This is a genomic window from Streptomyces sp. NPDC001502 (assembly GCF_042894785.1).
GTDB lineage: Bacteria > Actinomycetota > Actinomycetes > Streptomycetales > Streptomycetaceae > Streptomyces > Streptomyces kutzneri.
Genome location: NZ_JBIAVW010000017.1, coordinates 1 through 54,560, shown reverse-complemented (window position 1 = coordinate 54,560; position 54,560 = coordinate 1). Strand labels below are relative to the sequence as shown.

Genomic DNA, 54,560 nt, shown 5'->3' with positions numbered 1-54,560 from the left:
TGCCGGCCCAGGTCATGTTGTAGTCGCTGTAGTCGCGCGGGGGGTCGATGAGCCCGTAGAAGCTCTCGTACATGCGGGCGTGGGCGCCGCGGATGCGCGGGTCGGTACCGGGGAAGTAGGTGTCGCGCAGCCCCACGCGGCGGATCACGTCCCGCGTGATCACCTGCTCCGGGTCCTGGCCGGTCACCTTGCGGAGCACCTCGCCGAGCAGCACGTAGTTGGTGTTGGAGTAGGACCATTCGGTGCCGGGCTCGAACAGCTGCGGCCTGGCCACCCCGTACCCGATCAGCTCGGCGGGCTTGATCGTGCGGTAGCGGTGCTCGTCCAGGCTCTCCGTGGTCCCCTTCAGGAGGGAGGGGAAGGCATCGCCTATGTAGTCGTGGATACCGCTGGTGTGGTTGAGGAGCATGCGCACGGTCACCTTGCGGCCGCGCTCGCCGGGCAGCAGCTCGGGCACGTAGTCGCCGACCGGCCGGTCCAGGTCCACCCGGCCCTTCGCGGACTGCTGGAGGACGGCCACGGCGGTGAACGTCTTGGTGACGCTGCCGACGCGGTGCCGGAGGTCGGGCCGGACCTTGCGCCCGGTGGCGATGTCGGCGAGGCCGGCGGCGCCGTCGAAGCGCTCGCGGCCGTCGCGGACCCCGGAGTAGACGCCGTACAGGCCCGCCTCCTGGATCGCGTGCAGTCCCGCCTGCAGCTGGGTCCGGTCGAGGCGCCGGCCGGCGTCCCGGCCGTAGGCGCTCGGCGCGACCTGGACGGCGGCGCTCGCGGCGGGCGCGAGGCCCGCCAGCAGGGCTATGGCGACGGCGGTGGCCGAGGCGGCGCGGCGCAGTCGCGGTGCGGGTCGGTCGGCAGGACGGGTGTGGGGCACGGCGGCTCCTCGTCGGTGGCCCGTTGGGGCCCGGCGATCTCGGTCCCTTCAATTCTTCGTTCCCGACCCTCGCCGCGACCTCCTCCGCCCGGACGAACCGGGCATCAACCTCCAGACTGAGAAGCACCTTGACAGGCCATTACATTTGTCACGTCGCGCTCCCGGGCCCAGGGCCCCGTCCGATGCGGCACCCCCTGGCCCGCACACCCCCTGACCAGCGGACTGTGACTCCGCCCACCCTCCCTTGACCGGAGAAGGAAGGGCTACCTAACTTCGACGTATGGCCCCCCACGACCCCACCCCTCCCTCCGACGCCTCCGACGCCGCCGGTGCCTCCGGTACACCTGGCGCCTCCGATGCGTCCGAGCTGGTCGATTTCGCCGTCGACCTCACCTCGCAGGAGGTGCTCCGGCGCGCCCAGGTGATGGCCGCCCTCGGCCCGGACTGGGATCCGATGGAGGTGCTCCTCGGTGAGGAGGCCGCGTACGACCTGCTCTATTCCGGTCTCGACGCGGAACAGCAGCGCCTCTACGACGACCTGGTGGCGGCCGGTGTGCTGCCCGCGCGCGGAGACGGCCGTGCTGCCGCTTGACCCGCAGGCCGACCCCGGGCGCCGTGCCTGGGTGGCCTGCCCGAAGTGTGCGGACGCGCGCGGCTGCGAACCCTGCGAGCAGCGGCGCACCTGCTCCACGCACTGGCGCTACCTGCTCACCAACACCGGCAGCATGCTCCACCTCCAGTGCCCCGGGTGCACCCACGTCTGGGTGCACGAGAGCGGCTTCGGAGCCACCCGCTCCCTGTGGGACCGCGTCACGGGCACCCGGCCCGGCTTCTGACCGCCGTGCCGGGGGTCAGGTGGCGGTCCAGCCGCCGTCCAGGGGGATCGAGGCACCCGTGACGTAGCCGGTGTGCGGGCCGCAGAGCCACAGGACGGCTGCGGCGACCTCCTTTGGTTCGATCAGCCGCTTGACCGCGGAGCGGCTCAGCAGCACCTCGGACACCACCTGAGCGGCGTCGATGCCGTGAGCGGCGGCCTGGGCCTCGATCTGCCGCTCGACCAGTGGTGTGCGGACATAGGCGGGGTTCACGCAGTTGCTGGTGACGCCGTGCGGTGCCCCTTCGACGGCCGCGACCTTGCTCAGCCCTTCGAGTGCGTGCTTCGCGGTCACGTAACCGGCCTTGAACGCGCTGGCGCGCAGCCCGTGCGCACTGGAGATGTTGACGATGCGACCCCAGCCGCGTGCGCGCATGTGGGGCATGGTCCGGCGGATCAGCAGGAACGGCGCGTGCACCATCACGCGCTGCATGAGGGCGAAGCGGTCCGGCGGGAACTCGGTCAGCGGGGCGACGTGCTGCAGCCCGGCGTTGTTGACCAGGATGTCGATGTCGGCCGGCAGCTCCCCGACGGTCTCGTCCCGGGAGAGGTCCACCACGTGCGCCTGCCCGCCGATCGTCCCGGCGACGGCCTTCGCGGTCGCGGCGTCCTTGTCCACCACGTGTACGTGGGCCCCGGCCGCGGCGAGCGCCGAGGCGCAGGCCCGCCCGATGCCGCCGCCGGCGCCGGTCACCAGGGCGGTACGGCCCGCCAGGTCGATGCCCATGGCGGCGGCAGCCGGTCCGTGGGGCACGGGAGGGTATCCGCTTGTCATGCCCGGAATCATCCGGGACACCCGTGGGCCGCTCCCATGTGCGCGCCCGCCACAGTCGGGCCGCGAGGTGTGTCGGCCGTCGCCAGGGCCGCCACGGGCCGGCCCGCACAGGGCCGCGGAGGCCCACGGAAGCCCGCACGGGCCCGACCGCTACGCGGGCCCGAGCAGGTCCAGGAGCGGGGCCAGCGCGCCGGGCCGCCGGTCGACCGGGAGGTGGTCGACGAAGTGCACCGGGCAGCCGAGCGCCAGCGCGCCGCCGTCCGCCTCACGGCTGTCGCCGACCATCAGCACGTCGGCGGGGGCCAGGCCCAGCCGGTCGCAGGCGGTCTGGAAGATCACCGGATCGGGTTTCTGGGTGCCCAGCTCGAAGGAGAGCACGTAGGCGTCGACCAGCTCGTCGAGCCCGTGCGCGCGGAAGACCGGCCGCAGGTCCCATCCGATGTTGCTGACCACCGCCACCGGGAGCCCCCGGCGGCGCAGTGCGCGCAGGGTGGGCCCGGTGTCCGGGTAGGGGCGCCAGGCGGCGGGGGTCATGTGGCGGTCGTAGAGCGCCCGCGCCAGCTCCGGGTCCGTGATCCCGGCAGCGCGGGTCAGGCCGCCGTAGGCGGCCCGGTGCTGCTCGGCGCTGAGGTCCCGCTGATCCCACAGGGTTTCGAGGTGCGCCGGCATGTGCTGGGGCGACGGTCCGCCGGGCAGTGCGCCGTACTCGGTCAGCCGCCGCGCGGTGTCGCCGAACTCCGGCTCGGCCGGCGGGATGCCGGTCTCCGCGAGGGCGGCGGCGAGCCACTCCTCGGTCGACTCGACGCGCAGCAGTGTGCCGGAGAAGTCGAACATCACTCCCTTGATCATGCGGTGATCGTAGTCCGGTCTGGTCCGGACCGAGCCGCCTCCGGGGGGACTCAGGTGGTCGGGTGCAGCCTGGACACGACGGGGGCGGCCGGCGAACCCTGCGGACTCCCGTCGATGGCGGCCAGGGCGCTGCCTGCCAGCCAGGTCCGCCAGTCCACGTTCCAATCGCCGAAACCGTTGTCGAAGGGGGCCATCTTCTCCCCGCCGCTGTTGACCACCTCCACGATGTCTCCTTCACGGACGGTCTCGAAGAACCAGGCGGCGTCCTCGGTGCTCATGCCCGTGCAGCCGTGGCTCACGTTCTCCTCGCCCTGCGACTCGACCGACCAGGGCGCCGCGTGGATGTACTCGCCGCTCCAGGTCACCCGGGTCGCGTAGGAGACGGGCAGGTCGTAGAACTCGCTGGTGCCGCGCTGGATGCCGACCGTGTCACCGCGCATCCGGACCTTGGGCTCCTTGCGCAGCACGACCTTGATGCCACTGCGGGTCCTGAAGCCCGCTTTGCCGGTGGTGACGGGGATCGTCCTGATGACCCGCCCGTTGCGGCGTACGGTCATCCGGTGGGTGGCGGAGTCGGTGACGGCCTCGATCCGGTCCGCGATGGTGAACTGCACCGCGTCCGAGGGGCCGCCGTAGTCGTGGTCCCCGACCTCGATCCCGTCGAGACCGCTGCGGACGCGGACGACGGTGTGGGCGGGCCAGTACGTACGCGGCCGGAAGTGCAGGGTCGATTCGTCGACCCAGTGCCACGCGCCCTCGACATGCGGCTCCGAGGTCACCTGCAGTGCCTGCTCCAGCCGGGCGCGGGCCGGGAGGTCGTCGGCGGGCACCGGGCGGCTGAGGCTCGCCGTCACGATCTCCCCCGCTCCGTACGTGCCGGGGCCCGGTCCGAACTCGACCGTCAGCCTGCCCCCGTCCGGGGGCGGCGCGGTCCGGAACGCCATGGTCACCCCGACCGCGGTCCCGTCCGCGTCCAGGGCGCCGACCTGCACGGTGTAGGTCTCGCCCGCCCGCAGCGGCTCGCTGTTCAGCCAGCGGTCGCTGTGCGGGGCGAGCTCGCCGGCGAGATGGCGGCCGTGTCCGTCGCGTACGGTCACGTCCGTGAGGCGGCCCTGTTCCGCGAGGGCGATCTGGAGCGGCCCGCCGGAATCCGTGGGGAGCACCTCGGTCCGGGCGTTCTGCGCCGCGCCGCCGAGGGAGGGCTCCTTCACGACGGATCCCACCCCGCGCGCGGTGGCCCGTACCCGCTGTTCCTGCCAGCCGCTGCACAGCCCGGGGCGGAACATGCGCACCGCGCACGGCCCGTCGCCGGATCCACCGCCCTCATCCAGCACTCTCCCGACCAGCAGGGTGACCGCGGCCTCTCGCGGCGGGCCCGCGAGGGTCCCCTGCGCAGTGTCCGCATCGGGCGCCCGGCCCGGCGCTGCGGCGACGACCAGCATGGCCCCCGTCACCGCAGCCACGGCGCCCCACGCCTTGGTCGGTTGTCTCCGTCGCATTCGTCGCATAGCCGTATCAAAGCGATGCGGCGCCGAAATGATGATCATTCCCTCGGCGCTGCGGCCGAACGGGCACCCAAGTGAACTCGGACGGAGCACAGAACCCGCCCCCGGCGAGCGGGGCGCGGACGGAGGTCCGATAATCGGATGCCCTCCGGCGGGCCGCCCGCGACAATGCGGCCATGGCTATCCGCAGAGCACGGCTTGACGAGCTGCCCCTCCTCCAGGGCATCGAGAGGGCCGCCGGGCGCTGCTTCCGGGACATCGGCATGCCGGAGATCGCCGACGACGAGCCGCTGACGCTCGACGAGCTCGCCCCCTACCAACGGGCCGGGCTGGCCTGGGTGTCGGTCGACGGGGCCGGCGCCCCGGGCGCCTACCTGATCGCCGAGCGCGTCGAGGGCAATCTGCACGTCGAGCAGGTGTCCGTCCATCCGGACCGCGCACGCCGCGGGCTCGGCCGGGGCCTGCTGGAGCACCTGGCGGAGTTCGCCAGGCGCGAGGGCGCGCCCGCCCTGACCCTCACCACCTTCACCGAGGTCCCGTGGAACGCCCCGTACTACGAGCGCTGCGGCTTCCGGCCGCTGGCGGACGCGGGGCTCACTCCCGGACTGCGGGAGATCCGTGAGCGCGAGGCGGCGCACGGCCTGGACCGGTGGCCCCGCGTCTGCATGCGGCGGGACCTGTGACGGCGCCTCAAACCGGTGCGGGGACAGCCGGGCTTGAACCATTGGCAATTCGATGAGGGATACGTGATGTTCGAAGGAAAGCTGGTACGGCTGCGTGCGCTGCGCTCCGAAGACGCCGAGCACCATCTTCGGTGGCGCAACGACCCGGAGGTGGTGCACTGGGCCACGGCCGGTGATCCGTGTTTCGGCCCGGTCACGGCGGAGGCTGTCGGGCTCGGCTTCGAGACCATGCTGCGCCTGAGCCCGAGGGAGTCGGCCGTGTTCACGGTCGAGGACCTGGCATCCGGAAGGGTGATAGGCATGGCCGACTTCCGGGACCTGGACCCGTACGCGGGAGTGGCCACGCTGGGTATCACCATCGGCGAACGGGAGTTCTGGGGCTGTGGCCACGGCAGTGACGCGCTGCGGCTGCTCATCGGCCACCTGTTCGGCGCGTACGGCCTGAGCCGCCTGGAACTGGACACCTGGAGCGGCAACGAGCGCGCCGTGCGTGCCTTCACCAGGCTGGGTTTCCGGGAGGAAGGCCGCCGCCGGTCTGCGGTGCTGATGGAAGGGAAGCGCTACGACAGCGTGCTCTTCGGGATGCTTCGGGACGAGTGGTCGAATCCCGAGTGAACGAGGCTGCGGGCGTGGCGGAGCACCCCGGTTTCGGTGTGACGCTGACATGGCTGCTGGACCGCAGGGACCTCCGTGTGCAGGAGCCGGCCGATCGCGCCGGATCGATGACGACCGAGGTCCGAGCGGTGCTCGCGGGGGAAACCCCCGGCGAGGGGCTGCTCCGGCGGATCGCGCCGGTCCTGGGCTTCCACGCGGTCGATCTGTTCATCGTGGCGGGGCGGGCGGTCCCGGACGACTTGGCGCCGTTGGACGCCGCGGCCGAGCGGTGGGCGCCGTACATCGCGATGGATGCGGTGCACCTTCCTGCTTCGGAACGGCGTGAACTCCTGCAGCTCGTCCGCTCACTGCCGCAGGAGGAACGACCTTCCGTCTTCACCGCGAAGCGGCTCGCATCCGATGCCGGTCCGGGCGGTCGGGTCATCCGCATGCTCCAGTACCGCAATCTGGACCGGCTGGGCATGGCGAAGCTCCTGGCGGTGGTGACGCCCACCTACCTGTCGGCGGCCACTTATGGTGTGATCGGCTCCGGCGGCGCGGAGTTGACGCCCCGCCTGGTGACGGATTGCGCAGCCGTGCTGGGGATCGACGCCCGCGAACTGGCCGGGCTGACGGGCGTCGATCTGTGTGAGGTGCCACCGCCCGCGGCCCCGGAGGCGGTGGACGCCGCAGCTCTGCTGTGGGAGGCGCGGCGCCTCTCCGCGGCCCAGGCACAGCACGTCGCCGAGGTGGCGCGCTCCATGCGCGGGGACTGCGCCAACGGGTACTTCATCAACCTGCCCGGGTCCTGACACCTGCAGGTGAGCGAACGCACTCGATGGTCAGCCGCGGCTTTGCCGGCCGCCTGTGCGGGCCCCGCGGCGCCCACTCCCAGCAGAGCCCCCGCCGCGATCAGCGCGACCGCCGGAAGCCTGCGTGAACGTACCGCCATGTCCGCCCCTCCCGCGTTGCCGGAAGTCCCGTCCCAGGACCGGGCGTCGAGATTTCCACGGCCCCGCACGCGGTCAACGGCGCCCGGACGGTCATGGCCGGATCCGGGCGCGTACGCACCCGCGCGCCTTCGCCGAGCGCGAACCGGCCTCGCGGCGGTGCTCGCGATGTGCTGAGGTGGCCTGATGGATCTTCTTGTACTGGGCGGGACCGCATGGCTGGGACGTGAGATCACGCGGCAGGCGCTGGAGCGGGGGCACGCGGTGACCTGCCTGGCGCGCGGCGAGAGCGGCGCCGTCGCGCCCGGTGCGCGGCTGGTGGCCGCGGACCGGAACCAGGAGTCCGCCTACGCGGAACTCCTCGGCCGCGACTGGGACGCCGTGATCGAGGTGTCCTGGCAGCCGGCCTTCGTCCGCGGCGCGCTCGCGGCCCTCGCGGGGCGGACCCGGCACTGGACCTACGTCTCCTCCATCAGCGCCTACGCCGACCACGGCACGGTCGGCGCCGACGAGTCGGCCGCGCTGCTGCCGCCCGCCGAGGGCGACCACGTGGGGCGGGAGGAGTACGGGGAGGCCAAGGTCGCCTGCGAGGAGGCTTCGCGCGCCGCGGTGGGAGACCGCCTCGTCATCGCCCGGGCCGGCCTGATCGGCGGCCCGGGCGACGCGAGCGGACGGTCGGGGTACTGGGCGGCGCGCTTCGCCCGTGACGTGGACCAGCCCGTGCTCCTCCCCCGGTCCCCGCAGGTGCCGACCCAGGCGATCGACGTGCGCGATCTGGCGGGCTGGCTCCTGGACCTGGCCCACGAGGGGACCACCGGGACCTTCGACGCCGTCGGTCCCGTCGTCCCCTTCGACGACTGGGTCGGCCTGTCGGCACGCGCGGCCGGGTACACCGGACCGGTGGCGGAGGCGGACCCGCAGTGGCTCCTCGACCAGGGCGTCGGGCCGTTCATGGGCCCGGAGTCGATGGCCATGTGGATGCCGGATCCGAAGTGGGCCGGCTTCTGCGCCCGCAGCGGAGCCGCCGCGCATGCGGCCGGGCTGCACGACCGCCCGCGCGCGGAGATGCTGGAGGACCTCCTGCGGTGGGAGCGCGCCGAGGGCCTGGAGCGCCCCCGCCGGGCCGGTCTGAGCACCGCCCGCGAGCGGGAGCTGCTCACCGCCCTCGCCGACGCACCGGAGTGACGCCGCGCGGGACCGGCCGGGTCCGGCGGTGGTTCACTCCAGTCCGTACCGCCGGGCCGACTCCTCCTCCTGGGCCAGCCGGTGCAGCGCCTTCAGCACCGGCTGGAACAGGATGGTCGCCGCCACGGCGGTCTCGGCCTTCTCCGCCTCCGAGGGAAAGGTCTCCACGAAGTCCAGGTCCCGCACGGCCACTTGGTGCATCAGCTGCGCGTACGGGGCCATGAGCTCGGCGTCCCAGGGATAACCGAGCCGCGTCAGCGTGGCCACCGCCTCCACGAGCGAACGGTGGACCGGGGAGAGGTCCCCCAACTCCCGTGCGGTGGACCAGCCCAGCGTCCGCAGCAGCTGGTCGACCTCGGCGCGCGCGGCGACCGTCGCCTCGTCCTCACCGACACCGACCCCGACCCCGCCGTCGCCGTCGCCGCCACCTTTGCCGTCGGCCGGTTCGGGCTCGTGGGGCAGGGCCCACAGGGCCGCGCCCAGGCGCATCGTCCGGCCCAGGGACTCGTCGTCGACGTGCCCGAGCACCATCCGGACCCTGGCCACCGGCACCCGGCCGACCTGGATCATCGCGCGCACCAGCCGCAGTCTGCGCAGATGGCCCTCGCCGTAGTCGGCGGTCGTCGCGCTGACGCGGCGGCCCGGCGGCAACAGCCCTTCGCGCAGGTAGTACTTGATCGTGGCGATGGACACGCCGCTCCGCTCACTCAGTTCCGCGAGCCGCAATCTCTTGAACCTTCCCTTGGCGAGTGCCACTATCCAATCATGTGACGGTCGGACAGCAGTGCTATCCAACAAGGCGATCGGGAGGCCGGCATGTTCGCGAAACCCTTACCGGGCCGTACCACCGCAGCAGCCGAGGGGGACGTCGTCGTCCTGCTCATCGGAATGCGCATCAACCACTTCTGGGCCGTGCACCACTGGGTCCCGGTGATCCTGGCCATGCCGCGCATGCTGCGGGAGCTCGCCAGGGATTCCACCCGGGGGCTGCTCGGCCACGTCCTGCTCACCGCCTCGCCCCGCACGTACTACGTGGTCCAGTACTGGGAGTCCAAGGAGAAGCTCTACGCGTACGCCGCGGCCCCGGACATGCTCCACCACAAGGCCTGGTCGATCATCAACCGCAAGGATCGCGCGGGGCAGTTGCGCCGCCACGTGGGGCTCTGGCACGAGTCCTACATCGTGCCCGAGGGCTCGTACGAGTCGATCTACTTCGACATGCCGCCCTTCGGGCTGGCCGCGGCCACCGGGGTGCTGCCCCTGGAGAGCCGCGGCCGGCGCGCGGCCGACCGGTTCGCGCACCGCTCGCCCGCGGCCGGGCCGGATCGCTGAGCGGGGCCCGCGGTCAGCTCACCGCCGGGGCCTGGTCGCGATGGTGGCCGCGACGGTGACGGTCCGGGTGCAGGTGCCGTCGGGGTAGTGGTCCAGCAGGGCGTGGCGCAGCTCGGACTCGAAGGCGTCCTTCCGGTCGCCGAACAGGGCCGGACTGGAGCAGGCCCGGGAGAACTGCAGGCCGATCACCTGGTCCACCGTGCAGTGCGCGGACCGCACCCACGTGGTGGTCTCGACGCGGGAGAACACCGACTTCGCGAGATGGTCCTCCACGTCCCGCAGTTCCTCCATGTCCGCCGGTCCGTCCGCCGGTTCGTCCGCCCGTTCGTCCGCCGGTTCGTCCGCCGACCGCGTCGTCACCGCCGTGCCGTCCGCCGCGCCGTCGTCGGGTCCGAGGAAGCGCGTGCGCACCTCGTCGACGACGGACGGCCAGGCCGCCGCCACGGAGGTGACGACGGCGATCCCGCCGCGCGGTGCGAGCACGGCGTCCAGGTCGGCCGGCACCCGCACCCGGTCCATCCGGTGGAACGCCCCGCCGATGACGCACAGGTCGATGCGGGGCAGGCACAGCCGGCCGATGCCGGCGGCGTCGCCGCGCAGCCAGGAGATGTTCCTGCTGCCCTGCTCCTCGGCGAGTGCGCATCCTTCGGCGAGCATGGCCGGCTCCGGGTCGACGGCGTAGACGTGCTCGGCCAGCGGAGCCAGCGGCAGGCTGAGCGTGCCCGGTCCGGCGCCGAGGTCCAGCACGGTCTGGGAGCCGTCGAGCGCGAACCGGTCCACGAGGAGCGCGTAGAGCTCCCCCGGGTACGGCGGCCGGTAGCGGGCGTAGTACGGGGCGGCGGACGCGTACGGGGTGCTCATGGGGTCCTCCCTGACCGTGGTTGCATCCGCCGATCGTGGGGCACAACCCGGCCCACGGCAGCGCCTGGCCCCTCAAATCCCCCGTACGGATGCCTGCCGTTCACCTGTCACCCGGTATCCGATCACTTCTGCGGGGTCAGCCGCTCCCACAGGAAGGTGTGGACGAGGGCCTCGTTGAAGGCTGTCTGCCGGTGGTCGGTGGCGCCCGCGTGGCCGCCCCCGAGGTGCTCGTGGAAGAGGACGGGATGCCCGTACTCGCGCAGCCGCGCGGCCATCTTGCGGGCGTGGCCGGGGTGTACCCGGTCGTCGCGGGTCGAGGTCAGCAGGAGCAGCGGCGGGTACGCGGGCCCGTCCGCCCGGATCCGGTGGTACGGGGAGATCCGCTCCAGGTGCGGCCGGTCGGCCGGACTGTCGGGATCCCCGTACTCGGCGATCCAGCTGGCCCCGGCGAGCAGCTTGTGGAAGCGCAGCATGTCCAGCAGCGGCACGTGCGCGACGACGGCGCCGAACAGTTCCGGGTCGCGGGTCAGCATGGCGCCCATGAGCAGCCCGCCGTTGCTGCCGCCCTCGATGCCCAGCTGGGCGGGGGTGGTGATGTCCCGGGCGGTGAGGTCCCGGGCGACGGCGGCGAAGTCCTCGTAGGCCCGGACCCGGTGCGCGCCGAGGGCCGCCTTGTGCCAGGCGGGACCGTACTCGTGCCCGCCCCGGATGCCCGCGACGACGTACGTGCCGCCGCGCGCGAGCCAGGCCCGTCCGGTGACCGCGCTGTACTGCGGGACCATGGAGATCTCGAAGCCGCCGTACCCGTAGAGCAGGGTCGGGCCGGGGCCCGGGCGGTCCTCGGGTCCGACGACGAAGTACGGCACCCTCGTGCCGTCCGCGGAGGTCGCGAAGTACTGGCGTACGGCGAGACCGGCGGTGTCGAAGAGCGCCGGGCTCTGCTTGAGGCTCTCGCTCTCGCTGCCGTCGCCGGCCGTGCCCCGGTAGAGGGTGGAGGGCTGGAGGAAGCCGGAGACCTGGTGGAAGTACTCGTCGCCGACATCCGGGTCCGTGTCGGTGACCGAGGCGGTGGACAGCGGCGGCAGGCCCGGCAGCGGTGCGCGGTGCCAGCCGCCCGCGCCCTCACCGGTGGCCGGGGTGAGGAGCTCCATTCGGGAGGAGACGTCGGCGCGGGTGCTGAGGATGAGGTGGTTGCGGGTCCAGCTGTACCCGGCGAGCGCGGTGCGCTCGTCCGGGGTGAACAGCACCTCGGCCTCGCGCTCCCCCGCCAGGAAGGCGTCGAGGTCGAAGGCGAGCAGGCTGCCCGTGCCATGGCCGAGCCACGGCGACTTGGTGGTGACGGTCAGCCACCGGCGGTGGACGGAGGCGCCCGCGTCGTCCGGGACGTCGATCTTCAGCGGCGGGTCGGCGGCGTCCTCTGGGAGCAGGAAGAGCTCCTGGTTCCAGAAGTCGATCTGCCGGTGGACGAAGTCCCGTTCGAAGCCGGGTGTGTCGTCGTGCCATCCGGAGGCGGACAGGTCCGTCGGCCGGCCCTCGTAGACCAGCTCGGCCTCCGCGAGGGGCGTGCCGCGCCGCCAGCGGCGTACCTGGAGCGGGTAGCCGGACGCGGACATCGAGCCGGCGCCGAAGTCCGTGCCGATCCAGACCCGGTCGTGGTCGATCCACCCGATCCGGGTCTTGGCCTCGGCGACGGTGAACCCGTCCTCGGCGAATTCCAGGGTTTCCAGGTCGAACTCGCGCACCACGCAGGCGTCCGCGCCGTCCCGGGACAGCAGGACGAGGGCGTGCCGGTGCTCGGGGGCCAGGACCCGGCTGCCCGCCCAGGCCCATTTCTCACCCTCGGCTTCGGCGAGCGCGTCGAGGTCCAGGAGCACCTCCCAGGCCGGCCGGTCCGTCCGGTACTCCTCCAGCGTGGTCCGCCGCCACAGGCCGCGTACGTGGTCGGCGTCCTGCCAGAAGTTGTAGAGGTGGCCGCCCCGGCGGACGGTGTAGGGGATCCGGCCGTCGTCGTCCAGGACCTCGCGCATCTCCTGCTCAAGCACCTTGAACCCGGGTGAACCGGTCAGCTCGTCGACGGTCTCGGCATTGCGCTCCCGCACCCAGGCGAGGGCGGCGTCGCCGGATACGTCTTCCAGCCACAGGTAGGGGTCTTCATCGCTCATCAGGCGATTGTGCAGGAAGCGATCGGCGGGTGTGCGCCGTCCGGCCCCTCCCAGCCGCCGTCCGGCCCCTCCCAGTCCTCGTCCGGCGCCTCCCAGCCGTCGCCGGCCCCGCTCAGCCGTCGTCGGCCGGCGGACCGCCGGATGCCGGACCGTCCGCCGTCGGGCCGGAGGCCGTGAGGCGGGCGTCGCGCAGCGCCGTGTGCACCGACCAGGTCACCGAGACGAGCGGGACCGCGACCACCGCGCCGACGACCCCGGCGGCGATGGCCCCCGCGACCACCGAGATCGCCACCACCAGCGGGTGCAGCCGCACCGCCCGGCTCATCACCAGCGGATGCAGCAGATGGCCCTCGATCTGGCCGATGACCACGATCAGCGCGACCACCAGGCCCGCGACGAACGGCCCCTTCGCGGCCAGCGCGACCACCGCGGCGACGGCCAGCGCGACCGGCGATCCGATGAGGGGGATGAAGGCGGCGAAGAACTCCAGGAGGGCCAGCGGCACGGCCAGCGGGACCCCGAGGAAGTACAGCGCCACCCCGACCAGGATCGCGTTCGTCGCCGCGACGAGGACGATCCCGCGGGTGTAGCCGGTGAACGTGCGCCAGGCCGCGCCGCCGGCGATGCCCACGCGGGCGCGCACCGACGGGGGCAGCTGCGCGCAGAACCAGGACCACTGCCGGTCGCCGCCGTGCAGGAAGAAGAAGGAGCAGAAGGCCGCGAGGGCGAGCACGGTCAGGACGTGCACCAGCCGCCCGGCTCCGCTGACCGCCTGGCTGAGGAGCGTGGAGCGGTGGCTCGACAGGTACGCGCCGAGGCGGGACTGGAGGTCGGAGAGCGCGTTCGGGTTCAGCCGGAAGGGCGGCCGCTCCAGGTACTCCTCGATGCTGGCGAGTCCCTCGCGGAACTCCCGGGCCAAGGTGGTGCTCTCCCCGGCCACCGCCGTGCCGACCAGGGTCAGCACGCCCAGCAGGAGCAGCGCGCTGCCGAGGAGGGTGACGGCGACCGCGACCGAGCGGGGCAGGACGCGGGCGAGGCGCCGGGTGGGCCACCACAGCAGGGCGGCGACGACGAGGCCGAGGAAGAGTGCCACGGCGATCTCGTGGAACCGGCCGAGCACGGCGAAGAGTGCATAGACGGCGGCGCCGACCACCAGCAGGCGCCAGGCGTACGACGCTGCCGTACGCAGGAACGCTGACACCGGCGGCATGACCCATGGGTGCCACACCGGGCCCGTGGTGCCACGCGCCGGGCTCCGGATTCGCCCGTCCGTGATCGGTACGGGGGCCGGTCCGCAGAAAATCCGTTGCCCCGGCCGGGACGTCCACGGACGATGGCATCTCGTGAGCACTTCCCGATGGACCGCCGTACTGCCCGATTTCGCCCCGTTTCGTTCCGGCCGTGACTTCAGGATGCTGTTCTACCAGGGCACGGTGACGTACTTCGGCTCGTTCATGGCGATGATCGCGCTGCCGCTGCAGATCAAACACCTGACGGACTCGCCGATGGCGGTCGGTGCGATGGGTGCGGTGGAGCTCGTTCCGCTGGTGGTCTTCGGGCTGTACGGGGGTGCTCTCGCCGACGCGGTCGACCGGCGGCGGCTGATCCTGCTGACCGAGGCCGGGCTCGGGGTGCTCGCCCTGGTGCTCCTGGTGAACGCGCTGCTGCCGGATCCGCTGCTGTGGCCGCTGTACGTGGTCGCGGCGGGGGTGTCGGCCCTGAGCGGGCTCCAGCGGCCGGCCCTGGACTCGCTGATGGCGCGGATCGTGCCGCACGAGCAGCTGACGGCCGCCGCCGCGCTGGGCGGGCTGCGCTACCAGTTCGGGGCGATCGCCGGTCCGGCGCTGGCGGGTGTGGTCGTCGCGTTCGCCGGTCACGCCGCGGCCTACGCCGTCACCGTCCTCGGGTTCCTCGCGTCCGTGCTGCTGTGCCTGCGGCTCAGTCCGGCGCCTCCGGTGAAGGGGGCCGAGCGTCCGTCGCTGCGCGGGGTGGTGGAGGGCGCGCGCTACGCGTGGAGCCGGCCCGTACTGCTGGGGACGTACGCCGTCGACCTGGCGGCGATGTTCTTCGCCTTCCCGAATGCGATCTATCCCTTCCTCGCGGACGAGCTCGACGCGGTCTGGGCGCTGGGGCTGATGTACGCGGCCGGGGCGGTGGGCTCGCTGGTGCTCGGCATGACCAGCGGCTGGATGTCCCGGGTGCGCCGGCACGGGCTGCTGGTGGTGTGCGGCGCGGCGGTGTGGGGCCTGGCGATCGCGGGGGCCGGCGCGTCCTGCGGCATCTGGCTCGTGCTGCTGTGCCTCGCGGTGGCGGGTGCGGGCGACATGATGAGCGGGCTGGGCCGGGCGACGATCTGGAACCAGACGATCCCGGAGGAGCTGCGGGGCCGGCTCGCGGGCATCGAGGTGCTCTCGTACAGCGTGGGGCCACAGCTCGGGCAGGTCCGGGCGGGCACGATGGCCGGCTGGACCGGTACCCGTTCGGCCTTCTGGGGCGGCGGGCTGGCCTGTGTGGCGTCGGTGGCGGTGCTGGCCGCCCTGCTGCCGAAGCTGATCTCCTACGACGCCGGCACCGACGAGGACGCGCTGCGCCGCCGGGCGGCCCGGGAGGCGGAGCAGGCGGGAGCGCCGGCCTGAGGCCGGGTCCGGTTCAGACGCCGCTGGTGGCGGTGATCCGCCCGTCGGCGACGGCGGCGGTCAGCAGAGCGTGATCGGCGCGGGTCCGGTCCGCGTAGCGGAGTGCGAAGCCGGCCACGGCGCGGTCGAAGGTGTCGGCGCCGCCGAGGTAGCCCGCGATGGCGATGCGGTCGCCCGTGCGGGCGTGGGCGCGGGCCAGGGCCCTGCCGCACAGCTCGGCGTACCGGCCGAGCAGGCTCGGGGTCATGCCGGTGACATCCGCCGACCCCTTCATGTCGCGCAGCTGCCGGCCGTAGAAGTGGCGCCCGGCGGGTCCGGTGGTCCAGCCGAGGAAGATGTCGCCCGCGGCCTGCATGCGGCGCTGGCCCGCGACCACCCGGTGCCCTTCGTGGTCGTGTCCGTCGTCCGGGAGGTGGCCTTGCAGGACGGACGGCACGGCTTCCTTGATCTGCAGGAAGAGCGGGTCGTCGGCATCGCGTCCGAGGAGCAGCACGATGAAGCAGCGGGTCCCCACGCTCCCGACGCCGACGACCTTGCGCGCCGCGTCGGCGAACCGGAAGCGGTCCAGCAGGAGGCGGCGTTCCTCGGCGAGGGTGCTGCGGTACCTGGCGAAGATCTGGTCGACCTCCCGCGAGTCCGCCCGGGCGAGGGGCTCCAGCAGCGGCGGGTCGTGGATGATCCGCCGGCGCCCGTCGCTGACCTCGGTGAGCTTGCCGAGCGCGCGCAGGCTGGTGCGGCGGCGGGCGCGCGCCAGGCTGGCCTCCACGCGGTCGCGCTGTTCGGGCTTGCGGATGAGGGGCAGCAGCTCGGCGGTGTCGATCCGGTGGTACCAGACGTCCAGCTCGCGGTGTCCGGCGAGCTCCCGGATGGTCTGCCGGTAGGCCCGGGCCGCGCCGAGGGCGGCTCTCGCGGCGCGGTCGTCGCCCTGCCCGTTGTCGCGGGCGGCCACCGCGACGCTCGCGGCGAGCCGTTTGACGTCCCATTCGAAGGGGCCGGGGAAGGTCTCGTCGAAGTCGTTGAGGTCGAAGAGCAGGGCGCGCTCCGGAGAGGCGAACATGCCGAAGTTCAGCAGGTGTGCGTCCCCGCACAGCTGGACGGTGAGGCCGGTCTGCGGTGCGGTGGCCAGGTCGGCGGCCATGACGGAGGCAGCGCCGCGCAGGAAGGCGAGCGGCGATGCCGCCATCCGGCCGTAGCGGATCGGCAGCAGCTCGGGCACCCGGTCGGCGCCCTGCCGCTGCAGTACCCCGATGGGGTCGGGCCGGTCCGGGGAGGGGGTCCACCGCCCGTGCGCGGCCCGGCCGGTGATCTTGCGGACGGCCCGTCCGCGCCGGATCCGCTCAGCTGGACTGGTCATGCGCCGCTCCTCGTCGCCGGTCCCTCCTCATCCTCGTCGCACGGCTCCGGTCCCGCATGTCGCCGTCCCCGGAGTGGTCCGGGACGGCTCCGGTCAGCTCTCGTTCTCGGCGAGGATCCGGTCGGCCGCGTAGTGCGGGCAGTTGAGGGTGTGCCAGGTCACCGACAGTGACCCCGCTCCGGTCCGCAGGGTCCGCACCACTCCGTCGGCGGCGGTGGCCTTACAGAAGGGGCACATGACGGTCTCCGGGCGCAGTAGATCGAACATGCCGTGTCCTTCCCGCAGCTTTCTCACACCGGACCAGTCCAGAACTATCAAATCCGGCGCCATTCGGCCGCAGTACCCACAAGTACGGATGGATATCGGGGGCCAGGACCGCACGGAAAGTGCGGTGGGACGGGAAGCGGGAGGCATCCGCGGACGGCCGCCCCGGTCGCGAGGAGCCTTGTGGGGCCCGGAGTTCACCCTCGGAGCGGATGCGGGGCGGCCGGGTTCGCCGTCACCCCCGCGAGCCGGGTGACGTCGTACGGGTTGCGCGGGACCGGGGCGGTGACGGGGCGCGGCCCGGCACCTTGCCGGGAGGTTACCCGCGAGGAAACACGACCTTTGGCCAGGTGAGCGTCCTCCGGTCGAGACCCCTTCGGATCCCGAGATCAAATGCGGATCCGCCATGTCGATGCCGGACGGCCTGCGGGCGGTGCTCGACGGTGGAATCACGCTGGGCGCGCGCGGGAGACGGTGGCCGTGCCTGGCGCGAGCGGCTCAGTTCGCGCAGTCCGTGTCCCCGGCGGGACGGCGGCCGCTCGTGAGGAACTCGGTGACGGCGTGGTCGCCGCAGGCGTTGCCGTTGCCGAGATACAGCCCGTGGCCGCCCTGCTCGACCGTCACCATCCGGGCCCGGTCGCCCAGCGCCTCGCGCATCTTCAGGCCCCCGGAGAGCGGGGTGGCCGGGTCCCGGCGGCTCTGGAGCATGAGGATGTTGGACGGGCCGTCGTCGGTGATCCGGGTCGGCTTCTGTGTGGGGGTCTGCCAGAAGGAACAGGGCGTTACGTTCACCGGCATGCCGGCCGTGAGCGGGTACCGGGCGCGGTCGGCGTCGACCGCCCGCCGGTACGAGGCCATGGGCACGTCCGGCCACGCCACGTCGTTGCAGATGACGCCGACCATGAGCGCGGCGTCCTCGTTCCGGATGGGCGCGGCGAGCTCCTTGGGGAGCACCGGGGTCCCCGCCGGGTCCTGCGCCGTCCGCACGAGCCGGGCGAAGGAGGCGAAGGCGGCGTCGGCGTAGAGCGCGTTCTGGAGGGCCTGGCGCAGCCCGTTGCCGGTCAGTGGCACTCCGGGGGTCGTCGTCGCCCTCGGCTCGCGGTCCAGCCGGGCCGCGAGCGAGACGAGGAGCGGCTCCACCTCCTGCGCCGTCGCGGCCAGTCGCAGGCCGTCGCGGTCCCGGTCGGGGTGGGTGACCCAGGCCGCGAGGTCGGGCAGGCGGTCCGCCGCGCCCTGCGACATGTTCGCCAGCCAGCCGCGGGCGACCCGCTTCGGGTCGGGGTCGCCACTGCTGTCGAGGACCCAGCGGTCGGTGTGCCGGGGGTACTTCTGCGCGTACACGGCGCCCACGTACGTCCCGTACGAGGTGCCCCAGGCGGAGAGCTTGCGCTCGCCGAGCGCGACGCGGAAGCGGTCCATGTCGCGGACCTGGTTGGCCGTGGTGAAACTGCGCAGCTCGGGGCCGCCGTTGCGGGCGCAGGCCTCGGCGATGCGCCGGGACCGGGCGATGTTCTCGGTGATGTCGCCGTCCGGGCCCGGCCAGGACCGCAGGCTGGTCAGATACCGGTCCTCGGGGGCGAGGTCGCAGTCGGCGGTGGTACTCGCGCCCACTCCGCGCGGATCGAAGGCGACGAGGTCGTAGGCCCCGGCGAGCTCCCGCCGCAGGGCGTCGCCCTTCTGCGTCAGGCGCTGCACACCGGATCCGCCCGGTCCGCCGGGTATCACGATCAGCGTGCCGCGCCGGGCCTGGGGGCGGTCGCTGCGGATGCGGGAGACGGCGAGGGTGAGCTGCCGGCCGTCGGGGGCGTCGTAGTCGAGCGGGACGGGCAGCTCGGCGCACTCCTGGGCGGCGGGCGCGTCCGGATGGGTGCAGCGGTGCCAGTCGAGCTGCGGGCCGGTCATGGTGGGGCGGGCCACGGCCGGTGTGGCGGTCGCGGTCGAACCGGCTGCCACGGTGGCCGTGGCGAGGGCGAGGAGCAGGGCCTTGTGCGGGTAAGTCGTCATGGCGCAAGCCTTGTTGAACTCCGCTCGGGGTCCCATCCGGCTTGCCGGTCGGCCGCCGGTGGGGGTAACCCCCTGCACCTCCCTAAGGCAGCGGCACGCCCCGGGCCGTGATCCAGAGTTCGTACCACTCCTCGTGCGTGAGCTCGGGCTCTCGCAGCGCCGCGTCGCGGCAGGCGCGGATCCGGTCGGGGCGCGCGCTGCCGATGACCGGCGCGATGGCGGCGGGGTGCCGCATCAGCCACCACAGCAGGACCGACTCGGGCGTGGTGTCCTTCTGCCGGGCCAGCTCGGCCAACAGCTGCGCGGTGGCCCGCTCGGCGGGCGTCTCCTCGCGGCCGGTGAAGCGGCCCTGTGCCAGCGCGCCCCAGGCCTGGAGGCGGACGCCGTGGTCGCGGCAGTGCTCCAGCGTGCCGAACGGGAACCCGTTCTGCGCGGATTCCGGTGTGTTGAGGAGGACTCCGGCCTCGACCCAGGCACGGCTGTGCAGGCTCATCTCCAGCTGGTTGGCCGCCAGCGGTACGTCGAGCCGGGCCTGGAGGTGGGCGATCTGCGCGGCGCCCATGTTGGACACGCCGAAGCCGCGGACGAGGCCCTGGCGGTGCAGGGAGGTCAGCGCTGCGGCGATCGAGTCCACGTCCGCCAGCGGGTCGGGACGGTGCAGCAGGAGGACGTCGATCACATCGGTCCGCAGCCGGGTCAGGCTCTCCTCGACGCGCCGCGTGATGCTCTCCCCGCGCAGGTCGTACATCCCCGGGCGGTCCTTGTCGCCCAGCCGGATCCCGCACTTGGTCTGGAGGGTGATGCGCTCGCGCAGCCCTGGTGTGCGCGCGAGCACCTCACCGAAGACGGCCTCGGCCTTCCCGTGCCGGTAGATGTCGGCGTGGTCGAAGGTGGTGATTCCGATGTCGAGGGCGGCGGCGACGGCCGCTTCGGCGGCGTCGATGTCCGCGGGCCCGTACGGGTCGGGGTCCCAGCTCCCGCCCAGGCCCATGCACCCGTACAGCACCCGGTCGCCGCTCAAGCTCGTACTCGCGTTCGTCACCGCTCCACCCTAGGGGGTGTCCGACGGGTGCTTCACGGCATGCGCGGGGATGCGCAGCGGTTCACACCGGGCCCGATGCACGGTCTGACCGGCGCATACCCAATGATGTCCGAATGCAGAGACACACGGAGACCGGGCGGTGGTCGCGGCGGCGGTCGCTCCGCCGCCGGTTCGGCCGCACGGCGGCGACCCTGAGCCTGTTGACCGCGGTGGCGTGCACGTCGGGGCAGACACCGGCGTCGGTCACGGGTGCCGGTGCGGGCGCCGGGACGGCCGACGAGGTCTCGGTGGCCACCTGGAACATGTGCGGGGTGCGGCAGTGGAGCTGCGAGAAGACCGGGGGCCCGAAGGAGAAGCTCCAGCAGCTGCGCGACCTGATCGGCGATTCGGGCGTCCAGGTCCTGCTTTTGCAGGAGGTGTGCTCCGAGGACCTGCTCTCCTTCGCCCGCGGTCTCGGCCCGCAGTGGCATACGGCCTTCGAACCGTACGCCGAGGTCGACTCGGCGGGCCGCCGTTCGCCCGTCGACTGCACCGGGCAGGGTCGGGGCCAGGCGGGCTACGGCCTGCTGGCCGGCTCCCCGCTCACGGACGTGGAGGCGATACCGACCGAGCAGCCGACGGTGGGCCTGCACCGAGGGGTCCTGTGCGCGCGGGTCCCGGCCCAGCGGGTCCGGGTGTGCAACGCGCACCTGTCGCTGCGGGAGAGCGACGACGAGCACCCTGACTGGGACTTCCGTGACGACCAGCTGAGCTCGCTGGTCGCCGCCGCGTCGACGGACGCCGCCACGGTCTTCGGCGGGGACTTCAACTCCCCGCCGCCGGTGGGCGACCGGAACACGTCCGCCTGGATCTGGCCGTCGGAGGCGTACACCACGTACCGCGAGTGCGACCAGAAGGGCAGCTCGCGGGCGGGGCGCGCCACCCTCAAGGACGGCACGAAGATCGACTACCTGTTCACCCGGCTCCCCCGCACCGCGTGCAAGGTGGTGGACACCAAGGCGTCCGACCACCGGCCGCTGGTGATGCGGGTGACCCGCCCCGAGGACCCGGCCACGATCAGTACCGTGGGTTGAAGAACGCCCCCTGTGCGGGCACGGGGTAGGAGTTCATGATCAAAGTGAAGGGGACGGCCGTCCAGGGGGAGGCGTTTCCGACGGCGTCCACCGCGATGGCCTCGACGAAGTGGTCACCCTGGTTCCAGGCCCAGCCGGGCTCCCACACCCAACTGCCGTCGGCCCGCACCTCGCACGTCCCCAGGGCGGCTCCGCCCTCCTGGAAGTCCACGCGGACGGCGCCCGGGGCGTAGCCCGCGAAGCCGACGGCGGGGCCCGACAGCTGCTGGTGGGCGGCCGGGGCGGTCACCGACAGCACGAGGCGCTGCGCCGGCCTGGGCATCGGCGGGGGCGCGGGCTCGTATTCGGGCAGGGCCGCGGACGCGTTCTCCACGGCCGTGAAGACCGCTTCGGTGCGCTCGGTCTGGTAGTTGTTGGCGTCGGCGGCGAACAGCCTGACGACGTGCCTCCCCTTGGGCCAGGGGCTGCTGCGTTCCCAGACCCAGGTGCCGTCCGCGGCGACGGGCGCGGAGCCCTTGTGCTTGCCGTCCTGCCAGAAGCTGACGCGTACGGCGCCCACCGCGGTGCCCGTGAAACGGACGGTGTTCGCGGGGACCCGCTCCTCCGTCGTCGGCGTCAGCACCACCGGCCGGGGGAAGGACTCGTCGCTCTGCACCAGGGAGGTCTGGGTCAGGTAGGCGTCGATGGCCGACGTGTCGCGCTGGGGCTCCTCGTAGCCGTTGCGGACCATGCCGAACCGGGGGGTGATGCCCTCGACGAGGAGGTTCAACAGCCCTATCAGGGTGGGGAGGTTGCGCAGGGTGACTTTCCCGTGGTCGGTGATGAGGGAAGAGTCGTTGTAGACGAAGTTGAAGTTCTCGTGTGCCTGGAAGAGCCTGACGAACGGCTCCACCTGGCTCGCGTACTGCTCGTCCTGGGGCGAGGTGACCAGGTAGATGTTGGCGGAGCGGTTCGCCCCGCTGTGGACCAGGTCGGGGAGGACCGAGTCGAGGACGCGTACGTTGTGCTCCGTCGCCTCGCCCATCATCACCCGGACCGCCTCGGGGTTGCCCTCCTTGACGCGGGTGCCGATCTGGAACTGCGGCACGCTGGCCACGATGTTCCGGAAGCCGTACTTCAAGCCGAAGAACAGGGCCGCGCTGCCGCCCTTGGAGCTGCCGAACATGGTCACTTGGTCCGGCGAGAGCGACAGGGCGCCCATGACGCGCGAGATGAGCCCGGCGACGGACTGCTCCAGGGAGAAGTCCATCCCCTTGCACAGGTAGTAGGTGTTCGCGCCGTCGAACAGGTCGCGGACCCACAGGATGTTGGAGCGGAGCAGGTCGAGCTTGCCGTTGGCCCAGCCGTACTCGTTGGTCGCGTAGCGGTTCGCGAAGACGACGACCAGGTGGCGGTTGCCGTTGCGCGCGTGGGAGAACCGGTACTCGATCGGCACCGCCCCGGAGGAGTCCACGCCGGTGAAGACGCGGCGCGTGCTCTGGGCTGTCTTAGACATGCTCGGAATCCATTCTTCTCGCCGGCTGGCGCGGCACCTGACCGAGGGTGCCTCCGTTCCAGGGACCTGCCTGACCCGCCTGACCCGCCTGACCTGCTGGACCCGCCTGACCCGCCTCGCCCCGCGGACCCGCCGGACCCGCCGCGCGGCCGCGGACCGCTCCGACAGCCGGGGCCTGCGCCCGGGCGGGGTCGAGGTCCCCTCCGGCGATCAGGATGCGGTCGGTCAGCCTGGCCGAGGCGTAGCCGTCGTCGAGGTCACAGAATTCCTGCTGGAACCAGCGGTAGCGGGCGGCGTAGCCCTGCTGGATGCGGTCGATGTTGCGGATCGCCCCGATCAGCTCCGGGGAGGAGTACACGAGGGGGCCGGGGGCGGACTGCTCGAAGTCGAAGTAGAAGCCGCGCAGGGTGTCGCGGTAGTGGTCCAGGTCGTAGGTGAAGAAGAGGATCGGCCGCCCGGTGTTGACGAAGTCGAACATCAGGGAGGAGTAGTCCGTGATCATCACGTCCGCGATGAGCGAGAGGTCCGCCATGTCCGGGTAGTCGGACACGTCGAAGACGAAGCCGTCGCCGGCGCCCGGTACGGGGTCCACCACATTGGGGTGGCGCCGCACGAGCAGGACGTGGTCGTGGCCCAGCTGCGCCTTGGCCTCGTCGAGGTCGATGCGGAAGTCGAGCTTGTACTTCCCGGGTGCGTAGAACTGGTCGTCGCGCCAGGTCGGCGCGTACATGATGGCCTTCTTGCCCGGCGGCAGGCCGATGCGGCGGCGTACTTCGGCCGCCCGCTGTCCGGAGTCCGCGCGGCGCAGGATGTCGTTGCGGGGATAGCCGCTCTCGACCATCTCGCCGGGGAACTGGAAGGCCCGCTTGAGGATCGGGGTGCTGAAACTGTTCGGGGACACCAGCATGTCCCAGTTCTGCACCTCCTTCTCCACGCGCTCCAGGTACCGCTTGTCCGCGAAGTGCACGGCTTCGATGTCGTGTCCGATGCGCTTGAGCGGGGTGCCGTGCCAGGTCTGTACGACGACCTGTCCCTCGCGCTTCTCGAACCAGTCCGGCAGGTGGTTGTTGGCCACGACGTACTTCGCCCGGGCCATGGCCTCGTACCAGTCGGGGGACCACATGCGCACGGGCCGGGCGGTGGGGGGAACCTCCACCTGGTCGTCGCGCACCACCCACAGGTGTTCGAGGTCCAGGCCGCGGCGGACCATCTCCTCGTGCAGCGCGCGCGGGCTGTCGGAGTACTGGGTCCCCTTGAAGGCGTCGAAGAGCACGGCCTGGGTCACGGGCTTGCGGCGGGCCGCCGGATACGTCTTGGTGCGCATCAGCTTCTGCCGGTAGGGGCCGCGGGCCTCGTCCGGCATCGCCGAGTGGACCAGGAGCGAGAGCCTGTCGTAGGCCTCCGACTGTAGCTCGTAGCGGCGCTCGTTGCCGGTCATGTCCTGCGGCAGGGTGGGGATCAGGTCCTGCGTCATCTTGACCATGAGGTCGCTGGAGCGGTTCTCCGGGGTGACCGCGGAGGGATCGTGGCGGCGCAGGAAGAAGTCCCAGCGGCCGGAGGCCAGCGGGATGTCGCCGGCCAGCGTGCGCATCGCGGCGGGGGTGACGACGAAGCGGAACTCGTCCCCGTACCAGGTGATCGGGGCGATGCGTTCCGCGCCGTGCGCGCGGGAGCGTACGACGACGTGCGCCATGGCGTACTCGGACGCGTCGAGCATGTCCTGTGCGGCGTAGCCGACGACGACCTCCAGCGAGCCGTCCTCGCGCCAGGTGGCGGACTTGGCCAGCGGCAGAGTGTCCCGTTCGAACAGGACCACGTAGCCGGAGCCGTTGCGGTGCACGAAGACCTCGCGGTCTCCGCCGTCGGTCTGCAGCCCGGCGGGCATCCGGTAGTGGCCGTCGGTGGCGTCCTCGGCCATGACGGGGTAGATGGCCGCCTTGCGTCCCTCGACGTGGAAGGTGGTCTTCCAGCCGTTGGCGCCGGTGTTCCAGGACTCCGGGACCCCGTCGGAGGAGTTCGTGCGGTGTCCGGGGACGAGCGCCTTGACCGGTATGCGGGTGACGAAGAGGTACCAGCCCTCCCCGCCGGGCGTGAAGTGGACCCACGAGTCGTGGCGGCCGGCGCCGCTCATGCTGGTCACCCGGAACTTGGCCCACTCGGGGAGCTTGGCGCCGAGGTAGACACCGCCGAGCTCGATGTGGTCACCGACCATGCGGTGCCGGGTGATGCGGCAACGGACCGTCTCGACGCGGAGCTTGAGCTTGCCCTGCAGGAAGAGCGGCACCACGCGGATGTTCTTGTCCACGTACCGGTAGGGCGGGTTGGCGGCGCTGCCCGCGCCGCCCCGGGCTATGCCCTTGTAGCGGAACAGGCCGCGGCTCAGGACGCCCGCCGCGACGTCCCAAGTGCCCTCGACCCACTCCCCCTTGCGCTTGAGGCGGCTGGTGTCGAAGCTGACCTGGAAGCCGGACCAGTCGTAGCAATAGCGGTTCTGGTTCGAGTACTCGGTGGCCTGCGGGTAGTAGGTGGTCCTCGCCTTGGCGACGACCACACGGCCCTGCTTCTTGTTGCGCAGCGCGATCGCCTTCATCGACATGTGCCGCTTGTGCACGTTGATGAAGCGGACGTACGCGGACCCCTCCAGGGTCAGGTGGTCGTTGTCGTCCCAGGCCGCCCGGTTCAGCGAGCCGTGGAGCGAGAGTTCCTTGTCGAGCCGGTAGGCGCTCTTGTCTAGGCCGATCGAACGGTCGCCGAGGTAGGGGTAGTTGAGGTAGCGGTGGAAGCGGCGCTGCACGGGCAGGGGCCCGCCCTTGCGCTCGAACTCGACGACGTCGAGCAGTTCTTTCAGGCGTCCCTCGCGCACCAGGAGCCACTTGACCCGTGCATCGGCCGGAAGCTCCTGGATGATGTCCGCGTCGGCCTCGTCAAGGAATTCATTCGCCCACTGCATGAAGGCGTCCTGGTACTCCTCGTCGGCGTCCGGCAGCACCTTCAGGTGCAGCATCAGGTCCGACTTCAGGCAGGCCAGGTCGTACTTGCGCTTGTGGTCCGAGTAGGACCGCGCACGGTGGCCGGCGAGGAAGCGGCTGACCGAGCGGACCGCGGAGACGCGGTCCTGGAGGTTGCTGAACTCGGTGTGCCGCTGGGTGATGGAGGGGGCCGCGCCGCCCTCGCGCCGACGCCAGAAGTAGACGATGTCCGTGAGGATGTCGACCTTGGCGGCCCGGAAGTGGGCGAACATGTTGACCCAGGAGTCCTCGTACATGACGCCCTCGGGGAACGCGATGTAGTGGTAGTCCCAGAAGGACCGGCGGAACACCTTGTTCCACACGGTGCGGTCGTAGATGAGGTCCGGCAGCTTGGTGATGTGCGTGCCGCGCCTGCTCTTCTGCATGGGCGCCTTGTGCAGGGGGGACTGCCACCTCTTGGTGGAGTTCATCATCTGCACGTTGCCCGACACGAAATCGGAACCGGAGCCTTCGAGGGTCTGCACGAGCAGCTCGTAGGCATACTCGGGTATGACGTCGTCGCCGTCGACGAACGCGAGGAACTCGGCCTGCGGATGAGCGGCTCGAATGCCGACATTGCGGGCATGTCCCGGCCCCATCGACTCCTGGCGCAGGAGTTTGAACCGGGGGTCGCGGCGGGCGAAGTCGGCGGCTATGGCCGTCGAGGAGTCGGTCGAGCCGTCATCGACCATGATTACTTCGAGTGCCGAGAACGTCTGCCTGGCTATCGATTCCAGACATTCCTGGAGGTATATCTCAACGTCCTGGAAGGGCACGACAACACTCAGGCGGGGCATACCTGCCACTCAGAAAGCTCCTCGATAGACACACTTCTCACGGCGTACCGGAAGTTGCCGGGGCGCGCCGCCGGACCCGCCCCTGAATCCGGTCACCCACCGCTCCCCGAACACTCGACCCGCCCCACCGCAGTCGACCGCACACTTATACGACCTTCACAGCGTCTGCGCAGCGTAGGCCAATCACTTAATGGCGAGCAAGTATTCATGAGCGCCTCACACGCCCAATGCTTCACGTTCGCGAATGAGTGCCGACCTCCCGCACCTGCGGGGCGGCTCAACTCCCGGTAGGTCCAGGCACGGCACACGAAATCGTTGCTCCGGTCGCCGCAGCACGGGCGTTCGGGTGAGGTGGATCACCCCACCCGACACCACGGACCGAAGGCGAGACCGGGGTCCGCCGGATCCTGCCGGGCGACCAGCAGCCCTCCGTCCATGTCGATCATCGCGATCGTGACCGAGCCGCGGGCGTCGAGCGAGATGGCCGGCAGGCCCGCGCACCGGTCCCCCACGGGGGCCCACCAAGTGCCGTACTGCTCACCCTCCGTCGGGTAGGCGGCGATCTCCGGGCAGCCCTCGGCCCCCCGCTGCAGCAGGACGGTGCAGTCGTACCCGCCGATGCGCGTACGGGCGACACCCACCGGGCCGACCCCGCCCGCGCCTCCCAGCGGCATGAGCGCGGGCGACGCACCGGCGGGGGCCTGGGGGCGATAGGCGATGACGCCGCCGTCCGCCGGGTGGCGCCAGAAGTAGGTGCCGGTGCCGGGGCCCGTCTCGCAGGAGCTGTACGTCCCCTCCACGGCATCGGCCTTCATGCGCCCGAGCCATCTGAAGTCGCTTCCCGGCGCGTCCTGGCCCCAGTACGAGGCCCCGCCCCGGAAGGTGACCAGGAACTCGGCCCGGCCCTGGGCGGTCACGAGGGGAACGACGGCCCCGCGCACCCATTTGCCCTGATAGTCGGCCCAATTGCCCCATACGCCATCGGCGCGCCGGGTCCGGCCGCGCGCTCCCACGCCGAACCGGGTGGTGAGGATGTGAAGCGCACCGGTGCCGTCGGGGAGCACGATCGGGTCTCCGGGCGGGGGCAGGGGCGCCCCCGACTCGGCCTCCGACGACTCCTGACTCTGACTCTGGCCCTGGCCCTGGCTCTGGCCCTGACCCTGGCCCTGGGACTGCTCCGGCCCGCGCCCCTGTTCCCGCTTGCGTTCCGGGAACGGGTTGCCCACCGCGCGCCACTCGCCGAGCGGGCGGCCGGTCTGGTACTGGGTGGCGATGATCAGCTCGCGGCCGCCCGGCGCCCCGTCCCGGTGGCGGGTGCCGGCGAACCAGACGAACCCGTTGGAATCCTGGGCCAGCGTGAACCGTCCCGCCCATCCTTCGACGGGGAACAGCTCGGGGCCCTGCCAGATGTCGGAGCCGGGCGCGGACTCGGTCCAGCGCACCAGGCCTTCGGAGCAGCTCGCGTAGGCCGTGAGCCGCCCGTCCCGTCCGAGCCGGAGCCAGCCCCGGGCCGCGCTCCCGCCGTCGGCCGCCGCGGCTATCTCGGAGCCCGGCACCGCGGGCGCGGCGGAGGTGGCACCTCGGTCCGCTTCCATACGTCCGCGTCGCGCCATGTCCTGCCCACACCTGCCCCAACTCGTACCTTTTGCCCAGCCTTACCCGGCGGGCCGTTGGACAATTTACGGCAGTGGGCAACCGGCGGGTGCCGGGGGCGGATGTCCCCGACGGCCTCCGCTTCCGTGCAACCTAGCCTGATCCGCCCGCCTCCACCACCAGATGTCGATCACACCTCGCCACCGGTCGTGCCGTCGTCCGCGCGGCCGAAAAGTCGGGTACGGGTACTACGTGGGGAGTACGCCTGAAACGCTACGCGGGGGTGACGCGGGTGACGGCGGGCGCCGTCTAGCGTGGCTGTATGGAAGAGCTGCGTGAGCGCCCGGGTCCCCCGTGGCGGCGGTGGGTGGAGCGGACCGGGCGGGGCCCGGCCTGGCGCTCGGCGCTGCTCGTGGCCGTCTTCGCGCAGATCGGCGCGGGGTGGGCCGCGCACGCGCAGAGCGGGCGGGTGGCGCTGGACGGCTTCGCCCGGCTCCTGCTGCTGATCGGGCCCGCCCTGCTCGTGGTGCGGCACCGGTACCCGGTGGCCGTGGCGTACGGGGTCAGCGTCGTCACCCTGGTCTATGTGGGTGCCGGGTACCCGTACGGCCCGGTGTTCCTCAGTCTCGCCCTGGCCTGCTTCGCCGCCGTCGTCTCCGGGCACCGCCGGGCGGCCTGGGGCGCCGTCGGCCTGTTCTGGGCCGGGCACCTGCTCATCGGGCACTGGCTCTACCGGTGGCTCCCGCCCGCCGGGAACGGCCCGACGTCCTGGGCACAGGAGGTGGGCGTCACCGCATGGGTGCTCGCGGTGCTCGCCGTCGCGGAGCTCGTGCGCGTACGCCGGGAGCAGTGGGCCCGGGAACGGGCCGAGCGGGCGGCGGCCGAGAGACGCCGGGTGGACGAGGAGCGCCTGCGGATCGCGCGGGAGCTGCACGACGTCCTCGCCCACAGCATCTCGGTGATCAACGTCCAGGCGGGCGTCGGACTGGCCCTGCTCGACTCCGATCCCGAGCAGGCCCGTACGGCGCTCGCCACCATCAAGGCGGCGAGCAAGGAGGCGCTGGGCGAGGTCCGGCAGGTCCTCGACACCCTGCGCTCCCCCGGCGAGGCACCGCGCTCCCCCGCGCCCGGTCTGGACCGCCTCCCCGAGCTCGTGGAGCAGGCCGCGGCGGCCGGGCTGACCGTGGAGGTCTCGGCCGAGGGGGAGGCCAGGGCGCTGCCCCCCGGCGTGGATCTCGCCGCCTTCCGCATCCTGCAGGAGGCACTGACCAATGTGATGCGCCACTCCGGTTCGCGCACCGCCCGTATCCGCCTCACCTGGCAGCCGCACACCCTCGAACTACGGGTGGACGACGACGGCCCGGCCACCGGGGGAACCCCGGGCGGCAGCGGTAACGGGCTCGTCGGGATGCGCGAGCGGGCCTCGGCCCTGGGCGGCACCGTCGAGGCCGGCCCACGACCGGACGGCGGCTTCCGGGTGATCGCCGTGCTCCCGCCGAAGGCCGGCGCGTTCGAGGAGGACCTGTGATCCGCGTACTGCTCGCCGACGACCAACTGCTCGTCCGGGCCGGGTTCCGGGCGCTGCTCGACGCCCAGCCCGACATCGAGGTGGCGGGCGAGGCCGCCGACGGCGAAGAGGCCGTACGGCTGGTCCGGGAGCTGCGCCCCGATGTCGTGCTCATGGACATCCGGATGCCGGTGCTGGACGGACTCGCCGCGACCCGCCGGATCGGCGAGGACGGGTCCCTGGCCGCCGTGCGGGTGGTCATGCTCACCACCTTCGAGCTCGACGAGTACGTCTTCGAGGCGATCCGGTCGGGCGCCTCCGGTTTCCTGGTCAAGGACACCGAGCCGGAGGAACTGCTGCGGGCGGTCCGGGCGGTGGTGGCGGGCGACGCTCTCCTGTCCCCCGGCGTCACCCGCCGGCTGATCGCGGAGTTCGCGGCCCGCTCGAAACAGCCCGCCACGGCGGCCGGGCTGGGCCGGCTCACCGACCGGGAACGGGAGGTGATGGCCCTGGTGGGCATGGGCCTGTCCAACGAGGAGATCGCCCGCCGCCTGGTCGTCAGCCCCCTCACCGCGAAGACGCACGTCAGCCGCACCATGGTGAAGCTGGGCGCCCGTGACCGCGCCCAGCTGGTCGTCCTGGCCTACGAATCCGGCCTGGTCCGCCCCGGCTGGCTCGGCTGAACGTTCGCCGTGTTGGTCATGGCGTGGTCAAGTAGGGTCAAGGCTGTGGAGACGTCACATCGGCCCGCCGTGCGGGTGATCTGCCTGGATGCCGCCCAGCGCCTGCTCCTGCTCCGCTGGCGTGATCCGTTCGACGGTGTGATGCTCTGGGAGCCGCCTGGCGGCGGTATCGAACCCGGTGAGACACCGCTGATCGCGGCCCGGCGGGAACTGGCGGAGGAGACCGGCCTGGACCCCGCTGCGGTCCGCGACCGGTCCGTGTCGGCCCCACGTGACATTCGGTGGAACGGGAAGCGGTATGCCGGGCCGGAGGATTTCTTCGTGGCCCATTTCGCCGCGGAACGGCCGACGTTGAGTCCGGCCGGCCTCCTCCCCGACGAGCAGGCCAATTTCGACGGACACGCCTGGATCAAGTGGTCCGACCTGAACACGCTGCCGGATCGGATCGAGCCGCCGTCCTTGCTGTCCGTTCTCGCCACCCTGGTACCGGACGGTCCTTGGCACGGCCTGACGCGTTGAGCGCGCCACGCTTCAGGGACGACGGGGCCCTGTGAGAGCGGCTTCGACGCGGCTCGGCTTGAAGATGACCGCGGCCCAGGCCGGCCACCTCACCACTGTCGACGAACTTGCAGATCGCCCGGCTCCAGCCCACACCGACACCTCCCCGTCCGACCATGCCAGGTGCCCGGCGAAGCCGACGGCCACGGGCGGCTTCGCGCCCGGCCGGTGTCACCGGCAGGTCTTCTTCACAACTGCCCCGGTGGCAGGTGGTGGTGTCCGAGCGTCAGGAGCGGCACGCTGTTTCCGTTGAAGTACCACAGCGCACTCGTGTACCAGAGGACGACCACCACGACGACCAGCGCGCCCCCCGCCAGTGGCAGGGCCCAGCCCGGCAGGCGCCGGCTCCGCACCAGCAGGACCTTGGCGGCGAAGGCCCCGTAGAAGAAGCAGCCCGCGATCGAGTGCACTGCCGCGCGCGAGCCGTTCAGCTGGACGCCGTACGCCTGGATGCAGTGCACCGTGATCGGGACCGTGAGGGCGAACAGGACCACACCGACGATCCGGTGGGTGAGCGGCACCGGGCCCGGCACCTGGCGTACCCCGGGCAGCCGGCCGTACATCCACAGCGCCAGCAGCAGCTGGAGGACCGCCAGCGCCAGGACGCCGGTGGCGAGCTGGGCCTTGAGCCGCACGGCATCGATGTCCGCCTGGCCGAACAGTGTCGCCGTGTAGTCCGGCGTGTTCGCCCGGCCGATCAGGAAGACGGCGACGAAGACCGCGGCGGCAGCCGCGAACGCCAGTGCGAGGGCGAGCCCGGCTTCCGGGCGGCGCAGAGCGGGCCGGTCGTGCGACATGGTGCTCCTCGTCTCGCAACCCTGAGTGTTTGCGGTTTGCCATCCCTTGTACTCGCCCGGTGCGGCAGATGACGGCCGACGCGGCCGTAGCGAGCTCGACTCCTCGTCGGCGTTCCGGGCCTCAGCAGACCGAGCGGTAGGGCAGGTCGGGCACGTTCTGCTCCCACTGCGCGGGGGTGAGGTCCCAGCCGACCCGCTCGCACAGCGCCCGCGCCACGGTCGTCGGTTCGAGGTCGAAGACACGGTGCGGGTGCTTCGAGGACGAGACGTGCAGCCGCCCCCGGGAGTCGAAGGCGAGGGCACGCAGCAGTCCGGCGGACCCGCGCAGCGGATCGCCGAGCCGCCGCCGGGCGGGTACGTCCCACAGCTGGACCCGGCTGTCGCCGACGATCGCGGCCAGGGTCTTGCCGTCGCGCGAGAACCGCAGCCCCGCCACCCGCCCGCCGAAGTCGTCGCCGCGCGTGGCCGCCGTACTCGACAGGCCTCCCAGGCGGCGGCGTCCGTCACCGTCCCACAGCGTGACCGTGCCCTGCAGGAGGCTCACCGCCAGCACCGAGCCGTCGTCGCTGAACTCCAGGTCCTGGATGACACCGGGGCCGAGGACACCGCGCTCGACGGCCCGGGTGGCGAGGTCCACGCGCTCCCCCGCGGAGGTGACCAGGAGGGAGCCGTCGGGGCTGATCGCCAGGTTGGCCGCGCCTGCGCCGGCGATCTCGTACTCCTGGCGGCCGGACCTGATGTCCCACATCTGCAGGACGTGGGTGACGGGGCCGGACCCCTCCTGCTCGGTGACCGCGACGGCCAGCCGGGTGCCGTCGGGGGTGAACGCGAACCCGCTGATGAAGATGACGGGTTCGGGCAGGGTGAGCTCCGTGCGCAGCCGGTTCTCGCGGGTGTCCCACACCGTCACCCGCTGCTTGCGGTCCTCGTGCCAGGAGGCCGTGGCGAGGAGCCCCCCATCGCGGGAGTAGGCGGACGAACCGTCGTCGTCCTCGTCGTACGCGTCCGGGATGGACGGCATGACCGGGTGGTGCGGCAGCCTGCGTTCCCGGCCGTCGGCGGTGCTCCACAGCCGGAAGCGGTCCTCCGCGTCGCTGTCCGTGGCTCCCACGGTCGCGAGTGTTGCCGCGTCCGGGGCGAAGACCGCCTCGGGGACGTTCGCCTTGGCGGCCGCGTCCTGGAGTCCGTACGTCAGGTCCAGCGAACGGACCTGACGGTCCCTGGCCACGTACCGCAGCAGCCGGCTGTCCGCGTCGAAGGCGACGGACAGGTTCATGGCCCGGCCGTCCGTGTCCAGCCGGGGATAGCCGAGCAGGACGGACGAGGTCGAGGTCCCGCTGTCGGACCACACCTTCAGCTGGGTTCCGGTGATCTCCACGGCGAGCGCACCGTCCGGGCTGAGGGCCGCCACCGAATCCGCGCCGAACTCGCGTACGGCGGTGCGCGAGGACACGTCCCACAGGGTGGAGGTGCGGCCGCTTCCGGTGTGGATCAGGCGCTTGCCGTCCGCGCTGAAGGCCAGGCTCTGGCCGGTTTCACAGGTGATCGTGGGATAAGGGGACTCCCGGCGCAGTTCGACCGTCCGCCCGGTGGCCGTCGAGTACAGCTGCACGGGGCGGCCCGGCGGGCAGTGGGCATAGGTCGCGCCGTCCGGGGACAGGGCGACGGTGCTGCTCACCGGTGTGCGCAGCGCCGTCCGGCCGGAGCGGCCTTCGACGAGGACCACCTCGTCGGGAGTGGTGGTGCCGATCGCGGCCCAGGCGGCCTCCCGGGCCATCGCGAGGACCTTGGGCGTCGGGCTGTCCGGCAGGAGCAGCGGGCCGGCCTTGCCGGTCCTGAGGTCGATCAGCTGGACCCCGTGGCTCATCGGCTGCGCGGCGAAGGTCCCCGCGGGGTCCACGGCGGCCGGCAGGTCGGGGGTGCCCGCGGGAAGATCGGCGCGGCCCGTGCGCTTGCCGCTGACCACGTCCCAGATCTCCACGCTCGTCTGGGCGTCGAGTACGGCCAGGGTCCGGCCGTCGAGCAGGAAGTCCGCGTGGTCGTCGTAGTAGCCGGTCGAGACCTGGGCGAGGTTGTTGGCGACGCCCCGCTCGTCCTGGCCCAGGGATCCGTACAGGGCGGCCCGCGCGTCGTCGACCGGGGCGATCCGCCAGGCCGCGACGCTCAGCAGGGCGGCCATTTCGGGGTCCGAGGTACGCAGGCTCTCGGCGATGGAGGCCATCGTACGGGCGGACGCCTGGCGGGCCCGTTCGTCGCTGACGCTCTTCTGCTGCCAGGCGACCAGGCCCGCCACGAGCGCGAGGGACAGCAGGGCCGCCGCTCCCGCGCGCAGCCGCCGGGTACGCCTTCGGCGCGCTGCGGCCGCCTGGCGGCACGCCTCCAGGAACGCGCCCTCCAGCCGGCTCGCGCGGTGCCAGCCCGGCGCCCCGGCCACGCAGGCGCGTGCCGCCTCGGGGGCGTTGCCGGCCGGGAGGTCCTCGGCCCGCCGGCCCTGCCCGTCCCAGTGCCCGGCGGCCGCGGTGAGCCAGCGCAGCAGGAGCAGGGCTTCGCGGTCGCGGTCCACCCAGTCGCGCAACCGCGGCCACGCACGCAGCAGGCCGAGGGAGGCGAGACGTGCGGCGTCGTCCTCCAGGACGAGAAGCCGGGCGACGGCAAGGGAGTCGAACGCGTCACGCAGCGCCCTGCGTTCCTCGTACGGGCGGCCGTCGAGCCATTCCGCCGTGGCGGCGGTGCGGAGGGTGTCCTCGGAGCCGTCGGCGGCGGCGCCAGGGACGATCAGGCGGAGCGTGATCTCCCGTACGGCCTGCCGGACCGGTTCCGGCAGGCGCTGGTACGTCGCCTCCGCGGCGGCGCCGAGGGCCGGCTCGGCGGCGTCGGCGGTGGCGTCGCGCAGGCGCCCGGCATTGTCCCGCCCGGCGGCGAGCAGGGCCGCACCGGCCGCGTCGGCCGGTCCGCCGAGCATCCTGAGCAGGATCCCGGTGGCGGTGGGGCGGTCGGCCGGGTCCTTGGCCAAGGCCTCACCGACCAGTTCGCGCAGCGCGGGCGGCAAAGGGGCGAGGTCCGGGTGGTGTTCGGTGACCCGTACGACGATCTCGCCGATGTTCTCGCCGCGGAAGGGATCGCGTCCGGTGGCCGCGAACAGCATCACCGCTCCCCAGGCGAAGACGTCGGCGGCGCCGTCGGCGCGGCGCCCAGTGAGCACCTCGGGGGCCATGTAGCCCGGTGTGCCCATCAGGTGTCCGGTATCGGTGAGCGACATGTCCGCGGTGCGGGCGATGCCGAAGTCGATGACGCGGGGGCCGTCGGGGCCGAGGAGGATGTTGTCCGGTTTGAGGTCGCGGTGGACGACACCCGCGCGGTGGATGGCGGCCAGGGCGGTGGCGGCCCCGGTGGCCAGCCGTACCAGCGCGTCGCCGGTGAGCGGGCCCGAGTCGCGGACGGCTTTGCGCAGATCCCGGCCGGGGACGAACTCGCTGACGATTTAGGGTCGTTCGCCGTCGGTTCCGCTCTCCAGGACCCGTGCGGTGCAGAAGGACTCCACGCGCTGGGCGGCGAGCACCTCCTTGGCGAACCGGCCCGCGATGTCGGGGCGGGCGACGAGTTCCGGGCGCAGCACCTTGACGGCGACGCGCTGCCCGGCCTCGTCGTAGCCCTCGTACACCGTTCCTTGGCCACCCGCGCCGAGCCGCGCGGCGAGCCAGTACCCGGCGATCCGTTCCGGATCCTCGTCGGTGAGCAACTCGGCCATTCTTCCCCCTGGTTCAGCGTCCCCCGGTGCGCGCGCGGAGGGTACCAAGCGGTGCGGCGACCGGGTAGGGGCCCGTGGTCCAGATGCGGGGACAGAAGGTTCGAGCCTTACGTCGCCCTGTGGGCGCAGCGCGGTCGGGCTGCGTCGGTCGGCGTCAGCGGCCGATGACCTTGTCCGCGCAGTCCGGCTGCGGTCCCAACTGCTTCAGTTCCGCGAGGAGTTCACTCTGACCGGTCAGGAGCTCGGTCAGGATGCGGCGTGCCGCGCGCAGGAGGTCGGCCACGTCGCCGCCGGCGAGGGCGTAGCTGACGGTCGCTCCGTCGCGGATGGAAACGACGATGCCGGACCGGCGCAGGACCGCCAACTGCTGGGAGAGGTTCGATGCCTCGACGTCGATCGCGGCCAGGAGGTCGCGTACGGGTACGGGGCCGTTCTGCAGGAGTTCCAGGACGCGGATGCGGACGGGGTGTCCGAGCATGCGGAAGAACTCGGCCTTCGCCTGGTAGAGGGGGACCTGCATTCCCATGAGTGCTCCTGCTGTTGCTTCAAACCTTGCTTGGGGGCGCGGGGCTTCCAGTCGGCCGACCACCCATACATTCGTACGGACGGGCCCACGCACGCCCGGGGATTACCTGTTTCAGATGTGCCGGATTGAAGAATTCTTCAACTCATGGGCATGCGTGGGCGCGAAAGTGCAGGACTCAGAGCTCCAGAGCAGCCTCGATGCGCTTGAGCTGGTGACGGGCCATGGCCAGGTTGGATTGGGTCTTGTCCAGTACGACGTACAGGAACAGCCCGCCGTGGCCCCGGCCCTTGAGCAGCCGGATCAGGTGGTACTGGCCGCCGAGGGTGATCAGGACGTCCTCGATCTCGTCCTTGAGGCCCAGCATCTCCATCGTGCGGACCTTCGCCCGGATCACGTCCGTGTTGCCCGCGGCGGCGACCGTGAGGTCAAGATCCTTGCCACCGCCGAGGGTCCCCAGCGCCATACCGCTGGTGTAGTCCACCAACGCGGCTCCCATCGCACCCTCGATCGACGTCATCGTCTCCTTCAAAGAGACCTCAACGTTCGCCATCGGTATTCGCTCCCTTGCCTTCTACGGACTCCGCCCGGTGCTCCGTGCCTGCCGACACCGGACTGCTTGTGACCCCGACGCTACCGAGCGTGCGTGGCGCCGTACGGGGAACGGGAGATTGCGTGGAATGTGCGCATGGCCCCCTGCTGTCCCACGCGTACCGGCTCGCACGGCTGCACCCCGGGTACTCCCGTGGAAGTACCCGGGGTGCAGCCGGCCGTACGACGACCGGAGGGGGATTTGCGAGGAGTCTCGGGGTGAGACGAAACGTCCGTGCTTCCGAGGAGATGAATCGAGATGGACACCTTCACCACCCTCGCCTACGACGGGCCCGGCCCGTGGATCCTGTTCCTTCCGCTGATCTGGGCGGCGGTCGTCGTCGGTGTCGTCACCGTGCTGCGCCGTACCGTCTGGCGCGGGCGCCGCGGGGCGGCGGCGTACGGTGAGCGGTCGCCGATCGCCATCCTGGGGCGGCGCTTCGCCGCCGGGGAGATCGACGAGGACGAGTACTGGCGGCGGCTGTCCGTCCTGGACGAGCAGTTCGGCCGGTCCCTCAAGAACGGTGCTGCGTGACTGCGCCGAAGCCCGCCGCAAGACGGTCCAGGGTCGTGCGCATCCCGGCGCGGTTGACTGCGATGCGCCGGTCCGGGCCGGTGCCGGCGAACACCGCGCCGAGCAGCGTGGTCAGGCGGGAGCCCCGGCCCGTGCGCAGGTCCTGCCACGTCTCCGTGACGCGCGTGCGCTCGCCCTCCGGTTCGAACCGGTAGCCCCAACGCGCGATCGGCAGCCCGAAGATGCCGACGTCGAAGGTGAACTCACCGGTTCCGTCCGGCGCCTGCGCCGGCGTGCGCAGGGCCGTGATCCGACCCACCGTGAACCAGACGAACGGCCCTCTCCGGTTGAGCCCGACGAAGCGGCTGCCGGGGCGGTCCGGCGGCCGGGGCACCCAGACGCGGCGGCATTCCGGGCTCCAACGGCCCATGTTCCGCAGGTCGGACACCACCCGGTGGACGTCCTCGGGGGCCGCGTCCACCACGATGCGCTCCTCCAGGCTCCACCGGCGCCCGCTCATGGTGCCCCTCCCTGTGATCGTCCCCGTTCCACGCCTGGAGTCTAAGGGCCGTCCCGTAATCCCCGGCGGGCGCGCGACCACCGGGGATTACGGGACAGCCCTTAGGCAACGAGGAGGGCCTCGGCGACGGCGGTGCGGGCGTAGAGCACGGAGCGCCCGGCCCGGTGGGCACTGACCAGGCCCGCTGCGCGCAGCGCGGTCAGGTACTGGGACACTCCGGCGGCCGAGAGCCCCGTACGGCGGGCCAGTTCGGTGGTGGAGGCCGGGGTTTCCAGTTCGCTCAGCAGCCGGGTGCGGGAGCGGCCCAGCACGGCGGCCAGGGCCTCGGTCCTGCCGGCGGGCCGGGGTTCCCACAGGGAGCCGGTGCCGCGCGCCGGATAGGCGAGTTGCGGTGGTTCCGGGGGCGTCACCCGGGTGAAGGGGACCGGTTCGATGAAGACCGAGGGGATCAGCAGCAGCCCGGCACCCGCCGTTCCGCGGGACAGGGGCCGATGCCGGCGGGACAGCCGGAGCGCGTTGTCGCCCCAGCTCACCGAGGGGTGGAGGTCGTTGAAGAGGCGGCCGGCGCCGTGCTCGGCGGCCTGCCGGGCCCGGTGGAAGACATCGGCGTCGAGTACCGCGCGGATCCGTGCCCAGTAGGGCGCCAGGGCCAGCTCCCAGTAGGTCCCGATCTCTTCCGCGACCCGGACCAGGCGGGCCCGCGGGTCGGCGTACAGGGTCCGCGTGCGCGGGCCGAGGCGTCCCTGTTCCTGTCGCAGGCGGTCGAGTTCCCGGCGGACCCGGGAGTCGGGTGTGGCCTGGATCCTGGCCAGCTCCTCCGTCAGGGAAGGAGCCGGACCGGTGGGCGCCGGGTTGAGGAAGTCGGGTACGTACCCCGAGGGCGGGATCAGTTCGGCCAGCCAGCCCCGGTCGAGGCCGGCGGCCGCCAGCCGTGGCCTCACCTGCTCGGTCCAGGGCCGGTGTACGGGGGACGTGGCCCCGGAGGCCAGCAGCCGGTAGCTGGGCCCGACCTCCCACATCGGCGAGACGGCGAACCGCATCTGCGCGAGATCGCTCACGGAGAACGCCAGTTCCGCCAGCACGGCCACTCCAAGGATTCGGTCATGCCTTAATCAATGGCCTGGCAGCCTACCGGGTGGGGATCATCCGGGGCATGACCTCACAGACGATGACGGCGGACGCCGCGGGCACCTGGAACCTCGGCGACCTGAAGATCAACCGGATCGGCTTCGGCGCGATGCGTCTGACGCAGACCGGCGAGGCGTTCGCGGACGACGCCCTTCCCCGGGACCGCGGCCAGGCGATCGGCGTACTGCGCCGGGCGGTCGAACTCGGGGTGAACCACATCGACACCGCCGCGTTCTACTTCTCGCCGCTGCGCTCCGCCAACGAGCTGATCAACACGGCGCTGGCCCCCTATCCGGAGGACCTCGTGATCACCACCAAGGTCGGTCCGGGCCGGGACCCGTCCGGCGCCTGGCGCGAACACGCCACCCCGGAGCTGCTGCGCGGCCAGGTCGAGGAGAACCTGCGCCAGCTCGGCCGCGACCACCTCGACGTGGTGAACCTGCGCATCGTCGGGACCGATTCCATCGCCGAGCGCTTCGGCGCGCTGGCCGAGCTCCGCGACGCGGGCCTCATCCGCCACCTCGGCATCTCCAACGTCACTCCCGAGCACCTCGCCGAGGCCCGGGCCATCGCGCCGGTGGTCTGCGTGCAGAACATGTACGGGATCGGGGTGCGGCCCGAGCACGACGGGTTCGTGCGCACCTGCGGTGAGCAGGGCATCGCGTTCGTCCCCTTCTACTCCATCGCGGGGACCGGTCGGCAGGCGGGCGCGAACGGAGCCGAGCACGAGGAGGTGCGTGCCGTCGCCCGGGCCCACGGCGCGAGCCCGGCGCAGGTACGGCTGGCGTGGACGCTCCGGCGGGGACCGCACGTACTGGCCATTCCCGGCACGGGCGACCCGGATCACCTGGACGCGAACGTGGCCGCCGGGTCCCTGCGCCTGTCGGAGGAGGATCTCGCCGTCCTGGAGGCGGTGCACCACAGCTGACGGCGCGTCGTGCCGGTGGGGCGTTGCGGGGGGGGGCAGCCACCACCCCCGTAGCTCACACCTCGGTCTCGGAGGTCGCTCCCCCGCCCGGGGGAGGGAGATCGTTCCGGCGGCCGACGCCACCCTGTTCCGGCCGGTGCGACGTTCAGAACATGACCAATGCCGAATGGACGATGAAGGCGCCCTGGAGGGCCTGGTGGCAGCGATGGCCGCGCCGGGTGGCCCGGGCAACGATGCTGTGGGGGGTGCTGTACGCCTGCTTCGGCCTGGCGTGCGCGCTGAGCGGGACCCCCTTGCTCCACCACGGTGGTGGCTCAGGGACCCCCGGGCTGGGTTGGGCGGTCGTGACGCTGGGTGCGCTGGGGACGTCGGCCGCAGGAGCGGTGGTGCGGTATGGATTGCTGCCACCGTTGCGGGTGCTGCTCCTGGTGCTGTGCGGGCTGGCAGGGATCAGCGCGTTCGGCCTGCTGATGGATGTGATCACGCTGATGCTCGGTCAGGGGGTGGACAGCCGGGCCTCCGCTGCGAACAGGGCCCTCGCGGCGGTCGGGGCGGTCCTGCTCGCGGCGACGGCCCGGTCCGGCCGACTGCCCGCCGGTCCTGCCGTACGCGCGCCGTCCGCTGCGCCGCAGCGCCTCCGACTCGCCGCCTGGGCAGGGACGCTGGCCTTTGTCCCGTACGCGGCGATGAAGCTGGTCTGGGCGTCCGGCGGGACGTTCGCGGGGATCACCGGTGAGGAGATGCTCGCGGTCTCGGAGCGGAACGGCGCCTCGGGGATCTTCCTCACGCTGGAGTCCTGGGGCCTGGACCCCACCGCGCTGCTGGCCGCGCTCGGCGTTTTCCTGCTCTGGGGCCTGGTCCGTCCGTGGGGGCAGGTCTTCCCGCGCTGGACGCTGTTCCTGCGCGGCCGGCGGGTGCCGCGCTGGCTCCCGCTCGCCCCGGCTCTGCTCGGTGCTGCCACGCTCGCCCCGTACGGCGTTCTGGGGGTCGGATACCTCGTCCTGGCCACGGCCGGGGTGGTGACGATGCGGCGCGGCGACTTCCACTCCTCGGGCGACGCGCTGCTGGTCGGCTGGATCGGGATGGCCGCCTTCGCCGTTTACGGCATCGCCCTGACCGTCGCGGCGCGCTCGTACTGGCTCCGGACGCGTCCCGCCCGCCGGACGGGTGCCGACACGGAATGACCGTCCGCGGCCGGCGCAATCCCGGCCGGCCGGCCACCGGCTCGCCGTGTGCGTCCGCGATGCCGACGCTGCCGCTCTACCACGCCCCGGCGGGTCCCTCCGGTACCTCGCCCGTCTGGTACCCGGCATCCGCCAGCAGGTTCTCGGTCACCCGTACGCCGGTGAGGCGCTCGGTCAGCGCGCGTACCGCGGCCTTCCTGTCGACGTCGGGGCCTTCGTCACCCGACTCGGGCCGGTTCTCGTACCCGAACAGGATCTCCGTGTGCTCATGGATCAGTTCGCGGACCCCCTCACACGTCCCCCGTGGCTCGGCCCCCGCCACTTGCGAGCAGCTCCGCAGGAGACAGTCCCCGCACCAGCGTCAGCGTGTACCCGCCCTCCAGCCCGTACGCGAACAGGGACGAGGAACGTATCCAGCCGTAGTCGGCCGCAGTGGCCGAGGTCGTGCAGCGCATCCTGCCACCGCCCACCGGCACCGGCGATCAATTCCCGGTCCCCGCCGAAGCAGGTGCGTTGGCAGAGGCGAGGGTGACGTGGGCGGTCCATGACCAGAGCTCCTGGGGCGGATCCCAGCTCACCTCGACGTCGGTGTCGTGGACGTCGCGCGCGAGTTCCGTCACCATCAGCGCCGCCGCGTCCCGCGCGTCCTGTGGGCCGGTGCCGATCGGCACGTCCAGGCGACCGCAGAGCATTCCCGGGTCCACGGTGAGGACGCTGATGCGCCAGCCCTCCGGCGTGGCCAGCAGGACGATCCCCTTCGGAATGCCGAAGGCGGCCCGCTTCTTCTTCTCCTTCTTGCGTCTCACCATGCCGCCATCCAACAGCGTCCTGTTCATGGTGGTGAGTCCGGGTGGGACCGGGCCGTGCCGCCGCCGCCACCCTGCACCGCCTCGCCCCGGGCAGGCGGCAGCAGGTCGGACACCGCTCGGCCTGCAACGCCCGTCAGGGGAGGTCGTCGGTCGGCGGGTCGGCCTCGTACACGTGGGGGGTGTCCCACTCCCAGTCCAGCAGCTCGGCGCCGCCGAGGACCACGTCGTCGGGGTCCGGCATGCCGGCCCGGCGCAGGAATTCGATGACGTCCTCGTCCGAGCGGGCCAGGCCCAGGGACTCCTCTCCGTTCGAGGTCCGCAGGGTCACCTGCCGGCCCCCCGACGGGAAGATCCGGTGTACGACGACGGGTGCATGACGCATACCCCCAGCCTGGCCCCGTCGGCCCGGCCCGGCACCTCAGGGGGTGCGGCCGGCCGTGGCGGCACGGTCGGCGCGCGTGGGGATGCGGAACGTGGAGGGGTCGGGGTAGGTGGCCTTCTCGGCCTGTACGACTTCCTCGATCGCGGTCTTGAAGGCGGGCTCGAAGAAGTCGACGGCCAGCAGCAGCCGCAGTCCCTCCAGGGTCGGATCGAGCAGCGGTCGGCCCATGCGGGCACCGCCGCCCGAGATGCCGGGGAAACCGGCCCGGGCGGTCTCCGGTCTCTCTCCCGCACGCGCATCGAGGCCGGCGGCCGCGTAGCCGGCGATCAGCGCGAGTTCGGCGAGGTACTTGCGGGCCCCGAGGGCCATCTCCTCGGCTCCCTGCAGCGTCTGGACCGAGCCGCCCGCCACTTTGAAGTCGTCGCTGATCCTCTTGAGGCCGCGCGCCTCGTAGACGGCGCGCGCCTCCTCGAAGAGCCGCCCCGCCTCGTCGACCGCCTTCATCGCCGTCACCAGCTGGTCGATGTCGATCTCGCGCTTCACGTTGCCTCCTGGTCCGGAACTGTGCTGCACCGACCGTAGGAGGCAAAGCCACCGGTGCGGAACACCCGTGCGCGGACCGTTATCGGTGCACTCCGCGCCGTCCGGGACCCCTCCCCCGGCACCCGCGTCAACTCACCACGCGGTCTTGCGACTTGCAGCCGAGGTCCCAACAATGCACATGACAACCGGAGGATCTTCGGTCGCATTGTCATCAGAGGGGAACCCCCACATGAACAAGCCTCTCACCGGCGCCTTACTCTCCCTGCTCCTGCTGGGAGCGGCGGTCACCCCCGCCGTGGCCGCGCCCACCGCACCCACCGCACCCATCACCACCCCACCCATCGCCTCCGAAGCCACCGCCGTCGCGGTCAACTTCGCGGGCACCGTGGCCCTCAGCAACTGTTCCGGATCCGTCGTCCGCGCGCCCGGCTCCCAGCCGAACGACCTCGCGCTGGTCCTGTCCAACGGGCACTGCCTGGAGTCGGGCTTCCCGGCGGCCGGCGAGGTCGTCAAGGACCGCCCGTCCAGCCGCTCGTTCTCGCTGCTCAACTCGGCCGGATCGAAGGTCGGCACGCTCCGCGCGAGCAAGATCGCGTACGCGACGATGACCGACACCGACATCTCGATCTACCAGCTGACCCGGACCTACGCCCAGATCCAGAGCCAGTACGGCATCACCGCGCTGACACTCGACGGCGCACGCCCGGCCCAGGGCTCGGCGATCAAGGTGGTCTCGGGCTACTGGAAGCGGATCTACAGCTGCAACGTGGACGGCTTCGCCTACCGCCTCAAGGAGGGCGCCTGGACCTGGAAGGACTCGGTCCGCTACACCTCCGCCTGCAACACCATCGGCGGCACCTCCGGGTCACCGGTGGTCGACACGGCGACCGGCAAGGTCGTCGCCGTCAACAACACCGGGAACGAGGACGGCGCCCGCTGCACGGACAACAACCCGTGCGAGGTCGACCAGAACGGCAACGTGACGGTCCGCCAGGGCATCAACTACGCGCAGCAGACGTACATCGTCGTCCCCTGCATAGCGCCCGGAAACAAGATCGATCTGAACCGCCCCGGCTGCGTGCTCCCCAAGCCGTAATCCCGCGCGCGTCCCCGCCCGACCCGAAAAGCCCCACGGCCGGGCCCCGGGCGGGGATACTCGGAGGCGTGGAACTGCACATCGATCACCGCTGGCTGCTGGAGCGGCAGGAGGCGCTGTTCAAGGACGTGGCGGTGGCCGACCACTCCGCCCTGGTAGCCGCCGTGGCCCGGCACCGGGTGAACACGCCCAGTCTGGAAGTGGACGACCCCGACGCCTACTGGCGGGCGGCCGCCCTGCTCGACGCGATCGTGCTGCTCCGGCCGCTCCCCGACTCCAACGAGTACTTCGCCTACGGGGTCGCCGTCGCGTACATCGAGGCCTCCGGCAAGGCGGTGGACGCCACCTACGAGCAGTGGCGCGACCTCATCACCGACATCCGCATGCTGCGCGCCACCGTCTTCGACGTGGCCGCCCGGCTCCGCTCCTGGCAGCCGACCCAGGCGGGGTAGGGCCCCGCGGTCAGCGCCTGCGCTGGGCGGGGGTGCCGACGAGGAGCGCGTCGGACACGAGGCGTGCGCCGCGGGCGAGCCGTCCCAGCTGCTCCAGCTCGACGGCGTACATCCTGATCGAGTTCTCGATGACCGACTCGGCGATGCCCATGGTGGGCAGCTCGGCGCGGCTGGTCTGCAGGGCCGCCCGCACCGCGCGCATCTCGTGCTGCAGCTGGAGCTGGACGTGCCGGGCCAGGAGCGCGTGGTGGCGGGTGAGCGTCAGGTAGCCGCCGTAGCGGGCCGGGAGCAGATCCCGCAGCCAGCGCGTGGCCGTGCGCTCCCAGTCGTGCGTACCGGGTGCCTTGACCTGCATGGGCCAGTCAGGGCTGAGGGTAAACGTGGCCGTCTGAGGCATTCTCGTCACTTCCGAGTGGTGTCGAACTCTGATCGAGACGTTCTGGGGGGCGGCCTCGGCCCAGGGGTTGACCGAGGCCGCCATGGGCGCTCTGCGGGGATCCAAAGCCTGGACCCGACACGCGGTCGCGACCTGAGGAGGTTCGTCGTACCGCGAGTACGTTCGGGAGGACATGGGGGTCCTCCTTGGCATCTGGTGGATCCGGAGCGCCGTCGTCAGTAAACATATATACCGTCGAGTAAGCAAGAGTATGAAAAATTTCATGCACCTTGAGGGCTGAATATCGCCTGGTGAACCGAGCCGGAACGGGCTACAGGAAGAAGCCGTGCTGGTCGGCCACGTGCTCGTAGCTCTCCAGACGGGCCTGGGTCCGCTCCGGGTCCGCGTCGGCCATCGCCTGCAGCAGGGCGGCGGACAGCATTCCGGGCGCCGCGTACGAGTCGAAAACCAGCCGGGATCCGGTCCCCGCCGTCAGGGCCACGTCCGCCTCGTCCACCATCGGCCCCAGCGTGGGGTCCGTGATCAGGACCACACGCAGCCCCGTACTGCGGGCGGCGCGAATGGCGGCCAGGGTCTCCTTGGCGTGCCGCGGCATGGCGAAGGCGAGCACCCAGGTCCCGCCGGCCGCCCTGGACTGCAGCAGCGCGTCGTAGGCGACGCTGCCGCCGCGGGTCACCAGGCGCACGTCGGGGTGGATGCGCCGGGCCGCGTACGCGAAGTACTCCGCGAGCGAGACCGAGATGCGCAGGCCCAGGATGGTCAGCGGCACCGAGGCGGCCAGCTCGCGGCCGATGTCCAGCACCTGGTCGGTGTCGGCGAGCAGCCTGCGCACGTTCTCCAGGTTCTCGATCTCGGCGTCGACGGCTTCCTGCAGCTCGTTGCGGCGGATCTGCGCGCGGGGGTCCGGGGCGCCGGCGACGGCGCTGAGCGCGATCGGCTGCAGCACGTCACGCAGGGCGGGGTAGCCGCTGAAGCCGAGGGAGGCGGCGAAGCGGGTCACGGAGGGCTGGCTCACGCCCACCCGCTCGGCCAGTTCGGTGATCGAGAGGAACGCGGCCTCGGTGAGGTGGTCGATCAGGTACTGGGCGATGCGGCGCTGGCCCGGTGACAGGCGGCGTCCGTCGAAGAGCGCGAGGAGCCGGTCGGCCGGAGGACGGACCTCTTCGGACGACTGCCCCCCTGGTGTGATCGCAGCCGCTTGTGCGCGTGCCTGCTGCCCCGATGACACTCGAGGGCCTCCCTAACTCATGTCACTCGCGCTCCAACATAGCTCACCCCCTGTGGCCGGTGATGATCAGTCCTGGGCGCGCGAGGTCACGGGGGCGTCGGTGCGGTCGCCCAGGAACTCGTACCAGCGGCGCTGCAGGCACAGGTAGCGGGTGTCGGCCTCGACGAGGTCGAGGAAGGAGCCGATCGTACTGGTGAGGCGCTCGCCGAGGCCCGGGTCGGTGAGGGCGCCGTCCTCGGTGAACGCCTGGTGCGCGCCCGCCAGGCTGAACATGTCCGGGTAGACGCGCGCGCCGAGGTGTTCCAGCGGTACGCGCAGGGCCCAGAGCCCGCGGTTGCCGCCGACCATCGAGGGCGAGGCCGACACCAGCAGGGTCTGCTTGTCCTTGAAGGGCTGCGGGCGGTAGCGGGAGACCCAGTCGATGGCGTTCTTGAGCACGCCCGGTACGGAGGCGTTGTACTCGGGGGAGGCGATGATCAGCGCCTGCGCGGCCTCGATCCGCGCGCACAGGGCCAGGGCTCCTTCGGGCAGTCCCTCGTCGGCCTCCGCGTCGCCGTCGTACGGGGGCATCGGGAAGTCGCCGAGCGTGGCGGCCTCTGCGGTGGCGCCGGCCCGGGACACCAGGTCGGCGACCAGGGAGCCGAGGCGGACGTTGACCGATCCGGTGCGGGAGGAACCGGACAGGACGAGCACGTGCAGGGAGGTACGGGCGGGCCCGCCGTCGTGCGGACGGCCCGGATCCGCCGGGAAGTGGTCGGTGTCGGTCGGGTTCATGCCGTCTCCTCCTGCTCTCTTGCGATCGGCCACACGCGGCGGGACCCGCACACTTCGGTGTGCGGGTCCCGTCCGGGCCGCGGGTCACTTCGCGCCGGGGTTCTCCCAGCGGTAGAACTCGTGGGCCATGGCGTCCTTCGGACTGCGCCAGGTGTCCGGGTTGTGCGGGCTGATGTAGGCGGTCAGCCGGTCGCTGAGGTCCCGGAACTCCGGGTGCTCGGTGACCTTCGCGATGGCCGGGCCGGGCGGCCGGTCCGACTCGATCAGGTGCAAGTAGACGTCGCCGAACTGGAACAGGCTGCGGCGCGTGACCCCTACGAGGTGCGGGAGTTCACCCGCGTCCGAGCCGGCGAAGAGGTCGGCGATGTCCGGCGCCGATCCCGGCGCCATCCGGGCGACGATGAGAGCGCGGTGCGTCTGGTTCATCCGGGTGCCTGCCTTTCGTCTCAGACTCGGCTGACGGCGGGGGCACGGCCCTCGCGCTGGCGCTTCTCGATCTTGTCCCGGATGAGCGCCATCTGGATCGGGGAGTTGCGGTTGATGTTGTCGGTCATCCACGCGTCGTCGACGGGGGCGTCCGGCTTCATCGCGAAGTCCTGGGTCCACTTCATCCGGGTGCCACCGGGCACCTTGAAGTACTGCCAGTGGATGTCCATGTGCGCGAACGGGCCGGTCTCCACCCGTCGGGCACGGACCGTGAGGCCCTTGCGGTCGACGGTCCGCTCCGAGACCCAGCTCCACACCTTGCCGTTCTCGTCGGGGTGCATGGTCAGGCGGAAGCGGGTGGTGTCGCCCTTCTCCTCGATGATTTCGAGGGAGGCGTACTCGCTGAACAGCTGCGGCCAGCTGGGGAGATCGTTGGTCATCTCCCATACGACGTCCACGGGCGCGTTGACGGTGATCTCGTTCTCGGTGTGTCCTGTCATGTCAGGCTCCGGTCATCAGACTGTGGTTGACGAGGTCGAGGAATTCCCCGGGGGTCTTGCAGCGGTCGGCGTGGGTGGGCAGCGCCCGCCCCCGCCGGTTCTCCAGTTCGCCGACGATCCCGAGCAGGCCCAGCGAATCGAGGCCGTACTCGTCGAACGCGGAGTGCGGGCGGCTCGCCAGCTCGGCGGGATCGACGGTGATGCCGGCCTTCTTCATGAGGGCCGCCAGTTCCTCCGGGGTCAGCCGGTCGGACATCTTGGTTCTCCCTTCTTCCTACGAGCCCTTGCGGACGACGAGCGCGGAGTTCGACCCCATCCGGCCGCGGCTGAGCACCAGCGCGGTGCGCAGCTCCGCCGTACGGGCGCTGCCGGTCACCACGTCGAGGTCGTGGCACACGTCGTAGACGTTCGGGGTCGGCGGGACGATGCCGTGCTCCAGGGCCAGGGCAGCGGCCGCGGTGTCGAGGGCCGGCGCCGCGCAGTACGCCCTGCCGGTACCGGACTTGGGCGCCGTGACCGGCACCTTCCGCCCGTACGCGCCGAGGGCGTCGGCGATGGCGGCCGCCTCGGCCGCGTCGGCCTCCGGGGTCCCGATGGCGTCGGCGAAGACCACGTCGATCTCCTCGGGCGCGCAGCCGGCTTCCCGCAGGGCGCCGCGGATGGCGTGGGCCAGCCCCTCGCCGGACGTGTCCCGTCGCCGGGTGCCGGTGAAGGTCGCGGCGTGGCCGGCCAGGACCGCCCGTACGGTGGCGCCGCGGCGGCGGGCCTCGTCCTCGTCCTCGACGACGAACATCGCGCCGCCCTCGGCGGGGACGAATCCGCAGGCTTTGTCGGTGAAGGGCCGGTAGGCGCGCTCGGGGTCCTCCCCCGTGCTCAGCCCCTCGTACTCCAGCTGGCAGACGATGGAGTACGGCGCCAGTGGTGCCTCCGTCGCCCCGACCAGCATGGCCCGGCTGCCCTGGCGGATCCCGCGGACGGCGTGCGCGAACGCGTCCAGTCCGCCCGCCTCGTCGCTGGCCACGACCCCGCAAGGGCCCTTCAGTCCGCGCCGGATGGAGATCTGGCCGGTGCTCGCCGCGTAGAACCAGGCGATCGACTGGTAGGGGCCCACGAAGCGCGGCCCCTGCTCCCAGAGGTGCTGGAGCTCACGCTGGCCGAACTCGCCGCCGCCGGATCCGGCGGCGGTGACGACGCCCACGGAGAAGGGGTCGCCCTCGTAGTCGGCCCGGCCGAGCCGGGCGTCCTCCAGGGCGAGGTCGGCCGCGGCGAGGGCGTGGTGGGTGAAGCGGTCGGTCTGGACGAGGAAGCGGTCCTCGACCATGGCGCCGGGGTCGAAACCCCGGACCTCGCCCGCGACGCGCAGCGGCAGGTGCTCGCAGCCCGCCCTGGTGACCCGGTCCAGCACGCTGAGTCCGGACTGGGTCGCCTTCCAGAAGGCGTCGGCGCCCACGCCGTTGGGCGCGACGACTCCGATGCCCGTGATGACCGTACGGCTGGTCACGAGACCTCCTCCTTCGGCCGGGTCATGACCACGGCGGACTGGAATCCGCCGAAGCCGCTGCCCACCGAGAGCACGCTGCGCAGCTTCCGGCCGCGCGCGACGCGGGGTACGTAGTCCAGGTCGCACTCGGGGTCGGGCGTCTCGTAGTTCGCCGTCGGCGGTACCACCTGGTGGGTCATGGCGAGTACGCAGGCCGCCAGTTCGATGGCGCCGATCGCGCCGAGGGAGTGCCCCACCATGGATTTGATGGAGGTCATCGGCGTCTTGTAGGCGTGGTCGCCCAGGACCCGCTTGACCGCTGCGGTCTCGTGGCGGTCGTTCTGCTTGGTGCCGGAGCCGTGCGCGTTGACGTAGTCGATCTCGTCGGCGGCGACGCCGGCTTCGGCGAGGGCGGTTTCGATGGCCCGGGCCATCTCCAGGCCCTCGGCGGTCAGCCCGGTCATGTGGTGGGCGTTGCCGAAGGTGGCGTAGCCGCCGATCTCGCAGTAGACGGTCGCACCGCGGGCGCGGGCGTGTTCCAGCTCTTCGAGTACGAGGACGGCTCCGCCTTCGCCGAGGACGAACCCGTCCCGGTCGGCGTCGAACGGCCGGGAGGCGTGGGCCGGGTCGTCGTTGTTCGGCGAGGTCGCCTTGATGGCGTCGAAGCAGGCCACGGTGATCGGCGATATGGGTGAGTCGGAGGCGCCCGCGATGCAGACGTCCATCCGGCCCTCCGCGATGGAGTGCACGGCGTACCCGATGGCGTCGAGTCCCGAGGTGCAGCCGGTGGAGACCGTCTGGACCGGGCCCCGCGCACCCGTCTGCTCCGCGACGGCGGAGGCGAGGGTGGCGGGGGTGAACGCCCGGTGCAGGAACGGGCCGGCCCGCTTGTGGTCCACGTCCCACCAGGATCCGGACTGGCTGACGGCCACGTAGTCGTGCTCCAGCCGGGTGGTGCCGCCGACGGCCGTGCCGAGGGAGACTCCGGTCCGCCAGGCCTCGTCCGTGGTGAGGTCGAGGCCCGCGTCCTTCACCGCCTCCCGGGCGGCCACCAGGGCGAACTGGATGTAGCGGTCGGCCCGGTCCGCCTCGCCGGGTTCGAGGCCGTGAGCGGTGGGGTCGAAGTCGACCTCGGCGGCTATCCGGGAGCGGAACCCGGCCGGGTCGAAGAGGCTGATCCCGCGTGTCGCCGTACGGCCGTTGGAGAGCAGGTCCCAGAAGTCGCGGACGCCGATCCCGCCGGGCGCGACGACGCCGACTCCGGTGACGGCCACCCGCCGGCGGGTCACGAGACCGCTCCCGTACGGTCCGGGGGCTGCTCCCACGCGGTGCCCTCCGGGTGAGGGGCCTGCTCGGTGTCCACGTGACCGAGCTCGGGGCGCGGGGCCAGCGGGCCGAGGTGGAAGACCATGCGGGCCTCGGTGTCCCCCACGTTCCGGAAGCGGTGGCGCGTGTTGAGCGGAACCAGGAGTCCCTGGTCGGTGCGCAGCGGGTGGGCCTCGCCGTCGAGGTCGACCTCCAGCCGGCCGCTGACCACGTACACGAACTCCTCGGAGTACGGGTGGTAGTGCTCCGCGATCGACTCCCCGGGGGCCATGATCGCCAGGCCCATGAAGCCGCTGGTGGAACCCACGGACGTCGGGGTGAGCACCGCCCTCAGGTCTCCGCCGCGCCGGCGGTTGGGGGGCGTCTCGCTGAGGTCCACGATGCGTGGGCGCTGTTGGGTCATGGCGGGTTCCTCCTGCGTGTGGGGAGAGCCTGGTGCGGACGGGTCGGGATCGGGGGTGGAGCGGATGGAGTGGAACGGGGGGTGGGCCGGGGGGGGCCGGGGAGGGCCGGGGAGGATCAGGAATCCGCAGGTGCCCGGCGGTCCGTGATCAGGTTCATGGTGTGGCCGGCGGTACGGACCCGCCTGCCGGCCCGGGCCGTCAGGCGGTCGAGCACCGCCGCCTTGCGCGGTCCCGAGACACCGAAGGTGGTGTCGGGCTCGGCGTCGAAGGGGCCGCGGACGTCGATGAGCCGGACGACGATGTCGTCACGCTGGAAGATGCTGCTGCTCCGAACGGGGCTGGCCGGGTGGTGTGCGGCCGCCTCGTCCTGCCGGGCCAGGAACTTGGCGAGCGCGGCGCCGCAGCCGGGCTTGGCCGGGTAGAAGAGCGCGTGCCGCTGGACCTCGGCGGACTCGGGCTCGGGTGCGGCGATGTGGTGGACCGCCGGGAGCGCCGCGCGCATGAAGAACATGCGCGCGGACTCCGGGTCGTTCAGGTTCCGGTCCTGTTCGAGGTAGGGGTTGATGGCCTCCTCGACGGCGCGCACCTCGGGCTGCTCGGAGACGTGCCGCAGGGCCGCCATCAGATCGCCCTGGACCTCCACCGTCCGTACGACCCGGTTGCCGTGCATGAACAGGGACGTGCGGCACAGGCGGGTGTGGTCGTCGACCCGGGCCGCCGGGGAGGCGTAGCTGGAGAGGATGGACGCGACGTCCTTCTCGCTCCCCGGCTTGACGGTGAAGGTGAGGGCGTGGCGCACGATGCCGGCACCCAGCCGGGGGGTCTTCTGCAGCCGCGCCGTGGCCGGGCGGGACTCCTGGCCGTAGCCGCGTCCGGTCTCCCGCAGGACGGTGAACTTGAGCGGGCGCATGGCACGGGCGCACGCGCCGAGCGGCTTCACCTGTTCGGCGTGGTGCTCGCTGTTGACCCATGCGAGGTACTGCGGGGCACTTTCCCACTCACTGGTGATGAGCCATTGGGAGGGATTCTCGAAGGACTGGCACAGCTGGTCGCTGATGTGGCCCGGAACCGACGCGATGTCGTGGCGGAGCTGTTCGTACGCCTCGAAGAACTGCTGCTGGGTCCCCTCGTGGAGATCCATCAGCAGGACGACCCGGAGCATGGAGCCGTCGAAGGCTGACTGCGACACCCGTTCGGACAGGGTGGTTGTCATCTACTCACTCCTTCATGAGGGGGTGGAGATCCATCGCGTACGGACCCCTCGTCCGTCACCGGTGGCGTCCGCCCGGGCCGGCGGCCGCCTCTGGTGGGGAACGGCAGGCCGGCGCGTCTCAGGGGGAGCCGCTGTCGCTCATCGTCATCCGGGTGGGGACGTACCGCTACATGTCCGGATCAAGCGGGTGACAACCGGCGAATCAACTGGGCCTCATCCCGGATCGGGGGCATAAAGAGTCCACTCCCCCACACAGAAAACAGGAGCCCGCAGCTGATGGAAGACAACGCCGATGTTCGCGTACCGGTTCTCGTCGTGGGCGGCTCCCTCGTGGGCCTGTCCACCTCGCTTTTCCTGAGCCGCCACGGAGTGAGGCACCTGCTGGTCGAGAAGCACTCCGGCACCTCCGCACACCCGCGGGGCCGTGGCATCAACGCCCGGACGATGGAGCTGTTCCGCACGGCAGGGGCGGAGCGCGCGATCCGCCGGGCGGCGTCCGTACTGGAGGGAAATCAGGGCATTCTGCAGGCCCGGTCGCTGACCGACGGCGACCACAACTGGCTGGTCAAGTCGATCGATCCGGCCGGGGCGCTGGCCCGGTTCAGTCCGACCGGCTGGTGTCTGTGCAGCCAGAACAACATCGAGCCGGTCCTGGCCGAACAGAGTCGCGGCATGGGCGCGGACGTGCGGTTCTCCACCGAGCTGATGAGTTTCGACCAGGACGCCACAGGGGTGAACGCCGTGGTGAAGGACCGGGAGACGGGCGAGCACATCACCGTGCGCGCCGACTTCCTGATCGCCGCGGACGGGCCGCGCAGTCCCGTCAGGGAGCAGCTGCGGATCCCCCAGACGGGTAACGGCGAGCTGTTCCACAACGTGAGCGTCACCTTCCGCTCGGAGAAGCTCGTCGAGGTGCTGGGCGACCTGCGCTTCATCGTCTGCTACCTGATCCGCCCGGGGGCGGACGGGGCACTGCTGCCGGTGGACAACAAGACGCAGTGGGTCTTCCACGCCCCGTGGCACCCGGAGCAGGGCGAGACCCTGGAGGACTTCACCGACGAGCGCTGCGTGGATCAGATCCGCGACGCGATCGGCGTACCCGACCTGGACGTGCAGATCGGCGGCAAGGCCCCGTGGCACGCGGCCGAACGGGTGGCGCAGCGGTATTCGTCCGGTCGGGTGTTCCTGGCCGGGGACGCGGCCCACGAGATGTCCCCCACGGGGGCGTTCGGCTCCAACACGGGCATCCAGGACGCGCACAACCTGGCGTGGAAGATCGCCGCGGTACTGGACGGCTCGGCCGGCATCGGACTGCTCGACACCTACGAGGCCGAGCGGCTGCCGGTGGCCAGGGCCACCAGCGAGCGGGCGTCGGCCCGTTCGGCGGAACACAGCCACCCGGGGTACGCGCCGCCGCCCACCATGGGCGGCGGGCCGGGCAGCGGGGTCCTCACCACCGCCATGGGCTACTGCTACCCGAAGGGCGCGCTCGTGGGCGGCGAGCCCGGACGGCCCGTCATCCCGGAGACCCTGCGGCTGGTCGGCGACACCGGGACCCGGGCCCCGCACATGTGGGTGACCCGGTCGGGTGAGCGGATCTCCACCCTGGACCTCTACGAGCACTCCTTCGTGCTGCTCAGCGGTGCGGGAACGCCGTGGCAGGCGGCCGCGAAGCAGGTCGCCGGGCAACTGCGGGTGCGGCTGGACGCTTACACGATCGGCTCCGGGCCGGGTGCGGACCTGGTCCAGGAGGGGCGCTCCGACTGGACCGAGGTACACGCGATGAGCGCCGAGGGCGCCGTGCTCGTACGGCCGGACGGGTTCGTGGCCTGGCGCTCGGAGGGAGCCGTGGCCGATGCCCCGGCGACGCTGCGCGAGGTCCTCTCGACGGTGCTGCGCCGGGCGTGACCACCTCGTCCCCGCTTCCGCCGGCCGTGCGTGCGGCCGGCGGAAGCGGTTCAGCGGCAGGCCCAGCAACCTGCCCAGCAGCCGGCGGCCGGTACGGCGGTTCGCCGGCGGCCGGGCCCGGCACCTCCGGCCGTGTCGCCGCCGCCGGAGGTCCGTTGGGCGTAACACGCGACGACGACCGCGATCGCGGCCAGTTCCTCGGGGGCGGCGACGCCCCTCTCCACACGCAGCAGGCTCGCTATCGGGACATCCTTCGACATCGGCACGGCCTCTCTCACGGGGGCTGCGCGTGCGCCCGGTCGCTTCGCGAGGGGCGGACCGGCTCGGCTCCGGCGCGGGCGGCACACGGGTGGCTCGGTGCGCCGACGGGACGTGTTCCGCGTGAGCGAACCGGCCTGCGGACTCCGGTGGGATCACCTGGAATCCTGTCGCGACCGACGCTACAAGAGCGTGCCGTGCGCGGCACTCCGGACCGGCCGTGGTGACCGGCCACCGGCCGCTGCTGTGCCGGGGCTGCGCCGGCAACCTGTACGCCGTCTGCACCGTGGACCACTCGGGCGGGAAGGCGGGCGGGAACGCGGTCGGGCAGTGGGAGGTCGACCACGAGATGCCCGTGCCGTGCCCGCTGTCCGGCCTGCTGCCGCTGACCGGGACGGCGGCCTCCGTCCATGACCTGCCCGGCGCCGAAGAGGTGCTCGGCCCGCCGGTGTGACGTACGGCGGGTTGGTCCGTACGGGTGAGCGCCCTGCCGCCGCCGGCCGTCGACCGGCGGCGGTTCGGAACCCCGGCCGGCGGTCGGCGTGGCGTCGACCGGGGCCCCTGGCGTTCACTGATTGAACTCGCCCTGCTCCCAAATGCTTTGCCGGTTCAATCTCTTGACGGCCCGTGAGGGTGCGGAGGACAGTGTCCAGCGGCGCGGGGGGGGGGCGCGCGCAACCCCCCCCCCCCCCCCACCCCAACCCCCCCCCCCCCCCACCCCCCCCCCCAGCCCCGGCCCCCCCCCCCCACAAAAACCGCACGAACCCGCCCCCCGG

Annotated in this window: 57 protein-coding genes (1 of these 57 running past the window's edge); 19 read left to right on the top strand and 38 right to left on the bottom strand. The window is 72.0% G+C overall.

Annotation, left to right across the window (positions count from 1 at the left end):
* Positions 1-871 carry the 5' portion of a serine hydrolase domain-containing protein gene (locus tag ACFY0D_RS27000; protein ID WP_390800642.1) on the bottom strand. The gene continues 536 nt to the left of window position 1, outside the view, so 871 of the gene's 1,407 nt are visible here — the first part of the coding sequence; it begins with the start codon at positions 869-871; the stop codon falls past the left edge of the window.
* A gap of 280 nt (positions 872-1,151) precedes the next feature.
* Here ACFY0D_RS27000 and ACFY0D_RS26995 point away from each other — a divergent pair, with 280 nt between their 5' ends.
* Both ACFY0D_RS26995 and ACFY0D_RS26990 read left to right on the top strand, forming a co-directional pair.
* Positions 1,152-1,463 (top strand): DUF6400 family protein, encoded by a 312-nt coding sequence (locus tag ACFY0D_RS26995; RefSeq protein WP_390800641.1) that lies wholly within the window; start codon positions 1,152-1,154, stop codon positions 1,461-1,463.
* A complete protein-coding gene (locus tag ACFY0D_RS26990) occupies positions 1,450-1,707 on the top strand; it encodes a hypothetical protein (RefSeq protein ID WP_390800640.1) in 258 nt (85 codons plus the stop codon). Before ACFY0D_RS26995 ends, ACFY0D_RS26990 begins: the two co-directional genes overlap by 14 nt.
* Before the next feature lie 15 nt (positions 1,708-1,722).
* On the opposite strand, the gene ACFY0D_RS26985 is transcribed toward ACFY0D_RS26990, so the two are convergent.
* The 3 genes from ACFY0D_RS26985 to ACFY0D_RS26975 form a co-directional block, all read right to left on the bottom strand.
* A complete protein-coding gene (locus tag ACFY0D_RS26985) occupies positions 1,723-2,520 on the bottom strand; it encodes a 3-hydroxybutyrate dehydrogenase (protein ID WP_390800639.1) in 798 nt (265 codons plus the stop codon).
* 150 nt (positions 2,521-2,670) lie between these two features.
* On the bottom strand, positions 2,671-3,369 hold the full coding sequence (locus ACFY0D_RS26980; protein WP_390800638.1) for an HAD family hydrolase: 699 nt from the start codon (positions 3,367-3,369) through the stop codon (positions 2,671-2,673).
* Between the two features lie 50 nt (positions 3,370-3,419).
* Positions 3,420-4,832: an Ig-like domain-containing protein gene (locus tag ACFY0D_RS26975; RefSeq protein ID WP_390800637.1), complete on the bottom strand. Its 1,413-nt coding sequence runs from the start codon at positions 4,830-4,832 to the stop codon at positions 3,420-3,422.
* Positions 4,833-5,050: 218 nt separating this feature from the next.
* On the opposite strand from ACFY0D_RS26975, the gene ACFY0D_RS26970 reads away from it, so the two are divergent.
* From ACFY0D_RS26970 to ACFY0D_RS26955, 4 genes are all read left to right on the top strand, one after another.
* Complete coding sequence (locus ACFY0D_RS26970) at positions 5,051-5,557, top strand: GNAT family N-acetyltransferase (RefSeq protein WP_390800636.1); 507 nt, start codon at positions 5,051-5,053, stop codon at positions 5,555-5,557.
* 66 nt (positions 5,558-5,623) lie between these two features.
* Positions 5,624-6,172 carry a GNAT family N-acetyltransferase gene (locus ACFY0D_RS26965; RefSeq protein ID WP_390800635.1) on the top strand — a complete coding sequence of 183 codons (549 nt, stop codon included), beginning with the start codon at positions 5,624-5,626 and terminating at the stop codon, positions 6,170-6,172.
* A gap of 14 nt (positions 6,173-6,186) precedes the next feature.
* Positions 6,187-6,963, top strand: coding sequence for a hypothetical protein (locus tag ACFY0D_RS26960; protein ID WP_390800634.1), 777 nt, complete (start codon positions 6,187-6,189; stop codon positions 6,961-6,963).
* Positions 6,964-7,287: 324 nt separating this feature from the next.
* Entirely contained in the window at positions 7,288-8,286 is a 999-nt protein-coding gene (locus ACFY0D_RS26955; protein WP_390800633.1) for an NAD-dependent epimerase/dehydratase family protein, read from the top strand.
* A gap of 33 nt (positions 8,287-8,319) precedes the next feature.
* Here ACFY0D_RS26955 and ACFY0D_RS26950 read toward each other — a convergent pair whose 3' ends face one another.
* Entirely contained in the window at positions 8,320-9,012 is a 693-nt protein-coding gene (locus tag ACFY0D_RS26950) for a MerR family transcriptional regulator (RefSeq protein WP_390800756.1), read from the bottom strand.
* A 90-nt stretch (positions 9,013-9,102) separates the two neighbouring features.
* Here ACFY0D_RS26950 and ACFY0D_RS26945 point away from each other — a divergent pair, with 90 nt between their 5' ends.
* A complete protein-coding gene (locus tag ACFY0D_RS26945; RefSeq protein ID WP_390800632.1) occupies positions 9,103-9,618 on the top strand; it encodes a DUF4188 domain-containing protein in 516 nt (171 codons plus the stop codon).
* A gap of 18 nt (positions 9,619-9,636) precedes the next feature.
* Here the strand turns inward: ACFY0D_RS26945 and ACFY0D_RS26940 are convergent, their stop codons facing one another.
* The 3 genes from ACFY0D_RS26940 to ACFY0D_RS26930 form a co-directional block, all read right to left on the bottom strand.
* Positions 9,637-10,479, bottom strand: a complete 843-nt coding sequence (locus tag ACFY0D_RS26940) for a class I SAM-dependent methyltransferase (RefSeq protein WP_390800631.1) — start codon at positions 10,477-10,479, stop codon at positions 9,637-9,639.
* A 122-nt stretch (positions 10,480-10,601) separates the two neighbouring features.
* Positions 10,602-12,641 (bottom strand): prolyl oligopeptidase family protein, encoded by a 2,040-nt coding sequence (locus ACFY0D_RS26935; protein WP_390800630.1) that lies wholly within the window; start codon positions 12,639-12,641, stop codon positions 10,602-10,604.
* Positions 12,642-12,753: 112 nt separating this feature from the next.
* Complete coding sequence (locus ACFY0D_RS26930; protein ID WP_390800629.1) at positions 12,754-13,851, bottom strand: AI-2E family transporter; 1,098 nt, start codon at positions 13,849-13,851, stop codon at positions 12,754-12,756.
* A gap of 133 nt (positions 13,852-13,984) precedes the next feature.
* Here ACFY0D_RS26930 and ACFY0D_RS26925 point away from each other — a divergent pair, with 133 nt between their 5' ends.
* Positions 13,985-15,277 carry an MFS transporter gene (locus ACFY0D_RS26925; protein ID WP_390800628.1) on the top strand — a complete coding sequence of 431 codons (1,293 nt, stop codon included), beginning with the start codon at positions 13,985-13,987 and terminating at the stop codon, positions 15,275-15,277.
* A gap of 13 nt (positions 15,278-15,290) precedes the next feature.
* Here the strand turns inward: ACFY0D_RS26925 and ACFY0D_RS26920 are convergent, their stop codons facing one another.
* The 4 genes from ACFY0D_RS26920 to ACFY0D_RS26905 form a co-directional block, all read right to left on the bottom strand.
* The gene (locus ACFY0D_RS26920; RefSeq protein ID WP_390800627.1) at positions 15,291-16,631 is read right to left on the bottom strand and encodes a DUF2252 domain-containing protein; all 1,341 of its coding nucleotides are present in this window, start codon (positions 16,629-16,631) and stop codon (positions 15,291-15,293) included.
* A gap of 93 nt (positions 16,632-16,724) precedes the next feature.
* Entirely contained in the window at positions 16,725-16,898 is a 174-nt protein-coding gene (locus tag ACFY0D_RS26915; protein WP_301373390.1) for a hypothetical protein, read from the bottom strand.
* A gap of 495 nt (positions 16,899-17,393) precedes the next feature.
* Complete coding sequence (locus ACFY0D_RS26910) at positions 17,394-18,899, bottom strand: alpha/beta hydrolase (RefSeq protein WP_390800626.1); 1,506 nt, start codon at positions 18,897-18,899, stop codon at positions 17,394-17,396.
* 82 nt (positions 18,900-18,981) lie between these two features.
* The gene (locus ACFY0D_RS26905; protein ID WP_390800625.1) at positions 18,982-19,941 is read right to left on the bottom strand and encodes an aldo/keto reductase family oxidoreductase; all 960 of its coding nucleotides are present in this window, start codon (positions 19,939-19,941) and stop codon (positions 18,982-18,984) included.
* A 113-nt stretch (positions 19,942-20,054) separates the two neighbouring features.
* On the opposite strand from ACFY0D_RS26905, the gene ACFY0D_RS26900 reads away from it, so the two are divergent.
* Positions 20,055-21,014, top strand: a complete 960-nt coding sequence (locus ACFY0D_RS26900) for an endonuclease/exonuclease/phosphatase family protein (protein WP_390800624.1) — start codon at positions 20,055-20,057, stop codon at positions 21,012-21,014.
* On the opposite strand, the gene ACFY0D_RS26895 is transcribed toward ACFY0D_RS26900, so the two are convergent.
* The 3 genes from ACFY0D_RS26895 to ACFY0D_RS26885 all read right to left on the bottom strand — a co-directional run bounded on the left by ACFY0D_RS26895 (position 20,998) and on the right by ACFY0D_RS26885 (position 27,909).
* Positions 20,998-22,509, bottom strand: coding sequence for a hypothetical protein (locus ACFY0D_RS26895; RefSeq protein ID WP_390800623.1), 1,512 nt, complete (start codon positions 22,507-22,509; stop codon positions 20,998-21,000). The genes ACFY0D_RS26900 and ACFY0D_RS26895 overlap by 17 nt on opposite strands.
* A complete protein-coding gene (locus ACFY0D_RS26890; RefSeq protein WP_390800755.1) occupies positions 22,502-26,314 on the bottom strand; it encodes a CDP-glycerol glycerophosphotransferase family protein in 3,813 nt (1,270 codons plus the stop codon). Before ACFY0D_RS26890 ends, ACFY0D_RS26895 begins: the two co-directional genes overlap by 8 nt.
* A gap of 356 nt (positions 26,315-26,670) precedes the next feature.
* Positions 26,671-27,909 (bottom strand): hypothetical protein, encoded by a 1,239-nt coding sequence (locus tag ACFY0D_RS26885; protein ID WP_390800622.1) that lies wholly within the window; start codon positions 27,907-27,909, stop codon positions 26,671-26,673.
* A gap of 320 nt (positions 27,910-28,229) precedes the next feature.
* On the opposite strand from ACFY0D_RS26885, the gene ACFY0D_RS26880 reads away from it, so the two are divergent.
* The 3 genes from ACFY0D_RS26880 to ACFY0D_RS26870 are packed head-to-tail and all read left to right on the top strand — an operon-like array spanning position 28,230 to position 30,616.
* Complete coding sequence (locus tag ACFY0D_RS26880) at positions 28,230-29,435, top strand: sensor histidine kinase (RefSeq protein WP_390800621.1); 1,206 nt, start codon at positions 28,230-28,232, stop codon at positions 29,433-29,435.
* A complete protein-coding gene (locus tag ACFY0D_RS26875) occupies positions 29,432-30,097 on the top strand; it encodes a response regulator (protein ID WP_390800620.1) in 666 nt (221 codons plus the stop codon). The genes ACFY0D_RS26880 and ACFY0D_RS26875 overlap by 4 nt, the downstream gene beginning before the upstream one ends.
* A 45-nt stretch (positions 30,098-30,142) precedes the next feature.
* The gene (locus tag ACFY0D_RS26870) at positions 30,143-30,616 is read left to right on the top strand and encodes an NUDIX hydrolase (protein WP_390800619.1); all 474 of its coding nucleotides are present in this window, start codon (positions 30,143-30,145) and stop codon (positions 30,614-30,616) included.
* 227 nt (positions 30,617-30,843) lie between these two features.
* Here ACFY0D_RS26870 and ACFY0D_RS26865 read toward each other — a convergent pair whose 3' ends face one another.
* From ACFY0D_RS26865 to ACFY0D_RS26845, 5 genes are all read right to left on the bottom strand, one after another.
* Positions 30,844-31,452 carry a DUF6529 family protein gene (locus tag ACFY0D_RS26865; RefSeq protein ID WP_390800618.1) on the bottom strand — a complete coding sequence of 203 codons (609 nt, stop codon included), beginning with the start codon at positions 31,450-31,452 and terminating at the stop codon, positions 30,844-30,846.
* A gap of 121 nt (positions 31,453-31,573) precedes the next feature.
* Entirely contained in the window at positions 31,574-34,933 is a 3,360-nt protein-coding gene (locus tag ACFY0D_RS26860) for a protein kinase (RefSeq protein WP_390800754.1), read from the bottom strand.
* Positions 34,934-35,200, bottom strand: a complete 267-nt coding sequence (locus ACFY0D_RS26855; RefSeq protein ID WP_390800617.1) for a hypothetical protein — start codon at positions 35,198-35,200, stop codon at positions 34,934-34,936. It lies immediately after the preceding gene.
* A 154-nt stretch (positions 35,201-35,354) separates the two neighbouring features.
* Positions 35,355-35,720, bottom strand: a complete 366-nt coding sequence (locus ACFY0D_RS26850; protein WP_390800753.1) for an ArsR/SmtB family transcription factor — start codon at positions 35,718-35,720, stop codon at positions 35,355-35,357.
* A 181-nt stretch (positions 35,721-35,901) separates the two neighbouring features.
* Positions 35,902-36,276 (bottom strand): hypothetical protein, encoded by a 375-nt coding sequence (locus ACFY0D_RS26845; protein WP_150255496.1) that lies wholly within the window; start codon positions 36,274-36,276, stop codon positions 35,902-35,904.
* Positions 36,277-36,573: 297 nt separating this feature from the next.
* On the opposite strand from ACFY0D_RS26845, the gene ACFY0D_RS26840 reads away from it, so the two are divergent.
* The gene (locus ACFY0D_RS26840) at positions 36,574-36,849 is read left to right on the top strand and encodes an SHOCT domain-containing protein (protein ID WP_390800616.1); all 276 of its coding nucleotides are present in this window, start codon (positions 36,574-36,576) and stop codon (positions 36,847-36,849) included.
* Here the strand turns inward: ACFY0D_RS26840 and ACFY0D_RS26835 are convergent.
* Entirely contained in the window at positions 36,830-37,348 is a 519-nt protein-coding gene (locus ACFY0D_RS26835) for an SRPBCC family protein (protein WP_390800615.1), read from the bottom strand. The two genes, ACFY0D_RS26840 and ACFY0D_RS26835, sit on opposite strands and share 20 nt — an antisense overlap.
* Positions 37,349-37,449: 101 nt before the next feature.
* Positions 37,450-38,430 (bottom strand): ArsR family transcriptional regulator, encoded by a 981-nt coding sequence (locus tag ACFY0D_RS26830; protein WP_390800614.1) that lies wholly within the window; start codon positions 38,428-38,430, stop codon positions 37,450-37,452.
* A 71-nt stretch (positions 38,431-38,501) separates the two neighbouring features.
* Between ACFY0D_RS26830 and ACFY0D_RS26825 the strand changes: the two genes are divergently transcribed.
* Both ACFY0D_RS26825 and ACFY0D_RS26820 read left to right on the top strand, forming a co-directional pair.
* Positions 38,502-39,404, top strand: a complete 903-nt coding sequence (locus ACFY0D_RS26825) for an oxidoreductase (protein WP_390800613.1) — start codon at positions 38,502-38,504, stop codon at positions 39,402-39,404.
* Positions 39,405-39,556: 152 nt separating this feature from the next.
* Positions 39,557-40,588, top strand: coding sequence for a hypothetical protein (locus ACFY0D_RS26820; protein ID WP_390800612.1), 1,032 nt, complete (start codon positions 39,557-39,559; stop codon positions 40,586-40,588).
* A 76-nt stretch (positions 40,589-40,664) separates the two neighbouring features.
* Here the strand turns inward: ACFY0D_RS26820 and ACFY0D_RS26815 are convergent, their stop codons facing one another.
* The 5 genes from ACFY0D_RS26815 to ACFY0D_RS26795 form a co-directional block, all read right to left on the bottom strand.
* Complete coding sequence (locus ACFY0D_RS26815; protein ID WP_390800611.1) at positions 40,665-40,910, bottom strand: DUF6461 domain-containing protein; 246 nt, start codon at positions 40,908-40,910, stop codon at positions 40,665-40,667.
* Positions 40,879-41,043: a DUF6461 domain-containing protein gene (locus ACFY0D_RS26810; protein WP_390800610.1), complete on the bottom strand. Its 165-nt coding sequence runs from the start codon at positions 41,041-41,043 to the stop codon at positions 40,879-40,881. The genes ACFY0D_RS26815 and ACFY0D_RS26810 overlap by 32 nt, the downstream gene beginning before the upstream one ends.
* 27 nt (positions 41,044-41,070) lie before the next feature.
* Complete coding sequence (locus ACFY0D_RS26805; protein ID WP_390800609.1) at positions 41,071-41,397, bottom strand: hypothetical protein; 327 nt, start codon at positions 41,395-41,397, stop codon at positions 41,071-41,073.
* A gap of 133 nt (positions 41,398-41,530) precedes the next feature.
* Positions 41,531-41,779: a hypothetical protein gene (locus ACFY0D_RS26800; RefSeq protein WP_390800608.1), complete on the bottom strand. Its 249-nt coding sequence runs from the start codon at positions 41,777-41,779 to the stop codon at positions 41,531-41,533.
* Positions 41,780-41,815: 36 nt separating this feature from the next.
* Complete coding sequence (locus ACFY0D_RS26795) at positions 41,816-42,322, bottom strand: hypothetical protein (RefSeq protein ID WP_390800607.1); 507 nt, start codon at positions 42,320-42,322, stop codon at positions 41,816-41,818.
* Positions 42,323-42,551: 229 nt separating this feature from the next.
* Here ACFY0D_RS26795 and ACFY0D_RS26790 point away from each other — a divergent pair, with 229 nt between their 5' ends.
* Together ACFY0D_RS26790 and ACFY0D_RS26785 are read left to right on the top strand one after the other, a co-directional pair.
* Positions 42,552-43,418 carry a serine protease gene (locus ACFY0D_RS26790; protein WP_390800606.1) on the top strand — a complete coding sequence of 289 codons (867 nt, stop codon included), beginning with the start codon at positions 42,552-42,554 and terminating at the stop codon, positions 43,416-43,418.
* 68 nt (positions 43,419-43,486) lie between these two features.
* Positions 43,487-43,870, top strand: a complete 384-nt coding sequence (locus ACFY0D_RS26785; protein ID WP_390800605.1) for a toxin Doc — start codon at positions 43,487-43,489, stop codon at positions 43,868-43,870.
* Positions 43,871-43,880: 10 nt separating this feature from the next.
* Here the strand turns inward: ACFY0D_RS26785 and ACFY0D_RS26780 are convergent, their stop codons facing one another.
* The 10 genes from ACFY0D_RS26780 to ACFY0D_RS26735 all read right to left on the bottom strand — a co-directional run bounded on the left by ACFY0D_RS26780 (position 43,881) and on the right by ACFY0D_RS26735 (position 51,618).
* On the bottom strand, positions 43,881-44,267 hold the full coding sequence (locus ACFY0D_RS26780) for a hypothetical protein (RefSeq protein ID WP_030725700.1): 387 nt from the start codon (positions 44,265-44,267) through the stop codon (positions 43,881-43,883).
* A gap of 310 nt (positions 44,268-44,577) precedes the next feature.
* Positions 44,578-45,495, bottom strand: coding sequence for a MurR/RpiR family transcriptional regulator (locus tag ACFY0D_RS26775; protein WP_390800604.1), 918 nt, complete (start codon positions 45,493-45,495; stop codon positions 44,578-44,580).
* A 66-nt stretch (positions 45,496-45,561) separates the two neighbouring features.
* Positions 45,562-46,194 carry an NADPH-dependent FMN reductase gene (locus tag ACFY0D_RS26770; RefSeq protein ID WP_390800752.1) on the bottom strand — a complete coding sequence of 211 codons (633 nt, stop codon included), beginning with the start codon at positions 46,192-46,194 and terminating at the stop codon, positions 45,562-45,564.
* Positions 46,195-46,353: 159 nt separating this feature from the next.
* Positions 46,354-46,695, bottom strand: a complete 342-nt coding sequence (locus tag ACFY0D_RS26765) for a TcmI family type II polyketide cyclase (RefSeq protein WP_030384553.1) — start codon at positions 46,693-46,695, stop codon at positions 46,354-46,356.
* A gap of 20 nt (positions 46,696-46,715) precedes the next feature.
* Positions 46,716-47,195, bottom strand: a complete 480-nt coding sequence (locus ACFY0D_RS26760) for an SRPBCC family protein (RefSeq protein WP_390800603.1) — start codon at positions 47,193-47,195, stop codon at positions 46,716-46,718.
* Position 47,196: 1 nt separating this feature from the next.
* The gene (locus tag ACFY0D_RS26755) at positions 47,197-47,451 is read right to left on the bottom strand and encodes an acyl carrier protein (RefSeq protein WP_301373333.1); all 255 of its coding nucleotides are present in this window, start codon (positions 47,449-47,451) and stop codon (positions 47,197-47,199) included.
* An 18-nt stretch (positions 47,452-47,469) separates the two neighbouring features.
* On the bottom strand, positions 47,470-48,696 hold the full coding sequence (locus ACFY0D_RS26750) for a beta-ketoacyl synthase N-terminal-like domain-containing protein (protein WP_390800602.1): 1,227 nt from the start codon (positions 48,694-48,696) through the stop codon (positions 47,470-47,472).
* Complete coding sequence (locus tag ACFY0D_RS26745; RefSeq protein WP_390800601.1) at positions 48,693-49,964, bottom strand: beta-ketoacyl-[acyl-carrier-protein] synthase family protein; 1,272 nt, start codon at positions 49,962-49,964, stop codon at positions 48,693-48,695. Before ACFY0D_RS26745 ends, ACFY0D_RS26750 begins: the two co-directional genes overlap by 4 nt.
* Complete coding sequence (locus ACFY0D_RS26740) at positions 49,961-50,404, bottom strand: cupin domain-containing protein (RefSeq protein WP_053629578.1); 444 nt, start codon at positions 50,402-50,404, stop codon at positions 49,961-49,963. Before ACFY0D_RS26740 ends, ACFY0D_RS26745 begins: the two co-directional genes overlap by 4 nt.
* A 116-nt stretch (positions 50,405-50,520) precedes the next feature.
* Positions 50,521-51,618 (bottom strand): SchA/CurD-like domain-containing protein, encoded by a 1,098-nt coding sequence (locus tag ACFY0D_RS26735; protein WP_390800600.1) that lies wholly within the window; start codon positions 51,616-51,618, stop codon positions 50,521-50,523.
* Positions 51,619-51,894: 276 nt separating this feature from the next.
* On the opposite strand from ACFY0D_RS26735, the gene ACFY0D_RS26730 reads away from it, so the two are divergent.
* On the top strand, positions 51,895-53,526 hold the full coding sequence (locus ACFY0D_RS26730; protein WP_390800599.1) for an FAD-dependent oxidoreductase: 1,632 nt from the start codon (positions 51,895-51,897) through the stop codon (positions 53,524-53,526).
* 50 nt (positions 53,527-53,576) lie between these two features.
* Here the strand turns inward: ACFY0D_RS26730 and ACFY0D_RS26725 are convergent, their stop codons facing one another.
* Positions 53,577-53,786 carry an acyl-CoA carboxylase epsilon subunit gene (locus tag ACFY0D_RS26725; RefSeq protein ID WP_390800598.1) on the bottom strand — a complete coding sequence of 70 codons (210 nt, stop codon included), beginning with the start codon at positions 53,784-53,786 and terminating at the stop codon, positions 53,577-53,579.
* 218 nt (positions 53,787-54,004) lie between these two features.
* Between ACFY0D_RS26725 and ACFY0D_RS26720 the strand changes: the two genes are divergently transcribed.
* Complete coding sequence (locus ACFY0D_RS26720; RefSeq protein ID WP_390800597.1) at positions 54,005-54,238, top strand: hypothetical protein; 234 nt, start codon at positions 54,005-54,007, stop codon at positions 54,236-54,238.
* Positions 54,239-54,560: the final 322 nt, after the last annotated feature.

Bases quoted from the DNA above. Each gene is read 5' to 3' on its own strand.
- ACFY0D_RS26730 (WP_390800599.1), top strand. From the start codon at position 51,895: ATGGAAGACAACGCCGATGTTCGCGTACCGGTTCTCGTCGTGGGCGGC.
- ACFY0D_RS26920 (WP_390800627.1), bottom strand. From the start codon at position 16,631: ATGACCAGTCCAGCTGAGCGGATCCGGCGCGGACGGGCCGTCCGCAAG.
- ACFY0D_RS26935 (WP_390800630.1), bottom strand. From the start codon at position 12,641: ATGAGCGATGAAGACCCCTACCTGTGGCTGGAAGACGTATCCGGCGAC.
- ACFY0D_RS26945 (WP_390800632.1), top strand. From the start codon at position 9,103: ATGTTCGCGAAACCCTTACCGGGCCGTACCACCGCAGCAGCCGAGGGG.
- ACFY0D_RS26895 (WP_390800623.1), bottom strand. From the start codon at position 22,509: ATGTCTAAGACAGCCCAGAGCACGCGCCGCGTCTTCACCGGCGTGGAC.
- ACFY0D_RS26940 (WP_390800631.1), bottom strand. From the start codon at position 10,479: ATGAGCACCCCGTACGCGTCCGCCGCCCCGTACTACGCCCGCTACCGG.
- ACFY0D_RS26850 (WP_390800753.1), bottom strand. From the start codon at position 35,720: ATGCAGGTCCCCCTCTACCAGGCGAAGGCCGAGTTCTTCCGCATGCTC.
- ACFY0D_RS26955 (WP_390800633.1), top strand. From the start codon at position 7,288: ATGGATCTTCTTGTACTGGGCGGGACCGCATGGCTGGGACGTGAGATC.
- ACFY0D_RS26820 (WP_390800612.1), top strand. From the start codon at position 39,557: ATGACCAATGCCGAATGGACGATGAAGGCGCCCTGGAGGGCCTGGTGG.
- ACFY0D_RS26780 (WP_030725700.1), bottom strand. From the start codon at position 44,267: ATGCCTCAGACGGCCACGTTTACCCTCAGCCCTGACTGGCCCATGCAG.
- ACFY0D_RS26865 (WP_390800618.1), bottom strand. From the start codon at position 31,452: ATGTCGCACGACCGGCCCGCTCTGCGCCGCCCGGAAGCCGGGCTCGCC.
- ACFY0D_RS26725 (WP_390800598.1), bottom strand. From the start codon at position 53,786: ATGTCGAAGGATGTCCCGATAGCGAGCCTGCTGCGTGTGGAGAGGGGC.
- ACFY0D_RS26825 (WP_390800613.1), top strand. From the start codon at position 38,502: ATGACCTCACAGACGATGACGGCGGACGCCGCGGGCACCTGGAACCTC.
- ACFY0D_RS26980 (WP_390800638.1), bottom strand. From the start codon at position 3,369: ATGATCAAGGGAGTGATGTTCGACTTCTCCGGCACACTGCTGCGCGTC.
- ACFY0D_RS26760 (WP_390800603.1), bottom strand. From the start codon at position 47,195: ATGACAGGACACACCGAGAACGAGATCACCGTCAACGCGCCCGTGGAC.
- ACFY0D_RS26790 (WP_390800606.1), top strand. From the start codon at position 42,552: ATGAACAAGCCTCTCACCGGCGCCTTACTCTCCCTGCTCCTGCTGGGA.
- ACFY0D_RS26910 (WP_390800626.1), bottom strand. From the start codon at position 18,899: ATGACGACTTACCCGCACAAGGCCCTGCTCCTCGCCCTCGCCACGGCC.
- ACFY0D_RS26840 (WP_390800616.1), top strand. From the start codon at position 36,574: ATGGACACCTTCACCACCCTCGCCTACGACGGGCCCGGCCCGTGGATC.
- ACFY0D_RS26930 (WP_390800629.1), bottom strand. From the start codon at position 13,851: ATGCCGCCGGTGTCAGCGTTCCTGCGTACGGCAGCGTCGTACGCCTGG.
- ACFY0D_RS26740 (WP_053629578.1), bottom strand. From the start codon at position 50,404: ATGACCCAACAGCGCCCACGCATCGTGGACCTCAGCGAGACGCCCCCC.
- ACFY0D_RS26800 (WP_390800608.1), bottom strand. From the start codon at position 41,779: ATGCGTCATGCACCCGTCGTCGTACACCGGATCTTCCCGTCGGGGGGC.
- ACFY0D_RS26735 (WP_390800600.1), bottom strand. From the start codon at position 51,618: ATGACAACCACCCTGTCCGAACGGGTGTCGCAGTCAGCCTTCGACGGC.
- ACFY0D_RS26965 (WP_390800635.1), top strand. From the start codon at position 5,624: ATGTTCGAAGGAAAGCTGGTACGGCTGCGTGCGCTGCGCTCCGAAGAC.
- ACFY0D_RS26845 (WP_150255496.1), bottom strand. From the start codon at position 36,276: ATGGCGAACGTTGAGGTCTCTTTGAAGGAGACGATGACGTCGATCGAG.
- ACFY0D_RS26970 (WP_390800636.1), top strand. From the start codon at position 5,051: ATGGCTATCCGCAGAGCACGGCTTGACGAGCTGCCCCTCCTCCAGGGC.
- ACFY0D_RS26810 (WP_390800610.1), bottom strand. From the start codon at position 41,043: ATGCGCTGCACGACCTCGGCCACTGCGGCCGACTACGGCTGGATACGT.
- ACFY0D_RS26885 (WP_390800622.1), bottom strand. From the start codon at position 27,909: ATGGAAGCGGACCGAGGTGCCACCTCCGCCGCGCCCGCGGTGCCGGGC.
- ACFY0D_RS26890 (WP_390800755.1), bottom strand. From the start codon at position 26,314: ATGCCCCGCCTGAGTGTTGTCGTGCCCTTCCAGGACGTTGAGATATAC.
- ACFY0D_RS26880 (WP_390800621.1), top strand. From the start codon at position 28,230: ATGGAAGAGCTGCGTGAGCGCCCGGGTCCCCCGTGGCGGCGGTGGGTG.
- ACFY0D_RS26765 (WP_030384553.1), bottom strand. From the start codon at position 46,695: ATGAACCAGACGCACCGCGCTCTCATCGTCGCCCGGATGGCGCCGGGA.
- ACFY0D_RS26900 (WP_390800624.1), top strand. From the start codon at position 20,055: ATGCAGAGACACACGGAGACCGGGCGGTGGTCGCGGCGGCGGTCGCTC.
- ACFY0D_RS26855 (WP_390800617.1), bottom strand. From the start codon at position 35,200: ATGGCCGAGTTGCTCACCGACGAGGATCCGGAACGGATCGCCGGGTAC.
- ACFY0D_RS26995 (WP_390800641.1), top strand. From the start codon at position 1,152: ATGGCCCCCCACGACCCCACCCCTCCCTCCGACGCCTCCGACGCCGCC.
- ACFY0D_RS26805 (WP_390800609.1), bottom strand. From the start codon at position 41,397: ATGGTGAGACGCAAGAAGGAGAAGAAGAAGCGGGCCGCCTTCGGCATT.
- ACFY0D_RS26835 (WP_390800615.1), bottom strand. From the start codon at position 37,348: ATGAGCGGGCGCCGGTGGAGCCTGGAGGAGCGCATCGTGGTGGACGCG.
- ACFY0D_RS26915 (WP_301373390.1), bottom strand. From the start codon at position 16,898: ATGTTCGATCTACTGCGCCCGGAGACCGTCATGTGCCCCTTCTGTAAG.
- ACFY0D_RS26755 (WP_301373333.1), bottom strand. From the start codon at position 47,451: ATGTCCGACCGGCTGACCCCGGAGGAACTGGCGGCCCTCATGAAGAAG.
- ACFY0D_RS26985 (WP_390800639.1), bottom strand. From the start codon at position 2,520: ATGACAAGCGGATACCCTCCCGTGCCCCACGGACCGGCTGCCGCCGCC.